The following is a 57,671-nucleotide window of genomic DNA, read 5'->3' as shown; positions in this document are numbered from 1 at the left end:
TCCTTAACGGATGCTTTTTTTATGAAAAAATACTGATTATTTTAGCAAAAAAAAATAACATGACGGTACGAGGTAATATAGTTGATATTATAAACAGAAACATCTTTAAAGGGGAGATAGAAATCAAAAATGGAAAAATAACATCTGTAAGAGCTATAGATCATACTTGCGAAAGTTATATTCTACCGGGCTTTATTGATGCACATATCCACATTGAAAGCTCTATGCTGGTACCTTCAGAATTTGCGAAAATTGCCGTAAAGCACGGTACTGTAGCAACAGTTTCGGACCCTCATGAGATCGCCAATGTTTTAGGTGTTAAAGGGGTTGACTTTATGATTGAAAACGGAAAAAAAGTACCTTTTAAATTCAATTTTGGCGCACCATCTTGCGTACCAGCTACTTCTTTTGAAAATGCAGGTGCCATCATTGACTCAGATGATATTCAACAAATGATGGCCAACCCCGATATTAAGTACTTAGCCGAAATGATGAACTATCCAGGTGTTATTTATGATGATGAAGAGGTGTTAAAAAAAATTGCTTGGGCGAAACATTACCATAAACCAGTAGACGGCCATGCGCCAGGCCTGAGAGGTGATGATCTTACCAAATATATCGCGGCAGGAATTTATACCGATCACGAGTGTTTTACCTATGACGAAGCGTTAGAAAAGCTCCAAAAAGGAATGAAAGTAATCATCCGAGAAGGAAGTGCTGCAAAAAATTTTGAAGCGCTAATTGACCTTCTTCCTGAACACTATGAAAACATAATGTTCTGCTCGGATGACAAACACCCCGATGATTTGTTAGTTGGTCATATAAACCAACTTTGTGAACGTGCCGTAGCCAAAGGAATTGACATTTTCAAAATATTACAAGCAGCCTGTGTAAATCCAGTGAACCACTATAATTTAGACGTGGGCTTGTTAAAAGAAGGTGATCCTGCTGATTTTATCATTACCAAAAGTTTAGAAACCTTTAAAATAGCACAAACCTACATCGATGGTCAATTAGTTGCTGAAAATGGAGTTTCTTTTATAAAACCAGTTGGTTTTGACGTATTAAATAACTTTAATACGGATACAAAAAACGTTGAAGATTTCGAATTTTATTCAGCATCAGAAAAAATACGAGTAATTGAGGCCCTCGATGGTGAATTGGTTACAAATAATATAGAGTTGCCTTCCTTAATTGAAAATGGAAACTTAATATCAGATACATCCAATGATATTTTAAAAATGACGGTAGTTAACCGCTATCAAAACACAACTCCTTCCATTGCTTTTATTAAAAATTTCGGACTAACAGAGGGAGCTATTGCAAGTTCTGTTGGGCATGATTCCCATAATATCATAGCGGTAGGAGCTACTGATGAAATGATTTGTAAAGCAGTGAACCTTCTCATTGAAAATAAAGGAGGAATTTGCGCAGTTACTAAAGAAACTAGTAAAGTGGTAGCGTTACCAGTAGCTGGAATAATGAGTGATAAACCTGCAGAAGAGATTGGTAAAGCTTATGCCGAATTAGACGCCATGGCTAAAAGCATGGGAAGCACGCTTAGAGCCCCCTATATGACCCTATCTTTTATGGCATTATTAGTAATCCCTTCCTTAAAACTTTCTGATAAAGGATTGTTTGATGGAAATTCATTTCAATTCACCTCAGTAGAAATAAAGTAACACCATATCTTAGATATACGTTACACAACCATTTCCTTGCAGTCATGCTGATACGTTATACCATGGAAATAACAAACTAAAGTCTGTATAAAATATGATCATCTATAGATCGGTATTTACCATAAACAATTACGATCGTTAAATTAACATCAGATGGTATTATTATATAATGCCACTATGTTTTTACCCTATAAAAAAAGCCTCATCAATTTGCATTGATGAGGCCTTTTAATACATTTATAATACCATTTACCTATTAAAATTCCCGTAATAAAACGCTCCTTTCAAATTACACATGGTAGTATTCACCTTTATTCTATAATCATTTTTTTGGTCGCTACCTTATGACTGTTGATATAAAGTGTGTAATAGTACACCCCAGAAGCTAGTGATGCGCTGTTAAAATACAACTCTTGCTCGCCTAGTTCAGTTAAATGTACCGTATCTATTATTTGCCCTGTCGTATTGCTAAATACAATGGCTGCTTTTTCATAGTCCACTGGCACATAGTACTTAATAGACGTTGTTCCGTTAAATGGATTGGGTATGTTTTGGTATAAAATTGGTCGTTCATTTTTAGGAACTTCCCCACTCGTATTTAAGGTACCTTCACAAGCACAGGCTTCTATTGCTCCTACTCTAGAAATCAAATCGTCTATTTGTGACTGTTGAGCTGAAGTTTGAGATTCTACACTTGTTAAAATAGACGATAAATCAACATTCACTGACCCTCCATTTTCAATAGCTATGGTTAAAGTATTCCCAGAAAGTGTTGCTGAAGTTAAACTCTGATTGTCAGAATTTGCATAGGCTGATAAATCTATCGTGTTACCGTTGGTAATGGTTAAATTATCGCCAGATAATGCTAATGTTTGACTGTCAGTTCCTGTACCGTCTTGTAAGCTCGATAAGTCAACACTGTTTCCGTTAGCGATGCTTAAACTCGTTCCTGTTAAGCTTAGGTTTTGTGCATCCGTATTATCTAGGTATTCTGATAAATCAACCGTAGTACCATCATTGGTTAAGCTTAAGGTATTTCCACTTAAATCTAAATCCTGATTATCCGTTCCCGTACCATCTTGCAAACTTGATAAATCAACACTGTTTCCGTTAGCAATGCTTAAACTAGTTCCAGTTAAGCTTAGGTTTTGTGCATCCGTATTATCTAGGTATCCTGATAAATCAACCGTAGTACCATCATTGGTTAAGCTTAAGGTATTTCCACTTAAATCTAAATCCTGATTATCCGTTCCTGTACCATCTTGTAAGCTTGATAAGTCAACACTATTTCCGTTAGCAATGCTTAAGCTCGTTCCCGTAAAACTTAAACTTTGTGCATCCGTATTATCCAAATACCCAGATAAATCAACCGTAGTACCGTCGTTGGTTAAGCTTAGCGTATTTCCACTTAAATCTAAATCCTGATTATCCGTTCCTGTACCATCTTGTAAGCTTGATAAGTCAACACTATTTCCGTTAGCAATGCTTAAGCTCGTTCCCGTAAAACTTAAACTTTGTGCATCCGTATTATCCAAATACCCAGATAAATCAACCGTAGTACCGTCGTTGGTTAAGCTTAGCGTATTTCCGGTTAAATCTAAGTCTTGCGCATCCGTATTGTCCAAATATCCTGATAAATCAACCGTAGTACCATCATTGGTTAAGCTTAAGGTATTTCCACTTAAATCTAAATCCTGATTATCCGTTCCCGTACCATCTTGCAAACTTGATAAATCAACACTGTTTCCGTTAGCAATGCTTAAGCTAGTTCCTGTGAAGTTTAAACTTTGAGCATCCGTATTGTCTAGGTATCCTGATAAATCAACCGTAGTACCATCATTGGTTAAACTTAAGGTGTTTACAGTTAAATCTAAATCCTGATTATCCGTTCCCGTACCATCTTGTAAGCTTGATAAATCAACACTGTTCCCATTAGCGATACTTAAGCTCGTTCCCGTAAAACTTAAACTTTGTGCATCCGTATTGTCTAAATACCCCGATAAATCAACCGTAGTACCATCATTCGTTAAACTTAAGGTATTTACAGTTAAATCTAAATCTTGCGCATCCGTATTATCTAAATACCCCGATAAATCAACCGTAGTACCATCATTCGTTAAACTCAAGGTATTTACAGTTAAATCTAAGTCCTGATTATCCGTTCCCGTACCATCTTGTAAGCTTGATAAATCAACACTGTTCCCGTTAGCGATACTTAAGCTCGTTCTCGTAAAACTTAAACTTTGTGCATCCGTATTGTCTAAATACCCCGATAAATCAACCGTAGTACCATCATTGGTTAAACTCAAGATATTTACAGTTAAATCTAAGTCCTGATTATCCGTTCCCGTACCATCTTGTAAGCTCGATAAATCAACACTGTTTCCGTTAGCGATACTTAAACTCGTTCCGGTAAAACTTAAACTTTGTGCATCCGTATTGTCTAGGTATCCTGATAAATCAACCGTACTACCATCATTCGTTAAACTCAAGGTATTTCCACTTAAATCTAAATCTTGCGCATCCGTATTGTCCAAATACCCCGATAAATCAACCGTAGTACCATCATTGGTTAAACTTAAGGTGTTTACAGTTAAATCTAAATCCTGATTATCCGTTCCCGTACCATCTTGTAAGCTCGATAAATCAACACTGTTTCCATTAGCGATGCTTAAACTCGTTCCGGTAAACGTTAAGTTTTGAGCATCCGTATTGTCTAAATACCCCGATAAATCAACCGTAGTACCATCATTCGTTAAACTTAAGGTGTTTACAGTTAAATCTAAATCCTGATTATCCGTTCCCGTACCGTCTTGTAAGCTTGATAAATCAACGCTGTTTCCATTAGCGATGCTTAAACTCGTTCCGGTAAACGTTAAGTTTTGAGCATCCGTATTGTCTAAATACCCCGATAAATCAACCGTAGTACCATCATTCGTTAAACTTAAGGTGTTTACAGTTAAATCTAAATCCTGATTATCCGTTCCCGTACCATCTTGTAAACTCGATAAATCAACACTGTTTCCGTTAGCGATGCTTAAACTAGTTCCGGTAAACGTTAAGTTTTGAGCATCCGTATTGTCTAAATACCCCGATAAATCAACCGTAGTACCATCATTCGTTAAACTTAAGGTGTTTACAGTTAAATCTAAATCCTGATTATCCGTTCCCGTACCGTCTTGTAAGCTTGATAAATCAACGCTGTTTCCATTAGCGATGCTTAAACTCGTTCCGGTAAACGTTAAGTTTTGAGCATCCGTATTGTCTAAATACCCCGATAAATCAACCGTAGTACCATCATTCGTTAAACTTAAGGTGTTTACAGTTAAATCTAAATCCTGATTATCCGTTCCCGTACCATCTTGTAAACTCGATAAATCAACACTGTTTCCGTTAGCGATGCTTAAACTAGTTCCGGTAAACGTTAAGTTTTGAGCATCCGTATTGTCTAAATACCCCGATAAATCAACCGTAGTACCATCATTCGTTAAACTTAAGGTGTTTACAGTTAAATCTAAATCTTGCGCATCCGTATCTGCCTCAGAGGCAATCCATTGAGTACCATCCCATGAAAAAGGAGAATTTAAATCTACATCATATACAAACAACCCTTTTTCTGAAGCTGCTAAACTTGTTTGCAAAGTTGTTCTTTCCGCTGTAGTTAATCTATTTAGCAGTAAGCCTTTGTTGGCACCTGTTAAATCTAAAGACGCATTGGAATTAGGAGTATTCGTTCCAATACCCACACTTAACGGATTAGTTTCACCTCCTAAAACCATGGTGTTTTCATTCGCTGCTGTAGCCGCATTCCCTATTGCTATAGCATTATTACCAGTTACCACAGCATTGTAGCCTATGGCGATATTATTGGTTGCCGTACCTCCTGTATCATTCGAAGCCGCTCCATAGCCTATTACGATGGCACCGTCATTTTGCACAACAGATCCAGAACCAACTGCTACAGCTTGCGTATTATCTATATCAACACTATTTCCTATACCCACTGCATACGATTGTGAAATGTTTATTTGATCTCCAAGACCCACAGAATAGTCGGCATTTGCGTTCATATTAAAATCATTTCCTATACCAACAGCTCTTGTTCCTCGCATATCATGTAACTGACCAACGGAAATACTATACTGGCCTGTATTATAACCAAGATACCCCATCATAATCACATCATTATTACCAACTGTCATGTCTGCCCCTATAAAAACAGTTCTACTTCGGTTGGTATTGGTATAATTAGATAAAGCTCCCATACCTACATTATCTTGCCCTTCTCTATTGGTAAACCCTGTATAATAACCAACATAGGTATTTCTATTTGCGTTGGCAGTCGAGTTAGTTCTGTTATTGTCCCAACCAGACATCGCACCCACAAAAGTATTATAATCTGCATATTCAGTAGCTGGCCCTGCTGCTGCTCCTATAAACGTATTATAAATACCATCTCCTACATCTATCCCTGAAGAATCTCCCAAAGCCGTGTTATGATGACCCTCATCTACATCACTCATTGATTCACTACCTACTGCTGTATTTCTATACCCTACACCAGCACTAATTCCTGCCTCATTACCTATAAATGTATTTCTATACCCAGTGGTATTACTAAAACCAGCATCCTCTCCTATAAATGTATTTTCATACCCTGTGGTATTCAGAGTTCCAGATTCTTCTCCAACAAAGGTATTGTCGTAACCCGTTGTATTGCGCTCCCCAGATTCTGTACCAATAAACGTATTGTCACCACCATTAATATTAGAATATCCAGCTTGCCAGCCAATAAAAGTATTATCGAATCCTGTGGTATTGCTATATCCAGCTTGGTAGCCAATGGCTACCCCTTCACTAGTTGTCCAGGAACGACCTGCTTGATAGCCTAAAAATGTATTATAATGTCCTGATGTAATATTAGAACCAGTGCTGTCTCCATACATGGTGTTGTAGTCTCCTGTGGTTATACTTACCCCAGAACCTGTTCCGGAAGTTTCATTAAGTGTTTGGGCATGCACTCCTATAAAGCTAAGCAGCAAAATACCCAGTAGTACTCTTTTTATTGTATTCATAAGTAGTAGGTTTTATATTAATTAGTTGTTGTTTTGTGTTACGCAGTAGTTTATCTACGTAGCTATTGTTTTTGTGTTTAAAAAATTATTTTTATTGTTTTTTTTATATCCTTAGTACTATATTTGTACTAGATTTTTGCACCTATATTTCTTTAAAAAATATTGTTTTGCTTAATAAATTCGAAGTTTTCCTTGATGATTGCATTCCTATTAGGATCTGAAAAAACAGCACACGCGATAGTGCGCGAGCTATTCAATTTTCTTATTATAAAAATCAAAGGATCCAATGGAGTATTTAACGGGATTGCTTAATACCCATGCTTAGGTAAAAGTTACACAAGCATTTACTTCCAGTCATGCTTATATATTATTCTATATATCAGCATTTACCATAAACAATCATGTTCGGTAAATTAACATCAGAAATGGCATAACACTTGGGAAAGCGAAAGTTAAAACTACCCATTGGTAGATTCTACATCATAAATATCAATGCGTTTTGGGGAAAACTTCTTAACAGACGATAGTTATCATATTTTTTTACTAAACAAAAGAACGTAAACTTACTAAACTATTAGATTTAAATTGTGGGTTTTAAGGTTTTGCTTTGCAAACCTATTATTTTTTTTCTTAAAATAACGAAAAAATTAAATAAATACTAAAAAATCGAAGTTATTTTTAGGATTTTCGCAAAACACACCATAAAGCCTAACTAAAAAAAATACTTGCTGGAGCTTTTTAGTTTACTCTATCGCATCATATCTCACAGACTTATTAACAACTCATGAGGCAAAATACATTCATCGTTTTTGTTTTAAATTTTCTTCTATTACGTTTTATATCCCATTATGATTTTATCCCTATAAAAAAGCTTCATCAATACAAATTGATGAAGCTTTTCAATACATTTATTAATACCATTTATATATTAAAATTACCGTAATAAAACGCTCCTTTCAAATTACACATGGTAGTATTCACCTTTATTCTATAATCATTTTTTTGGTCGCTACCTTATGACTGTTGATATAAAGTGTGTAATAGTACACCCCAGAAGCTAGTGATGCGCTGTTAAAATACAACTCTTGCTCGCCTAGTTCAGTTAAATGTACCGTATCTATTATTTGCCCTGTCGTATTGCTAAATACAATGGCTGCTTTTTCATAGGTCACTGGTACATAGTACTTAATAGACGTTGTTCCGTTAAATGGATTCGGTATGTTTTGGTATAAAATTGGTCGTTCATTTTTAGGAACTTCCCCACTCGTATTTAAGGTACCTTCACAAGCACAGCTCTCCACGATATCTAAGCGATCTAACACAGTTGTCATTTGTGATTCAAGCGTTGCTACTTTTGTTTCAGCTGCACTTAAATCTGACTGCAATGTTCCGATTAATGGAGATAAATCAACACTAACTGAAGCTCCATTTTCTATCTCAATAATTAAATTTTGACCCGATAAAGTAGCTGAAGTCAGATCTTGATTTCCTGAATTTATAAAACTAGAAAGATCTATCGTATTCCCATTACTTATACTTAACGTACTTCCTGTTAAGTTTAAACTTTGAGCATCCGTATTGTCTAAATAGCCTGATAAATCAACCGTAGTACCATCATTGGTTAAGCTTAAGGTATTTCCACTTAAATCTAAATCCTGATTATCCGTTCCCGTACCATCTTGTAAGCTTGATAAATCAACACTGTTTCCGTTAGCAATGCTTAAGTTAGTTCCTGTAAAAGTTAAATTCTGCGCATCCGTATTATCCAAATACCCCGATAAATCAACCGTAGTACCATCGTTGGTTAAACTCAAGGTATTTCCAGTTAAATCTAAATCCTGATTATCCGTTCCTGTACCATCTTGTAAGCTTGATAAATCAACGCTGTTTCCGTTAGCGATGCTTAAACTAGTTCCGGTAAACGTTAAATTCTGCGCATCCGTATTGTCTAAATACCCCGATAAATCAACCGTAGTACCATCGTTCGTTAAGCTTAAGGTGTTTCCTGATAAGTCTAAATCCTGATTATCCGTTCCTGTACCATCTTGTAAGCTTGATAAGTCAACACTATTTCCGTTAGCAATGCTTAAGCTCGTTCCCGTAAAACTTAAACTTTGTGCATCCGTATTATCCAAATACCCAGATAAATCAACCGTAGTACCGTCGTTGGTTAAGCTTAGCGTATTTCCGGTTAAATCTAAGTCTTGCGCATCCGTATTGTCCAAATATCCTGATAAATCAACCGTAGTACCATCATTGGTTAAGCTTAAGGTATTTCCACTTAAATCTAAATCCTGATTATCCGTTCCCGTACCATCTTGCAAACTTGATAAATCAACACTGTTTCCGTTAGCAATGCTTAAGCTAGTTCCTGTGAAGTTTAAACTTTGAGCATCCGTATTGTCTAGGTATCCTGATAAATCAACCGTAGTACCATCATTGGTTAAACTTAAGGTGTTTACAGTTAAATCTAAATCCTGATTATCCGTTCCCGTACCATCTTGTAAGCTTGATAAATCAACACTGTTCCCATTAGCGATACTTAAGCTCGTTCCCGTAAAACTTAAACTTTGTGCATCCGTATTGTCTAAATACCCCGATAAATCAACCGTAGTACCATCATTCGTTAAACTTAAGGTATTTACAGTTAAATCTAAATCTTGCGCATCCGTATTATCTAAATACCCCGATAAATCAACCGTAGTACCATCATTCGTTAAACTCAAGGTATTTACAGTTAAATCTAAGTCCTGATTATCCGTTCCCGTACCATCTTGTAAGCTTGATAAATCAACACTGTTCCCGTTAGCGATACTTAAGCTCGTTCCGGTAAAACTTAAACTTTGTGCATCCGTATTGTCTAAATACCCCGATAAATCAACCGTAGTACCATCATTGGTTAAACTCAAGATATTTACAGTTAAATCTAAGTCCTGATTATCCGTTCCCGTACCATCTTGTAAGCTCGATAAATCAACACTGTTTCCGTTAGCGATACTTAAACTCGTTCCGGTAAAACTTAAACTTTGTGCATCCGTATTGTCTAGGTATCCTGATAAATCAACCGTACTACCATCATTCGTTAAACTCAAGGTATTTCCACTTAAATCTAAATCTTGCGCATCCGTATTGTCCAAATACCCCGATAAATCAACCGTAGTACCATCATTGGTTAAACTTAAGGTGTTTACAGTTAAATCTAAATCCTGATTATCCGTTCCCGTACCATCTTGTAAGCTCGATAAATCAACACTGTTTCCATTAGCGATGCTTAAACTCGTTCCGGTAAACGTTAAGTTTTGAGCATCCGTATTGTCTAAATACCCCGATAAATCAACCGTAGTACCATCATTGGTTAAACTTAAGGTGTTTACAGTTAAATCTAAATCCTGATTATCCGTTCCCGTACCGTCTTGTAAGCTTGATAAATCAACACTGTTTCCATTAGCGATGCTTAAACTCGTTCCGGTAAACGTTAAGTTTTGAGCATCCGTATTGTCTAAATACCCCGATAAATCAACCGTAGTACCATCATTCGTTAAACTTAAGGTGTTTACAGTTAAATCTAAATCCTGATTATCCGTTCCTGTACCATCTTGTAAACTCGATAAATCAACACTGTTTCCGTTAGCGATGCTTAAACTCGTTCCGGTAAACGTTAAGTTTTGAGCATCCGTATTGTCTAAATACCCCGATAAATCAACCGTAGTACCATCATTGGTTAAGCTTAAGGTATTTCCTGATAAATCTAAATCTTGCGCATCCGTATCTGCCTCAGAGGCAATCCATTGAGTACCATCCCATGAAAAAGGAGAATTTAAATCTACATCATATACAAACAATCCTTTTTCTGAAGCTGCTAAACTTGTTTGCAAAGTTGTTCTTTCCGCTGTGGTTAATCTATTTAGCAGTAAGCCTTTGTTGGCACCTGTTAAATCTAAAGACGCATTGGAATTAGGAGTATTCGTTCCAATACCCACACTTAACGGATTAGTTTCACCTCCTAAAACCATGGTGTTTTCATTCGCTGCTGTAGCCGCATTCCCTATTGCTATAGCATTATTACCAGTTACCACAGCATTGTAGCCTATGGCGATATTATTGGTTGCCGTACCTCCTGTATCATTCGAAGCCGCTCCATAGCCTATTACGATGGCACCGTCATTTTGTACAACAGATCCAGAACCAACTGCTACAGCTTGCGTATTATCTATATCAACACTATTTCCTATACCCACTGCATACGATTGTGAAATATTTATTTGATCTCCAAGACCCACAGAATAGTCGGCATCTGCGTTCATATTAAAATCATTTCCTATACCAACAGCTCTTGTTCCTCGCATATCATGTAACTGACCAACGGAAATACTATACTGACCTGTATTATAACCAAGATACCCCATCATAATAACATCATTATTACCAACTGTCATGTCTGCCCCTATAAAAACAGTTCTACTTCGGTTGGTATTGGTATAATTAGATAAAGCTCCCATACCTACATTATCTTGCCCTTCTCTATTGGTAAACCCTGTATAATAACCAACATAGGTATTTCTATTTGCGTTGGCAGTCGAGTTAGTTCTGTTATTGTCCCAGCCAGACATCGCACCCACAAAGGTATTATAATCTGCCCATTCAGTAGCTACCCCTGCTGCTGCTCCTATAAACGTATTATAAATACCATCTCCTACATCTATCCCTGAAGAATCTCCCAAAGCCGTGTTATGATGACCGTCATCTACATCACTCATTGATTCACTACCTACTGCTGTATTTCTATACCCTACATTAGCACTAATTCCTGCCTCATTACCTATAAAAACATTTTTATACCCTGTAGTATTATACATACCAGCATCCTCCCCTATAAATGTGTTTTCATACCCTGTGGTATTGCTATATCCAGATTCTTCTCCAACAAAGGTATTGTCGTAACCCGTTGTATTGAACTCCCCAGATTCTGTACCAATAAACGTATTGTCACCACCATTAATATTAGAATACCCAGCTTGCGCGCCAATAAAAATATTATCGAATCCTGTGGTATTGCTATATCCAGCTTGGTAGCCAATGGCTATCCCTTCACTAGTTGTCCAGGAACGACCTGCTTGATAGCCTAAAAATGTATTTTGACTTCCTGATGTAATATTAGAACCAGTGCTGTCTCCATACATGGTGTTGTAGTCTCCTGTGGTTATACTTACCCCAGAACCTGTTCCAGAAGTTTCATTAAGTGTTTGTGCATGCACTCCTATAAAGCTAAGCAGTAAAATACCCAGTAGTACTCTTTTTATTGTATTCATAAGTAGTAGGTTTTATATTAATTAGTTGTTGTTTTGTGTTACGCAGTAGTTTATCTACGCAGTCATTATTTTCGTGTTAAAAAAAATCTTTTGCTATTTTTTTCACATTGCTAGTATTAAGCTTATCCTAACTTTTCCTACCTATATCTCCTTTAGATTTTAAAAAAATGCTTGTTTTATCTAATAGACTGGACGTTTTTCTAAGTGATTACATTAATTTTAGTAGCTAAAAAACAGCATACTAAATTTGTAAGATATTCAGTTTTCTTATTACAAAAAACCAAAGAATTCTATAAAGCACTTAACCGAAGCCTTTAACACTTGGGAAAACGTAATTTAAAAACAACCTCCATCAGTAGGTTCTAAAGCACAAACATCACTGTAATTGGGTAAATTGTCTACAACTAATGTAATTCGTTCTATAAATAGTTTCATAGTAGTAGATTTGTTCTTGGATTAATTCGAAAGAAAAATAAACCATATTTGCTTTTTTGAGATCAAATATACTTTAAGCGTTGAAAATTAACCCATAAGCGTTTATAACTGTACCTTAAGTGCTAAAAATATTATTCTACCTATACTATGAAACAGTACCATCTATTTTTAAAGCTTGATTAAACCAGAATTATGCATTAGGAAATGATTTATATCATTTACCATTTGAATTTACCGTAATAAAAAAGCTATTTTCTTCGTTTCCTCTTCATTATAAAAGAATCATCTTATTCTTTTATCTTAATTTCAACACACATGTATTTATACTAAAGCATCTACCTCAAAAAAAGAGATTTCAAGTGCATTTACTTTCACCGGGTCTAAAGAGACTTGTACCGCAGAAAAGCGATCTGAATACGCAAAATTGTAGGCTTGAGATAAGCCCTGTAAGGTTTCTGCATATTGATTATAGAAAGAGTCATTACTTTGAAGATTGCTAAACAAAGAAGTGTTGGGTATTTTGCTAAACCAATCACTACTTTTCATCGCCCCTACTACTACTCCTTTTATTACAGTAGTCGACCCAATAGCACCTATATTAAAACCTGCCAATAAATCTCCTGTCACCCAACCGTAAACATCATTTTCTGGGCTCTGCTTTGCACCGCCATTTAAAGAAAACATGGCATTCGCTCCATAAATTCCATCAGGATTAATTAAATCTTCCTTTTTATACACCATCTTTGTTGGCGTCCCTCCTACTTTTCCTGTTAAGGTTACATCAAGTTTGTCGTTAATTGTTGCTGTTACATCATAATCTTGAGCACTCTGAGGTCCCGACGAAGGAACATTGGGTCCTACCCCATTAAAATGACCTGAAACGTGAGCTATTATACCTTTTCCTAATCCCTTAATAGCCACTTTATTCTTCTTTGAATCATCACCAAAATTCTCGAATAAATAATGTAAATATGATTTAAAAAGATGATATGGCATTACTGGCAACGCTTTTATAGGAGGGTATGAAGACGGCCCTATTATTCTGGCAAAACCAGATCCTGGCTGGTTGGAATGTTGCGCAAAATCACCAGGCACTAAAGCCGGTATAGCATTTGACAATCCTGATTTTGGAGATTGTGTAAGCTTTTTTAATGCTTTATATACTTGATTTGAGGTTACTCCTTGTTTTAATCCATAATCAGTTTGAACAGGAACCCCATCAAAAGAAGTTGCTAGCTTCATTGGAATACTCCAATAATCAATACTCGTTAAATCAGCAACATCCGCAGAATCCCCGTTAAATGTAAGCTCCATTTTATCATATCTTAAAAAGAAATTTTGATCTATAACATTTTGAGCTGGCTCATAATATGCGTCTAAAACCTCCCAAGGTTGTCCGTAGCAGATGTAAATTCTTCCGCTAAAATGGGTTATCTGCACTCCATTTTCCAACTCTTCATACCTATACCAATTTCCTTTACCTTTCGTGGCATTTAACGGCAACACATCAACCTGTAGGGGTTCAAACTCTCCAGCTTGATAACTAATATCAACTTGTTCGAGAGTACTTCCAGGCACAAAGCCAATAAATATATCTTTATGAGCAACATCATTTCCTTTTACAAATTTTACAGTTAATGGGTTCATTATCTTTTAGTAGTTTTGATTAGTTAATAGTAAAAAATAAGCGCTATGCTCATGTTAATCGCATAGCGCTTACCTTAGAATTAAGCTGTAACTTAGTTATCTTTAGTATTAAACTTAGCCAACTGACAGCTTTGAAAGTATTTGACTTATAGCTTTTATAATTGAAACATATCAGCAGATACTGGTACTTTCTCTTCGTGCTCTCCTTGAAAAGTAAAGCCTCCAGTACCATTCCAATCAGCTTTTAAAGCCATATTTGCTTCAAAAGGAAATTGAAGTGGAGTAAATTTGTTATCAGAAGGAATGCTTCCTCTTAAGCTAATTACTCTAACAATGTCTCGGTAACCAGTTGCGTAAACAGTGCCTGTAACTTTTCCTTTATAAACTTTTTTATCAGTACCTACATTAATTTCTACGGTTCCACTTACCGTATGTTCAGTTGAGTCTACTAGTAGTGAAAAATTAACAATAGTTGCTAAAAGATTAGGAGCATCTCCCATCGTTCCTTTAAAATATACTGTTTCTACTGCTGTATTTGTTGCTGTTGTCATGATAAATTATTTTTAGGTTGTTATACGTTTTAATTATACAGTTGCTTCTTCCTTTACATTAAACTCAATAGTATCTAAATTTCCTAAAGCCCAAACAACCCCTGATAAAGCTTTCTTAGGATTGTTTAATAATTTATATGGTTGACCACCGTTTACATCAAATTCGAAGTTATAAGGTCCACCCCAGTTTATCCCGGCGTATACTAAAGAATAGTTTCCTTCAGGAACTTTTATAGTGTATGTTCCTGATAAATCTTTTTGAAGTCCATTTAATGTGATTGTATCTGAAGGTGTAGTAGCTTCTTCAATATTGATTTTAACGTTTACTGTATTGAAGTTCCCGCTAACAATGTTACAAATTTCTACAGTGTCATTTGTATTACTGCGATTCACTGCAATTAAAATTAATTGATTGTCGCACTTGGTTATGTTAATAGTGTTTGTCATGATTTCTATGTTTATAGTTAGTTAAATTATTTTATAAACAAATAGGTATGCTAGCATTATTTGTGATATAAAACTACTGAACAAATCAGTCTAACATTGTAAAAATGGAATGAGCGATGTTTTCTTTTCTATAAATACAGGAAAATATGGAACGAAACAATAACTCAATTAACCACTCATTATCAATACTTTGATCTTTTGAAGCTGGTGCATTTTTCATGAGAAGAACATTGACTAAAAGAACCTCAACGTTTTCTGCCCAAATATTAAATACAAACCGACCCTTTCCATTGCAATATGGGTACTCCTATTCCGTTTTGTTCAAACTAAATCTTTCTCCTGTGTATCTATCCCACAACCACGTTCTATCAATTGATAAAAAACAATCGCTTTATTCGTTGTCCTTTATTTTAGCTAATACCACTTACCATTTGAATTTACCTATCATGATTGTTTATGGTAAATACCGATTCTTAAGTAAAACTCAAACATAACTGCAAGGAAATGATTGAATAATTTTACCTAAGAACCGGTATAACTATAATAATTCTAAAATTCTATATGTTTACTATTTTTTCAATTTCAATGAATCTCTATAAATTAAATTACCTTGTACACTCCAAGCAAAATCTAGCACTACTGTGTTTTTAAAATAAGGAGCCTCTAAATCGTAATATTGATCGGTAATATAGTATTGGAAAGCATCTTTTATAGTAGGAACATCATACAATCTAGCTTGTCCATGACAACTCATACAATTCGTTTCGATACCCACTTTATTTAATTTACCTCCTACATAAATCTTTTCACTTATTCTTTTCGCGCCAACTTTCTGATACCCTTCGTTGTAATATTTTCTAATAGTATCATTCCCTCCAGAATTATTTGGATTCTGTTTCGTAGCGGCAACATCAAAAGTGGCGGCATTGAATCCTGCTTCTAAATATGGATTGAAAGCATAAATCGATTCTTTTTTATCTTCTTTTTTTGTTAATGCATTAGAACCACCTGTGTTATGCTGTGCAGGACTAATCATATTATAGGCTAAGGCCATGCTATAATGTTTAGCCGAATTGTCTAGCGTTTTAGGTTTGTGAGTAGCTATCAATGTTGAACTTGGGCTTTGCGGAGCTTCAGGATTTTCAGCCCACCAGAAAGTTTGCCATGTCCACCTTCTATTTTCTCTTGTATTTACATGCATTCCTGCTAATACTGCATAATCACCTGCTTTAGCTTTTCCTGTCCCAAAAATATTGATGATGTTTTCGGCTTGTTCTTTATCTAACTTAAAATGAATAAAATCATTAATAGAGAAAACTTTATTTTCTGTATCTGTTGCTCCTTTCGTAGTAATGGTAATATCATTATTCCATGAACCTGGTCCAAACCCATCTTTAATCACCGAATCCATAGGTATTTGATTGTGATATCCCGGCCATGCAGGGAAACTGTATGTATCTGATCCAGGAGAATCCTCCTTTATTAAAGGATAGAAAACAGGTTTTATCAATACACTAGAAGCTGGAAACGCAGGGATATTTGCTATTTCCCCTGGCTTAATCATACTTTTTAATACTTCAAAATAATACAATTCATTATTATAAATATGATTTGCAGCCGATGGATCACATTTTACAAAACCTACAACATTAGCATCTTCTACCTCAATACCATGCTGACTTTGATGAGGAACTTCTAAGGATCCAGTATGAGATCTATCTAAATTTTCTAGTGTGTAAGCACTGTTAGACACTTTTGACTTTAACGCTGTTTTGATATCTCCTGGTGTATACCAAGTTTCAAATACTCTTAATTTCTGACCATTGTTTTTTTGAGCTGTATAAGTAGTTAGCGCGTCCCAAATATCCCAACCATGTGTAATAATGTCCTTATTAGTTTCAAGGTTATTTTTTACATGGCTTTTCTTCACCCAATTATTTATAGTCTCAGAAGGTGTAGGGAATTTTTGACCCGAATTTAATACTGATGGCATAGGAACAGCAGTAATAGATTGGAAAGAAACGACTTTCTCTTTGTCACTTTTTTCATGACTACATGCCAGTAGCGCTAACGCTATACAAGCACAAATAAGATAATTTTTCATGTATTTATAGTTTTTGTTTGATACTCGGAATAAATGGTTTATACTAGTATTGCACGCACTAAGGGAATCTATTTTCATATTCAAGCTCTATTCATTGCTCCTTTGTGCTTTGCGTTTGTTGCCAGTTTCATAATATAGGCTGGCAAAATACTTTTTGGATATTTCCTCCTCCACTAAAATTCAACCTTTATGCAACTTGCCATATCATTTCTGATGTTAATTTACCGAACATAATTGTTATGGTAAATGCCGATCTATACGTAAAACACAAACATGACTGCAAGGAAATGATGGAGTAATTTTACCTGAGAATCGGTATAATCTTTCTGTATCGACACCAAATTATTATCACTTGACATGATACTGTATTTGATTTATTTACATAAAATAGACGGTGACAAGAAACTTATTAGATTGTCAAACAGAAGTACCCCTACTACTGTTTTATAAAATTTATGATATCAGATTTTAAATAGAAAAGCTCCATATTGTGAATATAAAGCTTTTTTCTATTAAACAACTTCCCCGTTTCCATGCATCCTAGGGTTTAATACCCCTGCTGTAATCGTATAAATTAATCCATTAGGTCCTTCTTGAGCAAATCCAAAAATCCCATCCGCTCCTTCTTGGTATATTTGATTTTCTCTTTCATTAAAAGGAACTACCGCCCATGCTTCAACGTCTGATGCTTTTACAGTAATCTTTCTTGTTGAATACTTGGCATCCGTTGGACAAAAAACTTCTAATTCAAAAGCCATTGCACTCAAATTTTCAGTTGATACTAAAAACCATGTAGGCGTTGGTTCAGAGCCATGCTGACCGGGTGGCACTGGTAAATGTACATTTTCGTTAATTGGAAAAGACCCTTCTCTTAAGGTTCCTCCAGTAACTTTAGTTAGGTTACAATATAATTTGGCTCCATCTGTCGCCATTGGATCATTTTGACTTAAAGCAGATAATTGAAATACTTTATTTGACATCATAAATAGTTTTAACATTCCTACTCTCCAGCTTTTCGGATTCCGCCTTGTTTTTTTTCGCGGGTATTACTCCACTTTTATTTTTAAGAAAGTGACAAGATTGATTGGGTAACTTTCTCTAAAATGAAGAATCTTGGATTTCTTTTATGAATTAAAAGTACCTCTGGTTTAGATGCAATTCGTTTAAAATGGAATAAGATGGGGTTTGTTTTCCACGAAACTGGAAAAACGTAGAACGAAGTAATAGCATTAACCATTTGGATTTACCGTATATTCAAACAATAACTGGTGTAATACGATTTACAAATATTGAGTTTTCCTTATTATTGAAATAACTAAAGATTAAACCAAATCTATCTGTTATTTGGAGTAAGGGATACGACTGAAGAATTGCAACACTATTTGTGATGTGAACACACATAAAACGCAATAGCAAGGAAAAACCACGAAGCAATACAAAATTTAAAAATTCTCATATATACTTCGGAAGTAATAATATCTATTGTTAACATAACAAGATTACTTCACATAGTGTCATTCGTAATATCGTTATTAAAAAATGTAATGAATTTTACCCTCAGATCGAAATGTTTGACGGTTTTATAACAACAATTTGTTAGAGCTTATTTTTTATGAGTACTACTTTAAAGTTCTTACTTTCTTTATGATATCTTTATAACCATCACTTAAGGTTACTTTATGGTTTCCTGACACTAAAATTAGATTGTCGGACGGCACTATTTCTGTGATTTTGTCTAAGTTTACAATAAAATTTCGATGAGTGCGGAAAAAAATCGAATTATCAAGAAGTGCCAACAACTTTGTTAGGGATATCAGTATCACAAATTTTTCTTTTTCTGTAATTATATTGCAATATTTCTCTTCGACCTCAATATAAATAATTTCATGAATGTGAACTTTTTTAAGAGCTTTCCCTTTTTTAATAAACAGATATTCATCACTTACTACAGTATCTTCCCCTTCTCCCAAAAAGACATGCGTTTGTTCATAAAATTTTTCAACCGCTACCTCGAGTGCATACAATACCTCCAGTTCATTAAATGGCTTCATTAAATAACTAAAAGACTTGGTCAATTTCGCTCGCTCAAATAGTTGACGATCAATTGAACTCGTAAGAAAAACAAAAGGTTTCATCGCTTCAGGAACTATACTAATGGTTTCTGCAAAGGAAATACCATCAGGTGCTCCGTTTAAAAAAATATCAATGATAACTATGTCAATTTTTAATTGATAAAACTTGGTAAGTGCTTCTTTAAAGTTTCTGGCAACTCCAGTGACGGTATAGTTGTTCTCCTCTAGTACTTTTATCAGTTTATCGCTTTCTGAAGGAATATCTTCTATAATAAAAACATTAATAGTATCCATGGAGTTCGTTTTTAATATTTGGTTGAATATAAATCTCACTAAAGAGACATCAATAAAAATAGTTCACCTCTTATTCTACAGGTAAAGATACAATCATTTTTGTTCCTTTTCCTAATTCACTTTCTATAGAGAACTTCCCTTTATTCTTTTTAACCATGGATTTACATAATTGCACTCCTAATCCTGTACCTATAATTTTCTCATGTTCTTTTTTATGAAGTAATACTGTGTCATTTAACAATTCTAATCGAGTCTCTTCACTCATTCCTATTCCAGTATCTGAGATGACCAAATCACAATAGCCATCGTGAATATTATCTATATAAATAGAAATAGCTCCTCCTTCCTCAGTAAACTTAATAGCATTATCCAATACATTCCGAAGAATAATTTTCAACGATTCTTGATCAGCTAACACCACCTCCTTTTTACTGACTTGTGCATCAAATTTTATATTTTTACCCATCAACAAGGCTTTATAATTAAAAGCGACTTGCTCAATAATAAAAAACAAGCGTAATGAGGTAATTTTAAAATACCCTTGTTTTGTTTGTAATAGTGCCCAATGCAATAAATTATCCAATAAACCATAAGCTCCATTTACTATGGCACTATTGTTTTGTAATAAACTCTTTAAATTCTCAAGTTTTTTGTTTTCTAAGTTTTCTTGTAAGGTAACATTACTTGTTTTTAACGCATTTACTGAAGAACGTAAGTCATGACTCACAATAGAAAAAAGTTTGTCTTTTGTGGCATTTAACTCATCTAAAGTTTCTTTTTGCTTTGCTATTATTTTAGTTGTTTTTATTTTTTCCCGATAAGAAAAAAAACCTATTCCTAAAAGCACAAGTAAGCCAATAGCAAAATATAAAAAGATATTCCGCTGCGCCTCTTTTAGCTCATTTTGTACTTGTAAAACATCTACTTCTTTTTGTTTTTGTTTAACTGCAAATTCCTTTTCAAGTTTAGCAACTTCATAAATTTTATTCTGATCATTCAAAGAATCTTTCCAACGTTGTGATTCCTTTCTGTACTTTAATGCCTTTTCAAAATTTTTTCGGTTTTCTTCTACCACCGACATGTTTTTAGACGTAGACCTTCTAAGATCAAAATCATTAGTTTTCTTTGCCAACTCATAGGCTTTTATAAAATATGGAATGGCTAATTCATCTTTATATTGTTCATAATACAACGTTGCCATATCTCCATAACACCCTACAAGTTTTAAAGTATCATGAGTTTTTTCTCCAAACATTACACTTTGAATGAGGTGGCTTTCTGCATCATCAAATTTTCTAAGATGTAAATAAGACAACCCTAAGTTGTGAGTTAGAGAATTTTTATTAAAAAAATAATTTTTGTTTTTTGGGAGATTAAGAACTCCTTCAAAATAAGTTATCGCTTTATTATATCTATTTTGCACAAGATGTAACTCCCCTAAATATGTTTGAATCAAATTATAAAGCTTAAAATCTTCAGATATTTGAAGATATTCTTTTTCAGCTTCTTTAAAAATATTCATTTGGTTGAAGCTAAACCCACGTAGAAAGTGAGAATAGTTTTTTAGTGGCTGTCTTTGCGATGAAGCCAAATGCTTTTGAGTATAAATCAGCGTAGAATCCCATTTTTTTTGACAAAAAAAAGTAGAAGCTTTTTTAAAAAACAATTCAGTTTCAAATAAATCAGAAACTTGGTTAATCTCGTTATCTAACTTTTCCTTATAATCTTGTTGAGATTGAATTTGTAAGAAAGAAAAAAAAAACAGTAAGCTTAGTTTGATAGAAAAATCCATTTTTTTATAATCGACATCACAAATCTATCAAAAAAAACCTACTCTTTTATAATTTTGTTTGAAACATCCAATTACCCTCCAGTTGTCTGAACCGTAGTCTCTGTTCCTCTCGATCCTTCTGGATCATCATCCCAAGTATAAACCTTAACTTTAGTAATCCCTAATTTTTGATAATTGATTCCGGAGGTTGAAAACGAAATCCCATAAGGGTATAAGGTTGCTGATCCTTTTGGCTTAGCATCATGTGATATATAAAATGCTAATTTATTAGAATTTGTTTCTAAAATATTAATCGTAAAATCTAATGGTTCGCCATTATTTGCATTTGGTATATAAATAAAAGCAGAAACATTGATATTCCCATCAGCATCAAAACATGCCATTGCTAATGGCGCTAAAGGCCTTGAAGTAGCAGTGAAACTCGATAAACCTGCTCCGAATTCTATCCTAGCCCCTATATTAGTAAGCTGAGATTTTGTAGTTAATTTTTCTCCAGGAATTGGAATTTTCGTAATAGTGCTCATAACTAAAAATTTAAAATGGTTAGTAATTCTTTTATTGTTATCTTTTCAAAGAAAACAATAAAATAATTAGTAAAACAATATTTTAGTTATGAAATCAAAAATAATTGGAACAAAATTGTGTTTTTTAAGAACTAATAATTGGAAACTTCGTCTAAACAGGTCCTTTCAAATAACCTCAAAAAATCTCGACATTTAACCCAATAAGTATAATTACAAATAGCTAGATGATCGATAGCATTATTCCAGTGTCGAATACTAGATACTATCTTCTGTAATATTATAATCCCATTTATAAATTAAAATTACCGCTATCAAACGTCTTTTTCTCATTTCATCTTCATTAAAAAAAGAAACCATAAACAAAGACTAGGTTTTATTTTTATAATTTATATACAGAAAAATCATCATGTTATTTTATAGCAATTTCAACTCATAAATGAGATAACAACCTTATGTTGAGAGATAGAAAATAAATGGTTTAATTGAATTCCTGATGTTCGTAATAAATTTCAATCCAAAAAAGACTGTATAAACAATTCACAATCATTCATGTTTTTACAAACTATTTGGTTTAGTCTTAGCGTAAATGATCATCAGGAGCCTTGAAGTTCTTGGTCATAACAAGGTAATTAAGGATATATTTGATTAGTTTTGTCTCAGTTCAAAGTACACAAATTTGAAGACGGAAAGAATCATATTAGGTATTGATCCAGGAACCACCATCATGGGATTTGGAATTATTAAAGTTGTTGGTAAAAAAATGGAGTTTGTTCAGATGAATGAACTACTACTAAAAAAATATGAAGACCCATATTTAAAATTGAAACTTATATTTGAGCGTACCATTGAACTTATAGATACGTATAACCCGGATGAAATAGCTTTAGAAGCTCCTTTCTTTGGTAAAAATGTGCAATCCATGTTGAAACTAGGACGTGCGCAAGGTGTTGCCATGGCTGCTGGACTGTCTCGTCAAATTCCTGTTACTGAGTATTTGCCTAAAAAAATTAAAATGGCCATTACTGGTAATGGAAATGCTAGTAAAGAGCAAGTTGCGCTAATGCTCAAATCGTTGTTAAGTTTAAAAGTATTGCCTAAAAACCTTGACGCTACTGATGGTTTAGCTGCCGCCGTTTGTCATTATTACAATTCAGGTGCTAAAATAGGTGGTAAAAATTACACGGGTTGGGCCGCATTTGTAAAACAGAACCCGAAGAAAATTAAATAACAGTGATCAATTATCAGTGGACAATGATCAATTATCAGTGATCAGTAGACAGTGATCAATTAGCAATAGTCTATGAACAGTGATCAGTAGACAGTGATCATTGGACGGTTGACAGTGATGAATTGTCGGCGATAAATTACTTGGAACTGGTTATTTTAATTAAAAAATATATATTTACTTTTAAATCAATAAATGCTATGAAATTAAAAGATAATCCTTTGCAAAACAAATCCTATGATTTTGCTTTGGAAATAGTTCAACTAAGCAAAACTCTAATGAAAGATCAAAAAGAATACATTCTTTCTAAACAAATATTGAAAAGTGGAACCTCCATTGGAGCTAATATTGTGGAAGCAAATGGTGCTATTTCAAAAGCCGATTTTTCTTCTAAATTATCCATTTCTTATAAAGAGTGTTTGGAAACAAAATATTGGTTGTCATTATTAAAAGATAGTGGAGATTTAGATATCAATAAATTTCAATTATTGTTTGATAAAGCCGATGAAATAGGGAAAATTTTGTTTTCAATTCTAAAAACAACTAGGATTAATAAACAGTGAACAATTAGCAATGAACAGTGATCAGTGAACAATGATCAGTAGTCAATGAACAGTGAACAATTAGCAATGAACAGTGATCAGTGAACAATGATCAGTAGTCAATGATCAGTGAACAATTAGCAATGAACATCTGTCGATGGCTAAGGATATGGGAAAAGATAACTAATAACTGAACACTGATAACTGATAATTGAACACCGATAACTGAAAAAAGATAACTGATAACTGAACACCGATAACTGAAAAAAGATAACTGACAACTGAACACTAATAACTGAACACTGATAACTGAAAAAAGATAATTGATAATTGACAACTGAAAAAAGATAACTGATAACTGACAACTGAACACTAATAACCGAACACTGATAATTGAAAAAAGATAATTGATAATTGACAACTGAAAAAAGATAACTAATAACTGAACACCGATAACTGAAAAAAGATAACTGATAACTGACAACTGAACACTAATAACCGAACACCGATAACTGAAAAAAGATAATTGACAACTGAAAAAAGATAACTGATAACTGACAACTGAAAAAAGATAACTAATAACTGAAAAAAGACAACTGATAATTGAACACCGATAACTGAAAAAAGATAACTGATAACTGACAACTGAACACTAATAACCGAACACTGATCACTGAAAAAAGATAACTGATAATTGACAACTGAAAAAAGATAACCGATAACTGAACACTGATCACTGAAAAAAGATAAATGGCAGGAATTTACATACATATCCCATTTTGCAAGCAAGCTTGCTACTATTGTGATTTTCATTTTTCTACTTCCTTAAAAAAGAAAGATGACTTAATCACTTGCTTAGTACATGAATTGAAGCTGCGCAAAGAAGAGCTTCAAAACGACACTATAGAAACCATTTATTTTGGTGGTGGTACTCCTAGCCTTTTAACTAAAGAAGAACTACAATTAATTCTGGATGTTATTTCTAACAACTATACCGTAGCTCCTACACCAGAAATCACACTTGAAGCCAACCCGGATGATTTATCTGAAGAAAAAATAAACGAATTAGCAGCATCGCCGATTAATCGATTAAGCATTGGTATTCAGTCTTTTTTTGAAGAAGATTTACAAATGATGAATCGTGCACATAATTCTCAAGAAGCAAAAGATTGTTTGTCAGTAGCTACTAGGCATTTTGATAATATTACCATTGATCTTATCTATGGGATTCCAAACATGAGCAATAACCGTTGGAAAGAAAACCTAAACATTGCATTTAATTTTGGTATCAATCACATCTCATCGTATGCCTTAACAGTTGAATCCAAAACTGTTTTAGATAGTTTTATACGCAGTGGGAAATATCCTTCTTTAGATGAAACACAAGCGAAAGAACATTTTGATGTTTTAGTTACTGAAACGGCTAAGAATGGATTTGTTCATTATGAAATTTCTAATTTTGGTAAGCCTAGTTATTTTTCAAAGCACAACACAAGTTATTGGCTAGGTAAAAAATACATAGGAATAGGACCGTCGGCGCATTCTTTTAATGGAACACATCGAAGTTGGAATATTGCCAATAACTCTACATACATAAAAAAACTTCAAAACAACGAATTGCCTAACGAAATTGAACAACTCACTAAAAAAGATCAATTCAATGAATATTTAATGACAGGACTCAGAACTATTTGGGGAGTTTCACTATCCAAAATAAAACAAGATTTTGGAGAATCATTTTATTGTAAACTACTAACAAACGTCCAAAGATTCATCGACGAAAAGCTAGTATTAATAACTACCGCTACAAACGGAGAACAGCATTTAAAAACCACTAATAAAGGAAAATTTTTAGCAGATGGATTGGCTAGCGACTTATTTATAATTTAAGTATTTTTAGCTCATGATTGCAACCATTACACATTTAGGCAGAAAATATACTATTGACTTATCTAAACCTATTGACATATCAATTCCAATTGATCTATCCAAGCAAAATATTAATGCTTGGTATTTGGATGACCCTCAGATATCTCCAGTTACTTTAGGTGATTGGACTGGCAGTGTTGCTCAGGGTGCTGATGTTAACTTTAACAATATTGCTTTTAATCCGCACGCACATATTACTCATACCGAATGTGTGGGTCATATTACGAAAGAGGTATATTCTGTTAATAAAAACTTAGCTCAATTCTTTTTTTTAGCAGTAGTTGTAAGCATTCATCCCTTAAAAACAGAGACTAATGATTCGATTATTACCAAAGAACAATTAGAAGCAGTAATAGACAATAATTCATGTGAAGCTATTGTAATACGAACGCTTCCAAACACAGAAAGTAAAAAACATGCACAATATTCCAATACCAACCCCCCTTTTTTATTAGAAGAAGCGGCCACTTATTTAAAGGAAAAAGGTATTAAACATCTATTAATAGACCTTCCTTCTGTTGATAAGGAAAAAGACAATGGTCAGTTACTCGCACACAATGCCTTTTGGAATACCCAAGGCGATATTCGATTTGATGCCACTATTACAGAATTCATTTATGTTCCTGATCGTATAAAAGATGGTTTCTATTTTTTAAATCTGATGATTGCGCCTTTTGAAAATGATGCAACACCAAGCAAGCCTATACTGTACAAAATAGTTGAATAATGACTGAGTACATTGCAAATAGCATTATTTAAATCCAATATAAAAAACAATAATATTGCTGTTTTTTGTAAAACCTATTTATTTTTTTTATAAGTTTGAGCCTTACTTAAACAAAAAAATGACAAATTTTAATACATATAATAAACAGTGTACTTGGTCTTATTCATTGAGACGCAGTCACGTTCGGATTATTTATGTATTATGATTATTTAAAAATAAACTATAACTATTATAAAAAGTCCGACTTCACAGTCGGACTTTTTACTTTTATATCACAGCCAAATCAATCACTTAATAAAAAAACGATGAAAAAACTCTATTTAAACTACTTAAAAACTTTTAAAGGGCTCTCAAAAGAGGTCTGGTGGCTAGCCCTAATTACGCTAATTAACAGAGCCGGTACCATGGTAATTCCTTTTCTTTCTTTATACTTAACAAAGAGTCTTGATTTTACCTTAAAAGATGTTGCCTGGATCATGACTTGCTTTGGCATCGGATCTGTTATAGGCTCTTGGTTAGGAGGTAAACTAACCGATAGAATCGGATTTTACAAAGTAATGAAAATAAGCCTATTTCTAACAGGAGTGCTATTTATTGCCTTACAATTTGTAAGCACCTTTGCCGGATTCTGCTTAGGTATTTTCTTGGTAATGCTTGTAGCTGATACTTTTAGACCCGCCATGTTTGTTGCCTTAAGTTCATATAGTAAACCTGAAAACAAAACACGTTCTATTACCTTAATTCGTTTGGCTATCAACCTTGGGTTTTCCGCAGGGCCTGCGGTAGGTGGAATCATCATTACCACAATAGGATATAGTGGTTTATTCTGGATTGATGGAGTTACATGTATACTAGCAACCTTTTTACTTATAAAGGTTTTACATCCTAAAAAATCGAAGATCGTAGATGATCTTAAAGTTGAGAACCCAATTTCCGTGTTCTCTGATAGAGCTTTCTGGGTCTTTTTTGTAGGTATGTTTATATTTGGGTTTATTTTTCTTCAATACTTTTCAACCATCCCTTTGTACTATAAAGACGGTCATCATTTATCAGAATTTGAAATAGGTCTTTTAATGGGACTGAATGGTTTTATCATATTTGCACTTGAAATGCCTTTGATTAAATGGTTAGAAGAAAGTAAGTATTCTAAAGAGTTCTTAATCTTCTTCGGATTGCTCCTTACAGGATTAAGCTTTTTAGTCCTAAATTTATCAGGATGGACCGCTATTTTAGTTATAGGAATGCTATTTATGACGGTAGGAGAGATGATTGCGTTTCCTTTTTCAAATGCCTTTGTTATAGAACGAGCCAAAAAAGGAAATCAAGGTGAATACATGGCGTATTATAGTATTGCTTTTTCAGCATCTCATATTTTCGCACATAATTCAGGAATGCAATTAATCGATGCTTTTGGTTTCGATACTACTTGGAATATTATGCTCATTCTTTCTGTGGTCGGTATGCTTTCACTTTTGATTTTAATGCGTGTACTAAAAAAAGAAAAAATATGAATTTAAATCAAGTAACAATACCATCAACTAATATTGAAAACTCGGTGTTATTTTACAAAAAACTAGGCTTGCATCTCATTGTTGATGCAAGCCCTAGTTATGTCCGATTTACAGTACCAGACGGTGACAGTACCTTTTCAATTCATCATGTTGACACACTTCCAATTGAAAGTACTATAACCCTGTATTTCGAAGATGAAAACCTTGATGAATTGGTGAAATCATTACAAAATAAAGGTATCCAGTTTTCCTTATTACCAACAGATCAATCGTGGTTATGGAGGGAAGCTCGTTTAAAAGATCCTGATGGAAACAAACTAATTTTATACAAAGCGGGAAAAAACAGAAAAAATCCACCTTGGAGAATTAATTAGCTAGAATAAATTTTATATTTGACTACATAAAACATATGATCAAAAAAACGTTTAATGAATATACAAGACGCACAAAAACAAGTTGATGATTGGATAAAAAATCACGGAGTTCGCTATTTTAATGAATTAACCAATATGGCACAATTAACTGAAGAAGTAGGTGAAGTAGCAAGAATTATAGCGCGTCGTTATGGAGAACAAAGTGAAAAAGAAAGTGACAAAGAAAAGGATTTAGGTGAAGAATTGGCCGATGTTATGTTTGTTGTTCTTTGCTTAGCCAATCAAACTGGAGTAAACCTTCAAGAAGCTTTTGATAAAAAACTGGACATCAAAACAAAACGCGATCATGATCGCCATCACAATAATGAAAAATTAAAATAAATGAGTTTCTTTAAAAAACTACAAAAACCCCTATTCTGGAAAAACGTTGCCAAAGTTGCCATCCCATTTTTTATTGTGGTCACTATCATTATATTATTTATGAATAGTTGGCGTGATCTGTTTGCAGGAAATTTTGATCTTGTCAATGACACCCATTTTTCTAATGGAAAATGGATTCGTTTTTGGAGTACTAAAATCGTGGTAAGCCTTTTCTACGGACTATGGGTTACTAATAAAAAAATGGCGTAAAACCATGAACTTACAACTAAGTACTAACACCTCAGCATGCAACGCTGAAATTACTATTTCTGGTTCAAAAAGTGAATCAAATAGATTACTCATATTACAGCAACTGTATCCAAATATACGTATTGAAAACCTATCAGACTCTGACGATTCACACCATCTTCAAGAAGCTCTTTCTTCAAGCAGTGATACTGCAGACATAGGTCATGCAGGTACTGCCATGCGGTTTTTAACCGCTTTTTTTGCTTCTCAAAAAGGGGAGACAAAAATTTTACAGGGTTCTGAAAGAATGCACAACAGGCCTATTCAAATTCTCGTTGAAGCTCTACAAACCCTAGGTGCCAATATAGTGTACTTAGCAAAGGAAGGCTATCCACCCTTAAAAATAGTAGGGCAAGAATTAACACAAGATAAAGTAGCCATTAATGGGAATGTAAGCAGTCAGTATATTTCTGCCTTGATGCTTATTGCCCCAAGCCTAAAAAACGGATTGAAAATTGAGTTGATAGGAGAAATTACTTCCATTCCTTATATTAACATGACGCTTTCGTTATTGCATCAACTTGGAATCGAAGCTGCTTTTAATGAGCAAACCATACGAATAAAAGCAAAACCAAGTGTTAAAGACCAAACAATTGTAGTTGAATCTGACTGGAGTTCTGCTTCATACTTCTACTCATTAATTGCCCTAAGTGAAATCAATTCAAAGGTAAAACTAAGGGCCTACAAAAAAGACAGCTTACAAGGTGACAGCTCTTTAGTTTCTATCTACCAACATTTTGGAGTTACCACTAGTTTCGAAGAAAATCAAATTGTATTAACCAAAACCTCACAGCATCATACAGCTACCTTAGTACAAGATTTAAAAAACGCTCCGGATATTGCACAAACTATTGCTGTTACGTGTTTTGGTTTAGGGATACCTTGTGATTTAACAGGTTTACACACCTTAAAGATAAAAGAAACTGATAGGTTAGAAGCATTGAGAGAAGAGCTCACTAAACTTGGAGCTACGATTACTGTTACCGAAAAAAGCTTACATCTAGAACCAGCTACTTTGATCAACAAAAACATAACTATAACCACCTATAACGATCATAGAATGGCCATGGCTTTTGCTCCATTAGCCCTTAAAACACGTATTGAAATAGAAGATGCAAATGTGGTGACAAAATCATACCGAGACTTCTGGAAAGACATGACCAAAATAGGTCTTGAAATACAAGAACCACAAAATAAAACACCAATAGCTTGACAATGGCTATTTTGATATTGTATATTTGCCCTCGTTTAGAAAATTTTACAGATGAAATTATCAAATTTTGATTTTGAACTGCCAAAAGAATTATTGGCTGAATATCCTTCAGAGCACAGAGATGAAGCTCGTTTAATGGTATTACACCGAGACACTCAAAAAATTGAACATAAACTATTTAAAGATTTAATAGACTATTTTGATGAAGGAGATGTAATGATGTTAAACAATACGAAAGTTTTTCCTGCCCGTATGTTCGGAAATAAGGAAAAAACAGGTGCTCGTATTGAAGTGTTTTTATTACGTGAATTAAACGCTGAAAATCGTTTGTGGGATGTATTAGTTGACCCAGCTCGTAAAATCAGAATTGGAAATAAATTATTTTTTGGTGAAGATGACAGCTTGGTTGCAGAAGTAATTGATAATACAACGTCTAGAGGTAGAACATTGCGCTTTTTATTTGATGGTTCATATGAAGAGTTTCGTACAAAGTTAATCCAACTAGGAGAAACTCCTCTTCCAAAATATATCAAACGTGAAGTAGAACCAGAAGATGAACAACGCTACCAAACAATTTTCGCAAAACACGAAGGTGCAGTTGCCGCTCCCACGGCTGGTTTACACTTTTCTAAGCATTTAATGAAGCGTTTAGAAATCAAGGGAATAGATTTTGCTGAAATGACACTTCATGTTGGTTTAGGAACTTTCAATCCAGTAGAAGTAGAAGATTTGTCTAAACACAAAATGGACTCAGAACGAATAGTGATTCCTGAAGAAAGCACGGAAACCATAAATAACGCTTTACAAACCAAGAAAAAGATTTGTGCTATTGGAACCACCGTGATGCGTACGGTAGAATCATCGGTGTCTGCAAATAGCAAGTTAAATCCTTATGACGGATGGACCAATAAATTTATTTTCCCTCCATACGACTTTAGCATTGCAAATTGTATGGTAACGAATTTCCATACGCCTAAATCTACTTTATTAATGATGGTTTCAGCTTTTGCTGGGCATGATTTTATGATGGAAGCATATAACGAAGCTATTAAAGAAAAATACAAATTTTACTCATACGGAGATGCTATGTTAATTCTATAACATACGCTAAAACACATATAACAAACTGGTAGTCATTTCAATGACTACCAGTTTGTCATTTTATCTTTGTAATTTTGCGTTAATTATAAATTTCAATCTAACATCTTGAATAAAAAAAAAGACATACGAGCATTAACTAAAGATCAGCTACGTAACTTTTTCGTAGGAAACAACGACAAAGCTTTCCGAGGAAACCAAGTATACGAATGGCTATGGCAGAAAGCAGCTCACTCTTTTGACGACATGACAAACTTATCAAAAGGAACTCGTCAGATGCTTGATGAACATTTTGTAATCAATCATGTTGAAGTTGATGCTATGCAACGTAGTAATGATGGCACCATTAAAAACGCCATAAAGTTACATGATGGTTTAGTTGTTGAGTCTGTTTTAATTCCAACAGAAACCAGAACTACGGCATGTGTTTCTAGCCAGGTTGGATGTAGTCTTGACTGCAAGTTTTGCGCTACAGCTCGCTTAAAACGAATGCGTAATTTACATCCTGATGAGATTTATGATCAAGTTGTTGCTATTGATAAGCAAAGTAGATTATACCATAATCATAAATTATCAAATATTGTATTTATGGGAATGGGAGAACCTCTAATGAATTACAACAATGTTTTAAAAGCTATAGATAAAATCACCTCTCCTGAAGGCTTAGGAATGTCCGCAAAAAGAATCACCGTATCTACTTCTGGTGTTCCTAAAATGATCAAAAAACTAGCAGACGATGAAGTCCGTTTTAATCTGGCTGTATCATTGCACTCGGCTATTGACGAAGTAAGAACTTCAATTATGCCTTTCAATACCCGCTTTCCTTTAAACGATTTAAGAGAAGCCTTAGAATACTGGTATGACAAAACCAAACGAAAAATAACGTACGAATATATCGTTTGGAATGGCATTAACGATCGAAAAGAAGATATCGATGCTCTTGTACAGTTTTGTAAATACGTTCCTTGCAAAGTCAATTTAATAGAGTACAACCCAATTGATGATGGTGAATTTCAACAAGCCTCAGACAGAGCTCTTAACAACTATATTTCTAATCTAGAAATGCATGATATCGTAATTAATGTACGTCGCTCAAGAGGAAAGGATATTGATGCTGCTTGCGGACAATTAGCCAATAAATCGTAATCAAAGTAGATCATTTGTCGGGCTACTGCAAAGCAGTATATAGGTACTAAAAACCTGCAAGAAACGCAAATCCCCTTATTTCTCATAAGTTCATTTGTCATGACAAATGTTAAAGAGACCACTACCTTAAAGTTTTTCTATTCATAGGTTATAAAAGTATTATTTATATCTTACTTTTGTTTTTCATATATGAAGCCTGTAGAGCAAATAAAAATCCCTATAACTAAAGAAATAGAGCACTTTGAAACAAAATTCAAAGACGCTATGTTGTCCAAAGTTCCACTATTAAACCGTATAACATATTATATTGTTAGACGGAAAGGGAAACAAATGCGTCCTATGTTTGTGTTTTTGGTAGCCAAAATGGTTTCCGATGGTGGTTTTGATGAACGCACCTATAGGGGTGCCTCCGTAGTAGAATTAATTCACACGGCAACCTTAGTACACGACGACGTAGTTGATGATAGTAATCGCCGTAGAGGCTTCTTTTCTATCAATGCTTTATGGAAAAATAAAATAGCTGTATTGGTTGGTGATTTTTTACTCTCTAAAGGCTTATTACTTTCTATTGATAATGAAGATTTTGATATTTTAAAGCTCATCTCTATTGCAGTAAGAGAAATGAGTGAAGGTGAACTATTACAAATTGAAAAAGCACGAAAACTTGATATCACTGAAGAAATCTATTTTGAAATTATTCGTCAAAAAACAGCTACTTTAATCGCCGCTTGTTGTGGTATTGGCGCTGCTTCTGTAGGAGCTAGTAACAATACTGTGCAACAAATGCGTAAATTCGGAGAATATATTGGTGTTGCTTTCCAAATTAAAGACGATTTGTTTGATTATACAGATGATAAAATAGGGAAACCGACAGGAATTGATATTAAAGAACAAAAAATGACCTTACCATTAATTTACACCCTTAATAATTGTTCTAAAGAGGATAAAAAATGGTTGATTAATTCGGTTAAAAAGCATAATAAAAACAAAAAAAGAGTTAGAGAAGTCATTGCTTTTGTAAAACAAAATGGTGGGTTGGAATATACCCATGTTAAAATGTATGATTACAAAAACAAGGCACTAGCTATTCTAAATAACTTCCCAGAATCTCCTTATAAAAGTTCTCTAGTACAAATGATCAACTACGTAGTTGAGCGTAAAATTTAAGGCTCTATTAATCTGGTTTCTATAAAAAACAGGTTATTACGAAACCTTTTTCAGACTGAAGTAATCGTTTGGCTTGATGTGAATGCCACAAAAAATCCGTTTCACTACATTTTTTCACAGTGATTGCTTGAATTTTAGAAAGACATAGTATACAATTACATCAAACTCACATTATATTAAATACCTGGATTACCATTAATAGCTATGTTTTTGATTGATTCAGTTACAAAATTGGCACACTCATACCTGTACTACTTCTATACTGCCCCCTTCTTACTACCTTTTATCTGCATTCTTTCTATCAATTTACCAACGGTTAAACCCTGAAAAATAATAGAGAATACTACAATAACATAGGTCATTACTAAAAATAAATCTCGATGCATAGCCCCTGTTAAGCTTAGCGCTAATGCAATTGAAATTCCTCCTCGTAAACCTCCCCAGGTCATAATAATATTGGTATGCGGAACAAACTGTAATTTTTTAGCATAAAATGCAATAGGTAGCATTAATGATAAATAGCGCGACATTAGCAATAACGGAATTGTCAATACCCCTGCTAAAATATAAGAACCTTCATAAGTTAGCACCAATAACTCCATACCGATCATCACAAACAGTATTGTATTTAATAGTACATCTATCAATTCCCAAAACTTGTCAACGTATTGCTCTGTTATTTCACTCATAGAATTTTGTCTGACGGTATCATTACCAACAATAAGCCCAGCAGTTACCATAGCTAAAGGTGCAGATACATGCAATTCCTGAGCTAATAGGGTACCTCCCATTACAGTTGCAATGGTTATAATTACTTCGGTATCATAATCATCAATAGATTTTAACAACTTATAGGTAAGATATCCTAGACCAAAACCAAGCCCTAAGCCTCCCAATACTTCCACGATAAACAACTCTCCTACATGTAATAGAGAAAAACTTTCGCCTCCAGAGGCTATTTCAAAAATAGTCATAAAGATAACAACCCCTACCCCATCATTAAACAACGATTCTCCAACTATATTTGTTTCTAATTGTTTGGGAGCACCTACTTTTTTAAGAATACCTAATACTGCTATTGGATCCGTGGGTGATATTAATGCCCCAAACAGCAAACAATAAATAAAGGAAACCTCCAACCCAATTATACCCAACATGAAATAACTGAGCGTAGCAATAATAAAAGTAGATAGTAAAGTTCCTATAGTAGCAAAAACCAACACTGGTTTACGTTGTAGTTTTAATTGCTGAAAATTAGTATGTAACGCCCCCGCAAAAAGCAAAAAACTAAGCATTACATCTAACAAAACCGTTTGAAAATCAATGGAAGAAATCAATAATCGTTCTTTTTCCAACAAGGTATCATCAAAACTACTTATACCCAGCACTACCAGTGTGAATAAAATACTTACAAACATCAAACCAATGGTGTTGGGTAGTTTAATAAACTTTACATTAACATATCCAAAAGCTGCTGCTAAAACTACAAGTACTGTAATAATGAAAAAAATATTCATAGGAATTGATTTTTTAAAGTAAAAACTTGTTTGATTATCTCAAAAACAAATATATAATACCTTTTTCAATTTGCTTTTAGTTTATACGCTATTATGTAAAAAATATCCAGCCAGTAGAAAGTTTCATCATTGGCACTGCGAAATTCCCTAATGTCACATTCGTAATTCCTCTCTTAAAACATCATTACGAGGAAGCACAACAAACTTGTCTTAAATAAAAAAGGAAAGGCTAAAAACACCTTTCCTCTATTCTATATGTATTTACAATATATATAACTATAAGCTAAAACTCTCCTTTACCTTAGCTACATAATCTAATTTTTCCCAAGTAAACAACTCTACATCCATTGTTTTGCGCTCACCATTGGGTTGGCTAAAACTTTTTGAAACCACCTCGTTTACACGACCCATATGACCATATGCTGCGGTTTCACTATACATCGGAGTCCGTAATTTTAAACGTTTTTCAATAGCATTTGGACGCATATCAAAAATTGCAGTAACTTTTTGAGCAATCTCCCCGTCAGTTAAGGCTACTTTTGATGTTCCATAAGTATCTACAAAAATTCCCATTGGCTCTACAACACCAATCGCATACGATACCTGTACAAGTACTTCATCTGCTACCCCTGCTGCGACTAAATTTTTTGCAATATGACGTGTAGCATAAGCTGCTGACCTATCCACCTTACTTGGATCTTTTCCTGAAAAAGCACCACCTCCGTGAGCCCCTTTCCCTCCGTAAGTATCAACGATAATTTTCCTTCCTGTTAATCCGGTATCTCCATGCGGGCCACCAATAACAAACTTCCCTGTAGGGTTGATATGGTATTTTATATCATCATTAAACAACGTCTGAATATTAGCTGGCAATGTTGCTTTTACTCTTGGTATTAAAATCTGCACGATATCCTTTCTAATTTTAGCCAACATTTCATCATCAGAACCAAAATCGTCATGCTGTGTAGAAACAACAATTGCTTCAATACGCTGAGGTACATTATCATCAGAATATTCAATGGTAACTTGACTTTTAGCATCAGGTCGTAAATAGGTTATTTCCTTATTTTCTCTACGAAGTACAGCCAGTTCTTTTAAAATTAAATGGGATAAATCTAATGCTAACGGCATGTAATTCTCCGTTTCTTTGGTAGCATATCCAAACATCATCCCTTGATCACCCGCCCCTTGCTCTTCTTTGTTCTCTCTATCTACACCACGGTTAATATCGTCAGACTGCTCATGAATCGCTGATAAAACACCGCATGAGTTTCCATCAAACATATATTCACTTTTTGTATATCCGATTTTATTAATTACATCACGTGCAATTTTCTGAACATCGAGGTAGGTATTGGATTTTACTTCACCTGCAAGCACTACTTGACCAGTAGTTACTAGGGTTTCACATGCAACTTTAGAATCTGCATCAAAAGCTAAAAAGTTGTCTATTAAAGCGTCAGATATTTGATCTGCTACTTTATCTGGGTGTCCTTCTGAAACACTTTCAGAAGTGAAAAAATATGGCATAGTTTACTTTTTTAAAATTTAAAACGAGGTAGACTCAGGTCGACTGCTGCAAAAAGAAGTACAAAAATACTGCTTTAGCATTTTTTTATGAGGTTGCAATCAGACAAATTTCTCCTCTTAATATCAGTGAACAAAAATATAGATTATTTTATATACTAAAAAACAAAGCAGTAATAAAAACAATTGATGCTATGATAATAAAAACTAATTTTCATAAAATTGTAATGGGAAAATATTTGTTTACATTTGTATTTACAAAAATAAGAATTTAAACAAAATTTAAAATATAAGTAAGATGGCATTAGAAATTACAGATGCTTCTTTTGAAGAAGTAGTATTAAAATCAGATAAACCAGTATTAGTTGACTTTTGGGCAGCTTGGTGCGGACCTTGTAGAATGGTAGCTCCGATTGTGGATGAAATTAGTTCTGAATATGAAGGTAAAGCAGTTATTGGTAAAGTTGATGTTGATGCCAACCAAGAATTTGCTGCTAAATATGGAGTGCGAAATATTCCTACTGTTTTAATATTTAAAAACGGAGAAGTAGTTGACAAGCAAGTAGGGGCTGCTCCGAAAAAAACGTATACGGATAAAATCGATGCTGCACTATAGTCATTGATTTTGAACATTATAATCTTTAAAGGTTTAGCAATTGCTAAACCTTTTTTTATACTTTTAACTTTCATAAATTTACACAAACAACTAAAGTCATGAATAAGTATATCTTCTTTTTTTGCTTCCTAATCGGTATTTCTTGTAAAAAAGAACACCTTTCGCAACCTATTACTGCCAAAGGAATTTCTTTTGACTTAGCTACTCTTCGAAAACAACAACTACAGCATGTAACATATAATCTAACGTTTAACATCCCTAAAACTAAAGAAGAACCCATTCCTTCGAAACTTTCCTTACAAGTTGATATCAACACAATAGAAAATGATCTGATATTAGATTTTAACGAGCAGACGAATCATCTTAAGAAAATGGTCGTAAATAATAAATCTACTCAGATACATCATGAAAAAGAACATATTATTATCGATAAGCAATTTCTAAAACTAGGCACCAACAATATCGATATCGAATTCAATGCTGGAGAGCTTTCTTTAAACAGAAATGACGAGTATCTATACACGCTGCTTGTACCCGACAGGGCCAGTACATTGTTTCCTTGTTTTGACCAACCCGATATCAAGGCCCATTACAGCCTCATCATAACAGCCCCTAAAAACTGGAAAGTATTGTGCGGTGCTTTTAAAAAAGAACAAATTGATAAAGGTGATTTCATTCAACATAATTTTCAGAAAACAGATAAAATGAGCACCTATCTATTCTCTTTTGTTGCTGGTATATTTAATGAAAAAGTGAACAATCCAGGAGCTTTTGATATGCGTTTTCTGTATCGAGAAACTGATTCTATAAAAATCAAGGAAAGCTTAGAAGCCATATATAGTATTCATCAAAGCTCTCTTGAGTTTCTCGAAAAATATACCCAATATGATTTCCCTTTTCAAAAGATGGACTTCGCAACACTCCCTCCCTTTCAGTACGGTGGTATGGAGCATACAGGAGCCATTCAATATCGAGAGAATTTATTATTTTTAGATCAAAACGCAACCCAAACCCGAAAATTGCGACGTGCCAAATTAATAGCACACGAAACCTCTCATATGTGGTTTGGTAATTTAGTTACTATGCGCTGGTTTAACGATGTATGGATGAAAGAGGTATTTGCCAATTTTATGGCTGATAAAATTATGAATCCGGTATTTCCTGAGGTAAATCACGATTTGAATTTCATGATGTCTCATTATCCTAGTGCCTATTCAGAAGATAGAACCAAAGGCACGAACCCTATAAGGCAGCCTTTAGATAACTTAAAAAATGCTGGCTCTTTATACGGCAGAATTATTTATAACAAAGCCCCAATAATGATGCGCCAATTAGAACTCTTATTAGGGAAAGAAAACTTTCAAAAGGGACTTCAAAAATACATTGCTACCTATGCCGATGACAATGCCGATTGGAATGAGCTGGTTTCTATTTTTGATATGACTACAACAACAAACATCAAACAATGGAGTCAAATTTGGGTACATTCTCCAAGTCGCCCTATTATAACAGATGGCATTAATTATAAAGATGGAAAAATTCACTCATTTACTCTACAACAAAAGGCCGAAGATGGGTCCACTAATCTATGGGAGCAGTTATTCTCTATTGGTTTAGTATATGGACATGAAACCAAAACAATTTCTGTTAACTTAAACAGTTCTTCCATACAAATTGACAAAGCAATAGGACTGCCGAAACCTGATGAAATTATATACAATTACAATGGGTATGGCTACGGGGTATTTCCTATTCATATTGAAGCTATTCACAAAATTAAAAATGACGTTGCTAGAGGTCATAGCTATATCAATTTGTATGAAAACATGCTTTTAGGTAAAATCCCTGTGATTGAAACCATGCACAAGTTCGTTGCTGGCTTAAGAACAGAAAAGAATGAACTCATTCTGCAATATATTACCAACAGTATTGATCATATCTTCTGGAAATTCTTAAACGATACAGAGCGACGTAAAATAGCGTTAAATTTGGATAAAATAATTACTGCAACCTTATCAAAAGCTAACGCTAAAAACATTCAAAAAACACTGTATAACTTATTAACAAAAGTTGCTTATCACGAACGGGGTATTCAGGTATTATTTAATCTATGGGATGGAAAAACCAAGACACCTAATTTAACGTTAAACGAAACTGATTTAACGAATCTTGCCATGAAACTGGCCATCTACAAACATCCAAGAACAGAAGAAATTATAGCTAATCAGCTTGAAAACATAAGCAATAAAGACAAAAAAGAACGTTTCCAATGGCTGCTCCCTACCCTCTCACAAAATGAAAAAATTCGCGATAATTTTATGCAGTCACTAAAGGCCCCTAAAAACAGAGAAAAAGAATCATGGGTAGTAATTGCCTTAAGTAATATTCACCACCCACTTCGTCATGATTCTTCGACAAAACATGTAAGCTTGTGTTTAGATCTATTGGAAGAGATTCAACTTACGGGCGACATCTTTTTCCCTAAGCGATGGTTAACGAACTCCGTTGGTAATTATACATCGAAAGACGCCTATACCCTCGTACAAGACTTTTTGAGTAAAAATCCTAATTTTAATCCGATTCTACTCAAAAAACTATTGATTGTAACGGATAACTTGGAACGAGCTCAAACAATTAAACAACACTAAAAAGACTGACTCTTAACTTTATCATATTAAAAGGTTTGGCAATTGCTAAACCTTTTGTACTTTCGGTACCTATGATTGATTTAAACAACTCTTTATCTTCTGATATAAAAAACCTTGAGCTCTATGCGAAGCAGGTCGTAGAGGGCTTTATTACGGGGATGCATAAAAGTCCGTTTCATGGATTTTCGGTAGAATTCTCGGAACATAAATTATACAATAAAGGCGAAAGCACTCGACATATTGATTGGAAATTATTTGCAAAAACGGAAAAACTATACACCAAAAAATATGAAGAAGAAACAAATTTAAGATGTCATATTATAATTGACAATTCGGCATCTATGCACTACCCTACGGTTAAAAATCAAACATTGAATACATTAAACAAAGTTGGTTTTTCAGCAGTGGCCTCGGCATGCTTGATGGAAATATTAAAAAAACAACGAGATGCTGTTGGTTTAAGTGTTTATTCCGATTCTTATGAATACTATGCCCCTGAAAAAGGAAGTGAACGCCATAGGAAAATGATTTTAAACCAACTAGAGCAAGTAATTCTATCCAAATCAAAAGCAGCCACACAAACCTATGAGTATTTGCATGAAATAGCCGAAAAAATTCATCAACGTTCGTTAATCTTTTTGTTTACTGATATGTTTCAAACAACCAAAAGAGAAGATGAGCTTTTTGACGCTTTAAGGCATTTAAAATACAACAAGCACGAAGTAATTCTATTTCATACTTACGATAAAGAACTTGAATTTCTATTCAACTTCGACAATTCTCCAAAAAAATTTATAGATGTAGAAACTGGTGAAGAAATAAATTTATATGCAGAAAATATACAACAACAATATACGGAGCTCACCAACAACTTCTTTAAAAAACTAAAAAACAAATGCTTACAGTATAAAATTGAATATGTCCCTGTAAATATCCATGAAGGGTACAATGACATATTAACATCATACTTAATTAGCCGAAGAAGATTTTTATAAAAACTTCCTTTTATAATTAAAAAAAAGTTATATATTTGCATCCGCTTAACGCAACGGTCTGGTAGTTCAGCTGGTTAGAATACATGCCTGTCACGCATGGGGTCGCGGGTTCGAGTCCCGTCCAGACCGCGAAAAGCCTCTCAAAAATAGAGAAGTTTTTTTTATCAAATTATAGTGCAAATACAAAAAACAATTTTATATTTGCGAACGCTTTAAAAGCAACGGTCTGGTAGTTCAGCTGGTTAGAATACATGCCTGTCACGCATGGGGTCGCGGGTTCGAGTCCCGTCCAGACCGCAAAAAGCCTCTCAATTTTTGAGAGGCTTTTTCTTTTCCTGTCTTAGTTCTTTAAAAGGATCAAGAACAATTGTTATGAGTGAATTAAAACAGATGACTAATTTTTACGGAGAAATTAGAATACTAAAAGAACAAGGCTCCTCCCCTCTTTATATAATACCAATCTATTGGAGGAATTGGCAAACAATACCCCCCTCTTCCTTTCATCTCTCCCAAAGCTCTCAAAATCATCATTCAGTTTAATTTTCTAATATATTGGGCTTTACTTCATGTCAGAATCAACATTTCTTTCATTTGATGCATGAAATGTAGCATTCAGTACCATATATAAATCCTAGTTTTATGAGTTTAAAACAAGAACCGTTATGAAGTTTCATTCGTGTACGAAACAGAAATTTTGCATTGCCCAAAATGTATATTTTAAAACAACGAACGATTCTTATATCATAACTAACGAAGAATATTAAATAAAACAACTTATGAATAAAACAGGATTTCTAATTTTAATAACATCTATTACAGCATTAGGAGGTTTGCTGTTTGGATATGATACAGGCGTTATAAATGGAGCACAATTTTATCTAACAAAATATTTCATGCTGAATGCCAGCTCACAAGGTTGGGTAGTTGGAAGCGCTTTGTTAGGGTGTTTGTTTGGAGCCATATTTGCGGGCCCTCTAAGTATCAAAATCGGAAGAAAAAACTCTTTGGTCATCTCTGCTATTTTATTTAGTATTTCCGCATGGGGCTCTGGTTTACCAGCGTTTTTACCCGAATCTATTTCATTATTAGTTTTTTTCAGAATTATCGGTGGTTTAGGAATCGGAATTGCATCCATGAATGCACCTATGTATATAGCTGAAATAGCTCCAGCCGAAAAAAGAGGTAATCTAGTAACATACTATCAGTTGGCAATTGTTATCGGTTTTTTTGTGGTGTTTTTAGTTACCTATTTTATAGGAAATAGTTTAACGGAATCACAAAACTTAGAATATGGATGGCGACAAATGTTTTGGTCTGAATTGATACCAAGTTGCGTGTTTTTAATCGCACTGTTTTTCGTGCCAAAAAGCCCTAGATGGCTGGTTTTAAAAGAAAAAGAAAAAGAAGCATTAGCCATTTTAGAAAAGATTCATGGTGAAGAGAAAGCCCATATACAAATAACAGAAATAAAAGAGTCAATCAAAAACGAAACGACCAAAACTAGTGTAAATTATTTCTCTAAAGGAATCCTTAGCATCATTATAATTGGATCTGTGTTTTCAATTCTACAACAATTCACAGGAATCAATGCAGTATTGTACTATGGAGCAGATATTTTTGAAAAAGCTTTAGGCTTTGGAAAAGATGATGTTTTAAAACAACAAGTATTACTGGCCTTCGTAAACTTAGTTTTCACTTTCGTTGCCATGGTTACTATTGATAGGTTCGGAAGAAAGCCACTGGTATATATCGGTTCTATAGGCATGCTTATAGGTTTTTTAATCCTCGGATGCACGATTCAACAACAAACCATAGGAATACTATCGCTAATAGGAGTTCTTATATTTATAGGATCATTTGCCTTATCAATGGGACCTGTTGTTTGGGTTGTCTTATCTGAAATGTTCCCTAATAAGATTAGAAGTGTTGCTATGTCTGTTGCCGTTGCAGTTCAATGGGGAGGGAATTATATTGTTTCACAATCTTTCCCTATGGTTACAGCTAGTGAACTAAATAACAATACTTTTTGGAATGGCTCATTACCCTATTTTATTTTTTCAGCCTTTATTGCCCTAATTATTATTTTTACTTATATATTTATACCTGAAACCAAAGGAAAATCATTAGAGGAAATAGAGCAAGTTTGGGACAAAGTCAAGTAATAATTGTTCGTTTTTTTTAATTTAGACCCAATGAGTTTTTACTAATGAAGAAACTTTTATTTGTTTTTTATCTACTAATGACCTCAAGTAATTGGGCTCAGGAAATAGCATCTGATTATCAATTTGTTAATATTAGAGAGGGCATTTCTAAAGTAGGGATTTCAAGTATTATTCAAGATCATGAAGGATTTATTTGGATAGCAACAGAAGGTGCTGGCTTGTACAAATTTGACGGAATAGAATATACTTCCTACCAACATAAATTAAAAGACCCTACAGCATTGAGCAGCAGTCGGGTCAAATACTCCTATTTAGATCACAAGAACAGACTGTGGATAGGTACAGAAAATGGACTCAACTTATACGATAGAGATTTAGATCAGTTCAAAAGAATCCCCTTAAACAAAGAAAGTCCCTACAAAGACCACATATTGTCCATCCAAGAAGATCCAGATAATAATTTGTTGGTAGGCACCAATGGTTTTGGTTTATTTAAAATAGAATTAGCTAGTTTAGGAGTTGAAAAAATATCGAACTCTACTACCAATAAAGACAAGCAGCCCATTATAATTAATATTATAAAACGCACCAAGCAAGGTAAAGTTTTTGTAGGGACAAATTTTGGATTAAAAGAGGTTGATCTAAAAAACAATAAATTAATAAACTCTAGGCTATTTTTAGACAAAAAGGATTCCTTTAACATTGGAATCGAAACGTTGTTTATCGATAAAAATAACCATCTTTGGATAGGTTCATTAAACAACAAAGGGGTCTATAAATGTGTTTTAAGCGATGATGGAAACAACAACATCATCGAAATGAAGCATTTACCTTTTTCAAATAAAAAAATCATGACCATTGTCCAATTATCAGATAACACAATGATGATTGGAACAGAAAATGATGGCTTATTTCATTTAGATGAAAACGATCAAATAATCAAAAATTATATAGCTAATAATCAAGAAGAGAATAGCATCTTACACAATTCTATCTGGGAATTATTTGTAGACAAAGACAATAGATTATGGCTAGGTTATTATAATAGTGGCGTTGCTGTCAGTGACGAACTTTACGATAAGTTTTTGAATATAGAAAGTATCCCAAATAATGATAACTCGTTAAAAATATCTTCAGTGAAAGGTCTTGTTAAAGATGATTTTGATGATTTATGGATAGCAACCGATGGTGGAGGAATTGATGTTTACAATCCAAAAACGGCAAAAATAACACATATAAACACCAATAATAACTCAAAATACAAAGGACTTACTTCTGATTATTTTGTTACACTAAACACCGATTCGAAAGGAAATATATGGGCTGGCAGTTGGGATGGAGGTATTTATCTTTTAGAAAAAGGACGAAAAAAATTCATTAATTACAATATCGAAAATACAAAAGGTACTTTAAAATCTAATACGATTCAAAGTTTTTCTGAAGATTCTAAAGGGCTCATTTGGATAGCTGCTTTCATGCAAGGAATTCAATCTTTTAACCCTAAAACAAAACAGTTTCAAGAATATGATTTAACCCGTTTTTTAGGGCATAATTTCGTGAACATTCAGGTACGAAAAATCTTAGTAGATTCTGATGACAACATCTGGGTAGGAACAACAGATGGAGCCTTTTTAATAAAGAGAAAAAACGGAGTTATTAACGACGTTATTTCACTAAGTAGTCGAATGATTGAAGGATTCAATAATTCATCAGATGCCAATCACATACTAACTATTTACCAAGATAGTAATAACAACATATGGTTAGGAACCCGAGGAGCTGGTCTTTGCTTGTTTGATATAAAAAATGATACGCTAGTTTGGTTCAATGAAACAAAAGGGTTACACGAAAAAAACGTATCAGCTATTATAGAAGATGATGACCGTAACTTATGGATTAGTGGAAACTCAGGTTTAACCAAAATGAATTTGAATGATCTATCGTTTACCAATTATACCTCTAACGATGGATTATTGTCAAATGATTTTAATTTCGGCGTAGCCTTAAAAGACAAAGAAGGCATCTTGTATTTTGGCAATTTTAAAGGAGTTGATTATTTCAATCCTAAACGAATTAAAACAAACTCAAAGGTCCCTAAACTTCACTTAACAGGTTTTAAATTATTCAACGAAAGTATCCTCCCTCTTCAAGATGGTTCTCCACTAAAAAAAGTGATTTCCGAAACCGATAGTATAACGTTATCTTCCAAACAATCTGTCTTTACAATAGAATATACAGGAATTAATTTTACTAGACCTGAGAAGAATAGTTACGCATATTACCTAGAGGGGTATGAATCCACTTGGAATTATGTAGGACAAAAAAGAAGTGCTACTTACACAAATTTAGATCAGGGAAACTATGTATTCAAATTAAAAGCTGCAAATAACGATGGCATCTGGAACGAGACTCCATTAGCGCTTAAAATTAGTGTTTTACCCCCTTGGTGGAAAAGTCACTGGGCCATTTCGGCCTATATTTTGGTATTTCTAATAGGCGTGTTTCTATTGAATTTTTTAACTCAACGAAGAATTAGAGAAAAAGAACTTATTAAAACCGAACGTTTCCAACAGGTACAAAAAGATGAATTAAATCAAAAGAAAATTCAATTCTTCACGAATATTTCTCATGAATTCAGAACACCGTTAACACTCATAATAAATCCATTAAAGGACATTATTAACAATAAAGAAATACAGCTTCCGTTAGAGGTAAAAAACAAACACACCGTTATTTATAAAAACACCGAAAGACTTTATAGGTTAATTAATGAGCTCATGGATTTAAGGAAGCTTGAACTTCATAAAATGAAAGTCAGAGCAGAAAAAATCAACCTCATAAGTTTTTCCAAAAACATCCTTAATTATTTTCAAGAAGAAGCATCTAGTAAAAACATTCTCCTAAGCTTAGATGCCGATATTTCAAATATAGAGGTTTGGGCAGATACTAAAATGTTAGAAAAAATTATTTTTAATCTATTATCTAACGCAATTAAAGTGACTCCTTATGGAGGCGCTATCAATATAGAGCTTTTATCATCAGATAAAACACATCATTTACCGTTACTAAACAATAACGAATTAGTCAATGCAATTGAGATTGTTATTTCAGATACTGGCCCAGGATTAGACGATAACGAAGTTGAAAAAATCTTTGAAAGGTTTTACCAAGTAGAAGGTCAAAACAAAACATATTTCGGAGGCACAGGTATTGGCTTAGAAGTAGTGCAAAGTTTTGTAAAGCTCCACAAAGGCAAAATAGAAGTAAAAAGTAAAGTAAAAGAAGGAACTACTTTTAAAGTCATTTTACCAATTGGCAACAAGCACTTCAGCGCAGGTACTATAATTTTAGAAGAAAAAGACTTGCTTCAGAAAAAAGAAGACTTTCTAACAATTCCAGTCTTGGAAACCACCAACAATGAGCCTTACCCAGAAAACAATAAAGAACAAAATTTTCGCACGATACTAATCGTAGAAGACAATATTGAATTACGAGATTATTTAGAATTAGAACTTAAGAGTCAATACAAAATATTGTTAGCAGGAAATGGTAAAGAAGGGATAAAAATTGCACAAGAAACATTTCCTGATTTAATCATCTCAGATGTAATTATGCCAGAAATGAATGGTTTTGATTTTTGTAAAATTATAAAAACAGATGCCTCTACCAGTCACATTCCATTATTAATGCTAACGGCCAAAGCGACCATCGAAAATAGAATTGAAGGAATAGAAACTGGTGCAGATGCATATATGGTCAAACCATTTGATTTAAAACTCCTAAAGCTTCGTGTATCACAATTAATAAAAAGTAGACAATTGATTTTTGACAAGTACTTTGCAGCCATAAGTGGTAAAAATGACAACAGTAATAGCAGCTCTATAGATAAAGTATTTATACAAAAAATGTTAAATCACATCAATGATAACATAAATAATTCCAATCTTAGCGTAGAAGAATTAGCTTCAAAATTGAACCTCAGCAGGAGTCAATTATATCGTAAAATAAAAGCACTTACAGGGCAAACCGTTAATGAATTCATTAGAAGAATTCGATTAGAAAGAGCAAAACAAATTTTAGAAAAAGGAAATGCAAATATTAGTGAAACTTGCTATAGTGTAGGCTTTGCTTCCCCCTCTTATTTCTCAAAATGCTTTAAAGCCCATTTCGGGGTACTTCCAACAGAAATAGAGGTCAAAAAAAATGAATAGTATAACATTGATACTGTTACTCATTTTTATAATATCAAACCTCAATTAATACTATTTCTAATGGTAATTTACCAACCATGATTTTTTATGGTAAATACTGATCTATAGTTCAAATACAAGTATGAGCGTAAAGAAGTATTTGAACAATTTCATCAATAAATCGGTATCACAAAAATTATGCTAGATATATTGTTTTTGTTATGCACAATTCATTCAAAGATTTTGGAGAAAATAAGATAATTTCGTAACTTTTTTTCATGAAACTACTACCCTATCGAAATTCAGCAGATCGCACTGCATATATGTATTATCACGAAATTAAACCACCTACTTTTAGCTCCAAAAACACCTTTCCAAATTGGTTATTAATCATGAATAATTTAAAAAAACTTAGCACAAATAAAATACGATTGGCAAATTTAACGACAGTAAATTGCTATTTATTTCAAATTTGAAGGTAGTACCTAATCCGAGTTTAGGTAGTAATACTTCGAAATTAAGCTTGAAATAACAATAGAACCAAGTATTTCTTTCTTTAGGAAAGGAGTCTATTCAACTTATTCTCTTTGTTGATAGTAAATGCTGATCTATAGTTAATACAGAAGCCTAAGGAAGTGGTTCCGTAATTTCATCTAAGAATCTGGTATTACAGTGGAAATAAAATATAAATCTACATACGTACACCTAATGACATAAAAAGAAGAATATCACAAAAAATCAATTAAATAATATAAATAACACTTTACTAGATTCTCAAGTCTTCTATCTCAGAACTAATGTTGCAAAACGTAGAACGAATGTTGAATAAACGCTGCCAAAATTTTAAAACGCTACAAATGTATTACGTTTTGCTTTTTATGTTTCATATCGGAAGTGAATTCCAAATTAGATTTATAACCAAATTAAATAATACTTACAAACTTTTGCAAAAACAAGATAAACCACATAAAAACTCTAAGAAGGGGCTAATATTGGAAGTAATAGTAGTAGGTATAATGATATTATCAGTAGTATTAATACTTTTCAATATTTAGATTTTAAAAACATTTATTAACTAACTAAAACTCTATTCATGATAGAAAAATTTAAAGTGATAATTCTTGTATGCATCTTAACATGTGTACAAAGTATTTTTTCACAGAGTAAAACTGTTACTGGAAAAATAACAGACTCTTCCGGTATTCCGTTGCTAGGAGTTTCCGTTGTTGTTAAAGGAACAACAACTGGAATAAATTCAGACGAAAATGGTAACTATACCATAACAAATATTGTTTCTACTAATGAATTGTTATTTTCTTTTGTAGGAATGAAAAATCAAACAATCTTGGTTGGAGACCAAACAACGATAGATGTAATACTCCAAGATGACGCTGAAAGCTTGGATGAGATTGTTATTGTTGGGTATGGTAAGAGCTCAAGACGAACAGTTACAGGAGCTATCTCTTCAATCAATGCGGCCGATATTACTAAAACACCAGTAGTTTCAGCTGATCAAGCTTTACAAGGAAACGTATCGGGTGTTACAGTAACAAGTGCAGGGTCTCCAGGTACCAGTCCGCAAGTACAAATTCGTGGATTAGGAACTTTCGGTAACAGCCAACCCTTATATGTAATTGACGGAGTAGTTTCTGGAGGTCTAAATGAAGTAAACCCTAACGATATTGCTTCAATAGATGTTTTAAAAGATGCTTCTACAGCAGCTATTTATGGTTCAAGGGCTTCTAATGGTGTTGTTATAATTACCACTAAAAAAGGTAAGTCAGGAAAAACGAAAATCACCGTAGATTCGTATACCTCAGTACAGTCAGTACCAAAAACATTAGATTTATTAAATTCTAATCAATTTAGAGATTTTGCAAGTGAAACCTATGGTTTACCCAATAGATACACTGTAGATCCTGCATCCACAGAATTGAATACCGATTGGCAAGATGCAGTATTTCAAACAGGAGTTATGAATAATGTAAATGTAGGTGTATCTGGTGGTGGTGAGAATTCGATTTTTAACTTATCCGCAGGCTATTTAGATCAGAAAGGAACCATTATAGAAACTGGATTCAAAAGAGCCTCTTTAAGAGTAAATAGCGAATTTGAACTAGGCGAGAAATTTAAAATAGGAGAAACATTGTCTATTGCAGATTCTTTTAGAGAAAATGAAGAATCAAGCGGAGGCAGAACTTTAATAGAACATATGATTAAGTCTCTTCCTTACACACCAGTATATGACTCAAACAACCCAGGTGGTTTTGGAGGTACAGATACAACCCTCGATAATGGTTCGGATGCAGAAAACCCTGTTAGATTACAAGAATTACAAACAAACGAAACAGATGTTATAAAAATTCTAGGATCATTTTATACGTCATACGAAATACTCAATGGTTTAACCTATAAGTTTCAATATGGTTTCGATAGATCGACAAGTGAACAGAAAATATTTAGACCAACATTTGATGAAGGAATTAATCAAAGAGATGCCGCATTCATACAACAAGGAACATCTGTGTTTAGTTCAAATACATTTACCAATACATTAAACTACTCAAAAACTTTCAATGACGTTCATAATTTAGATGTAGTGTTAATTGGAGAAAAATTTGAATCTACAGTAAAAAACAATAATTCTCAGATAACCAATCCACTTACAGACGCTATAGAATTAGTGCAAGGAAATGGGCAGATCACCAACCAACTATATGAATATGCTTTAATCTCTTATGCAGGAAGAGTAAATTATAATTATAACGATAAGTATTTGTTTTCTGCCTCTATTAGACGTGATGGATCATCAAGATTTGGATCAAATAATAGGTGGGGTACTTTTTCAGCAGTATCGTTAGGATGGGTTTTAAGTGAAGAAGATTTCTTAAAAGAGTCTGAATTTATTGACAACTTAAAAGTAAGAGCATCTTTAGGTACAACAGGTAATGATGGTTCTAATGACTACGTTTTCCAAGCAGGTCTTATTCAAGGCTTTAATTATTCTGGATTTAACAACTCTACTGGAATCTCAAATTTCGGAAGTGCAAACCCAGATTTAAAATGGGAAGAAGCAACGCAATTGAATATAGGATTTGATCTTGCCATGCTTGACAATAGCCTAAATGTTTCTTTGGAATATTTTGATATTGACAACAAAGACCTTATTGTACCGATCCCAAATGTAGCATCAGATGGTTTAGCCGCTGGATTCACGCAGCGTAATGCCGCTAGCAGCAGCACCAATGGTATAGAGATGAGTATTGGATATAATCATGACAAAGGAGGAGCATTTCGTTGGGCTGCCAACTTAAATTTTGGAACAGCTAATAACAAAGTTACCGACTTAGGAAACTTAGATTTTATCGAAAGCTCAACGTTTGAAGGTGAAAATTTATCAAGAATTACAGAAGGAGAGTCATTATTTTATTTTTACGGATTACAAACTAATGGATTATTTCAAGAAGGAGATGATACCAGTGCTCAACCAAATGCAGCACCAGGGGATATTCGTTTTGTAGATCAAAATAACGACGGTATTATTGATAGCAATGACAATGTGAAAATTGGAGATCCATTCCCTGATTTTACCTTTGGATTAAATTTATCGGCTAATTATAAACAATTTGACTTTTCAGTATTCTTTAGCGGTGTTGTAGGTAACGATATATACAATACAAACATATATGACTTGGAAGGAATGACTAGACTGTTTAATGCCGGAACATCAGTATTAAATAGATGGACACCAACAAATACAAACGCCACGGTTCCAAGATTTACATCAGATCATTCAGAAAATGTAAATCGTTCTGATCGTTTTGTTGAAAATGGATCTTATGCGAAGTTACGAAGCTTATCTCTTGGTTATACTTTTAGTGATGCTAGCCTTAATAAAATAGCTAAAGGAGCATTATCAAACCTACGATTTTATATCTCAGGTCAAAATTTGTTTACCATAACAGACTACTCTGGTTATGATCCTGAAATAGGTGGAAGTACAGTTCAAGTAAATCAACTATCTGGTGCAGGTGGTATAGGAATAGACAGAGGTAATTATCCACAACCTAGAACTATTTTGGCTGGTTTACAATTTGCATTTTAATTAAATTACAATACAGACATGAAAAAAATACCAATTATTTTAATAGGGCTTGTATTAACGACACGATTGTTTTTATCTTGCAGTAAATCTGACCTAGAGTTAAACAACCCCAACCAATTATCACCGAGTACTTTCTTTAAATCAAGTACGCAATTAGAATCTGCTGTCAATTCAGCATATGCTTTTCTTCAGGATGTAGGGAATTATGGAAGGTATCAATTCTATATAAACGACAACATTGCTGGTGAAAATTATGCTGCAGGAAACTTAGAGGCAGATAAGGTTCAAATGATTAACCTTGATGTTGATGAAGCAAATAATGGAAATAACCAATATTGGCAACATAATTATCAAGGCATCGGAAAAGCGAATTTTGTTATAGATAATGAAGTCAATTTTGAAAATATTGACGCTAGCGAAGCTGCGCAAAGACTTGGAGAGGTACGATTTTTAAGAGCACTTTATTATTTTAACATTGTCACTAAATATGGTGAAGCTCCTTTAAATTTATCTACAGAAACGGTTGAAGGTGGAAGACCAAAATCTAGCATTGCTGCTATATACTCAGCTATCATTGCTGACTTAGAATTTGCTACCACCAACTTACCTTCGAAAGTTGATCAAGAAGTTGGTAGAGCCACTTCTGGTGCAGCATGGGCTTTATTAGGAAAAGTACTCCTACAAAATAATGATGCCGCTGGAGCAAAAGCAGCCCTAGCAAATGTTACAGGCTATTCCTTAGCTGCAGATTATAGAGAAAACTTTACCATCGCCGGAGAGCATAATGATGAGTCTATTTTTGAAGTTAATTACGATGAATCAACTGGGGCCGGAGATTCTTGGAATCAAAACGGACAAGGAAACTCAGAAACTACCTTTAGAGCTCAAGAATACTCAGGATGGTATAATGTAAAACCTAGTCAAGATCTTTTAGATGAGTATGAAGATGGAGACACAAGGTATGCTGCTAATTTTTACTCTATAGACGCAAGCGATAATGGTACAATGACCAATACGTACAACAATGGTACATCGACATTCGTATCGGGAGGAATAGGCCCTGATGACAATCCTGCATGGAGAAAATATCAAAACTTAGACAATAGAGCTAGTGAAACCCCGGATAGTGGAATTAATGCGAGAGTATTACGCTACGCAGACGTTCTTTTAATGAAAGCTGAAGCAGAAATTAGATCGGGTGGCTCAGAAGTTATTGCTCTTGGATTTATTAACGAGGTTAGAAATAGACCTTCGGTAACACTTCCACCAGTTACAGCTTCAGGTACACAAGCTATTCTAGATGCAATAGAACACGAAAGAATGGTAGAACTTGCTGGAGAGCAATCTAGATATCTAGATAAACAACGTTTCCATGGGTTTTCATACTTAATGCCAATTCCAAATATAGAATTGCAAGCTAATAGCAATTTATAAGTTATAATTATTTGAATACATTGTTAGTTGTAATGTGATTTGAAACCTAAAACATTGTGAAGTTCTATGCTTCACAATGTTTTTATAATTAAATTTAACCAGTTATTAATTACATAGATATGCGTATTTATATTTTTTTGCTATTTCTGACCATTTTTTCTTCGTGTTCAAACATACACAAAGAGCAAAAACAGTTTTCGATACTAAACGCTAAAAAATCTAATATTAACTTTGTAAACGCGCTTACCGAATCTGATACTCTTAACTATTTTAACTATCCTTATATTTATATGGGAGGTGGTGTTGCTATAGGTGATTTTAATAATGATAGCTTACAAGATCTATACTTTACTGGGAATATGGTTGCTAACAAACTCTATTTAAATGAAGGTAATTTATCTTTTAAAGACGTCAGCGAAGAAGCCAATGTTGCTATGGGCGAAGAGTGGTTTTTAGGAGTCACTACGGTTGATATTAACAATGATGGTTGGTTAGATATGTATTTAAGTGTTTCAGGAAAAAACCAAGAAACACCGAATAAATTATTAATAAATAAAGGAATTGATGAAAAGGGACATTTAAAATTCGAAGAACAAGCAGCACAGTACGGAATTGCCGATAGCGGACATTCTACCCAAAGCACTTTTTTCGACTATGATAATGATGGTGATCTTGACTTATACGTTGCCAATTACCCTATAACACCATTTAAAACAGCACCCTACACCTTTCAGAAGCTGATTGAACATGCTACTCCAATTCATTCAAATCATCTTTATAAAAACAACGGAGATGGTACATTTACAGATATCACAAAAGAAGCTGGGTTGCTTTCTTATAGTTTGTCTTTAAGTGCTACTGTAAGTGATTTAAACAACGATGGCTTAAAAGATCTTTATGTAAGTAATGATTTTGCAAGTGCTGATTTTTGTTATATCAATAATGGCGATGGTACCTTTAGAAATACTATAGAACAATCTACAAAACACAATGCTCTTTATGGAATGGGAGCCGATATCGCCGATTTTAATAATGATGGTCTTTTAGATATTTTTCAGGTAGATATGGATGCATCTACCAACAAACGTTCTAAAGCCAACATGGCTAGCATGAACACTAACGTGTTTTGGGATACTTATAATGCTGGACTTTATTATCAGTATATGCACAATTGTTTGCAACTAAATACAGGAATTCTTACCCCCGAGTCTAATCCATTATTTAATAATATTTCTAGAATTGCAAATGTTTCCTCTACCGATTGGAGTTGGGGACCGATTTTTGCAGATTTAGACAATGATGGATGGAAAGACATATATGTATCGAATGGTACCCGAAGAGAAATTAATAATACCGATTTTTTTAACGAGATAAAAAAAGAAAAGACCTATTTTACCAAAAAGACAAAAAACAACGGTCTAAAGAATACGCTTAAAATGCCCTCAGAAAAAACCGACAATTTTGCTTTTAGAAACTCAAAAGATTTGACCTTTGAGAAAATAAATACTGACTGGGGCCTTGAGTTTAAAGGATTCTCTAATGGAGTTGCCTATGCTGATCTAGACAATGATGGTGATTTAGAAATCATTTTAAATAACATTGATGATAAAGCCGTAATTTTTATAAATAACAACCCCTTAAAAAACAATTACCTATCTCTCGATTTTAAGGGACCAAAAAACAACCCAAGAGGAATAGGTGTTAAGTGCACAGTAACTTCAGGAGAAATCTCTCAATTCCAAGAGCTAACAATAGAACGTGGATATCTTTCTGCGATGGCCCCCATCTTACATTTTGGATTGGGAACGAATTCTAACATCGATTCTTTAAAAATTGAATGGCCAAACGGGAATATTCAACTGCTAAAAAATATTACTGCAAATCAAAAAATCTCAATCAATCATACGGAAGCATCCCTAGCTAAATCAACAAAAAAAGACACAAAGAAAAGATTATTTGATTCCACTAAAAATAAATTAAGCAACCTATTTAAACATATTGAAAACGACTATAACGATTATCAGAAAGAAATCCTATTACCTCATAAAACATCTATGTTTGGTCCTTATATTTCAGTGGGAGACGTAAATAATGATGGTTTAGATGATTTTTATTGTAGTGGAGCTGCAAATCAAAATGGAGGTCTCTTTTATCAAACCCAAAACGGAAGTTTTGAAAAGAAAAACTTTACCAAAGACAACGAAGCCCAGCAAGAAGATATGGGTTCACTTATATTTGATGCAGATAACGATGGAGATTTAGACTTATATGTTGTAAGTGGGGGCAATGAATTTGAGCCAAACTCAGAACTTTTACAAGATAGATTGTACAAAAATGACGGGAAAGGAAACCTAAACCTTATAAAAACAGCATTACCCAAAATAACAACCAGTGGTTCTAGGGTTTATCCTTTTGATTTTGACAAGGATGGAGATCAAGACCTTTTGATTTGTGGTCGTTTGGTTCCAGGAAATTATCCATCACCAGCAAAAACCTACATCTTAGAAAATAAAAGTTCAAAAAACGAATTAAAATTTGAAGATAGTACTCAAAAAATTATTCCAGATTTCGAAAAATTAGGTCTAGCGACTGCTGCGAGTATTGAAGATATAGACAATGATGGCTATGATGATATTGTAATTTTAGGAGAATGGATGCCTATCAAAGTGTTTAAAAACAATCAAGGGAAAAACTTTTCAGAAATCTCTAAAAACTTGGGACTTGAAAACACTACAGGGTGGTGGTTTAGTATAGCAAGTGGTGATTTCGATAAGGATGGAGATATTGATTTTGTAGCAGGAAACCTTGGGTTAAATTATAAATACAAATCTTCAAAAAACGAAACCTTTGACATTTACTTCAACGATTTTGACAACAATAGTAAAAAAGATATTGTTCTAAGCTACTATAATGAAGGCAAAAAATTTCCTGTTCGAGGACGCTCTTGCTCTTCTTCACAAATAGGCGAAATAAAAGAAAAATTTAAAACATATAACGAATATGCAGAAGCCACATTAGTTGATGTTTACGGAGAAGACAAACTTGAAAACTCCCTTCATTACCAAGTAAATACATTTGCTACAACATACATTGAAAATAACAATGGAAAATTTATACTACACACATTACCTAATGAAGCACAATTGTCAAGTAGCAATCAAATTTTAGTAGAAGATTTTAATCATGATGGGAATTTAGACATCTTACTAGCCGGGAACTTATATGCCTCTGAAATAGAAACACCTAGAAACGACGCCGGAACTGGAATCTTTTTATCAGGAAATGGCAATGGAAAATTTAACGCTACAACCGTTAATGAAAGTGGATTCTACGTACCTCATGATGTAAAAGATATGGCAAAAATAAAAGTAGGAAATACTCCCCGAATTTTAGTGGCTAATAATAATGATTATTTACAATTTATAGCCATTCAAAAAACCAAAAAGTAACCATGTACAACACCCGGATCTTACATTACCTTGTGATTATAACCTTAGGCTTTCTGGTTTCTTGTAAAAAGAACGCTCGTAATAAGGTTATAAAAAACACCCCCAAAGAAACTCTTTTCACCAAGATAACTGCTTCCGAAAGCGGTGTTACTTTTAACAATAAAATTTCCGAAAGCCTAAACAACTTCTTTATGGTTTTTAATTACGCCTACAACGGAGGCGGTGTTGCTATTGGAGACATCAATAATGATGGTCTACCAGATATTTATTTCACAGGAAACCAAGTACCCAATAAACTGTATTTGAACACAGGGAATTTTCAATTTAAAGATATTACCAAAAGTGCTGGCGTGGCAGGAAGATTTGGGTGGAATAACGGAGTTGTAATGGTGGACATAAATGGAGATTCATTACTCGATATTTACGTGTGCAGAGGAGGTTGGAAAGGATCAAATAAAGAACGTGCCAATTTATTATTTATCAATAACGGTAATGCTACATTTACAGAAAAAGCAAAAGCTTATGGAATTGCAGATATCGGTTTTTCTATGATGGCTTCTTTTTTTGATTTTGACAACGATAACGATCTCGACTTATACCTTGTTAACAGACCTCAAAAATTTAACCTATCACATCATGGAGTTGCCAAAGGAAGAAAAGATCAACACCCACTTTTCAGACACAAACTCTTTGAAAATAAAAATGGACTCTACAAAGAAGTTGGTCTAGAATCTGGAATAGACCAAACATTTTCTTATGGTTTAGGCTTGATTACCTCAGATCTTAACAATGATGGTTTCCAAGATATTTATGTAGCCAATGACTATTTTGAAAGCGACTATTTTTTTAAAAATAACGGAAATAAAACATTCACACAGAACATCAAAAACATAACCAACCATGTAGCCTTTTACGGGATGGGGGTTGACGTTGTCGATTTCAATAACGATGGATATGAAGACCTCGTGGAACTTGAAATGACTCCATCAGACCATGAAAGAGCAAAGGTAAATATGGCTAGCATGAATGTAGATGGATACCAAAGAATTTTGGCACAAGGAAATCATTATCAATACATGCACAACATGCTACAAATAAATAATGGAAATGGTTTCTTTAGTGAAATAAGTCAACAAGCAGGAGTGGCAAAAACAGATTGGAGCTGGTCTTGCTTAGGAAGTGATTTTGACAATGACGGAAACAGAGACTTATTCATTTCTAATGGTTTTAGACGTGATGTTTTTGATAAAGATGCCTCTAAAGAATTTACAAAATACATAGCTTCTGAGGAAAAGAAAAACAGATCGAAGCTTGAAAACTTAAAGCATATTGTTAACATCTTCAAAGAAAATAAAATTGCTAATTATATCTATAAAAATGAAGGCGATTTGAAATTCTCTTCAAAAGGAAAAGATTGGGGTTTAGAAGAACTAAGCTTCTCTAATGGAGCAGCCGTTGGTGATTTAGATAATGATGGCGATTTAGATTTGGTGGT

General features: G+C 33.8%; 34 protein-coding genes and 2 tRNA genes (1 of these 36 cut by a window edge). 24 read left to right on the top strand and 12 right to left on the bottom strand.

The window, feature by feature from the left end; all coding sequences use genetic code 11:
* The first annotated feature begins 59 nt into the window (after positions 1–59).
* Positions 60–1,682 (top strand): adenine deaminase, encoded by a 1,623-nt coding sequence (gene ade / locus AC2TDS_RS15570; protein ID WP_484736500.1) that lies wholly within the window; start codon positions 60–62, stop codon positions 1,680–1,682.
* Between the two features lie 311 nt (positions 1,683–1,993).
* Here the strand turns inward: ade and AC2TDS_RS15565 are convergent, their stop codons facing one another.
* The 10 genes from AC2TDS_RS15565 to AC2TDS_RS15520 all read right to left on the bottom strand — a co-directional run bounded on the left by AC2TDS_RS15565 (position 1,994) and on the right by AC2TDS_RS15520 (position 21,932).
* Complete coding sequence (locus AC2TDS_RS15565; RefSeq protein ID WP_484736499.1) at positions 1,994–6,757, bottom strand: phage tail-like protein; 4,764 nt, start codon at positions 6,755–6,757, stop codon at positions 1,994–1,996.
* A gap of 983 nt (positions 6,758–7,740) precedes the next feature.
* Positions 7,741–12,066 carry a phage tail-like protein gene (locus tag AC2TDS_RS15560; protein WP_484736498.1) on the bottom strand — a complete coding sequence of 1,442 codons (4,326 nt, stop codon included), beginning with the start codon at positions 12,064–12,066 and terminating at the stop codon, positions 7,741–7,743.
* A gap of 756 nt (positions 12,067–12,822) precedes the next feature.
* Positions 12,823–14,148, bottom strand: a complete 1,326-nt coding sequence (locus AC2TDS_RS15555) for a beta-1,3-glucanase family protein (RefSeq protein WP_484736497.1) — start codon at positions 14,146–14,148, stop codon at positions 12,823–12,825.
* A 155-nt stretch (positions 14,149–14,303) separates the two neighbouring features.
* A complete protein-coding gene (locus AC2TDS_RS15550) occupies positions 14,304–14,699 on the bottom strand; it encodes a DUF1842 domain-containing protein (RefSeq protein WP_484736496.1) in 396 nt (131 codons plus the stop codon).
* Between the two features lie 33 nt (positions 14,700–14,732).
* Positions 14,733–15,146: a hypothetical protein gene (locus AC2TDS_RS15545; protein ID WP_484736495.1), complete on the bottom strand. Its 414-nt coding sequence runs from the start codon at positions 15,144–15,146 to the stop codon at positions 14,733–14,735.
* Positions 15,147–15,714: 568 nt separating this feature from the next.
* Positions 15,715–17,250 (bottom strand): hypothetical protein, encoded by a 1,536-nt coding sequence (locus AC2TDS_RS15540; RefSeq protein ID WP_484736494.1) that lies wholly within the window; start codon positions 17,248–17,250, stop codon positions 15,715–15,717.
* Between the two features lie 512 nt (positions 17,251–17,762).
* On the bottom strand, positions 17,763–18,248 hold the full coding sequence (locus AC2TDS_RS15535) for a hypothetical protein (protein ID WP_484736493.1): 486 nt from the start codon (positions 18,246–18,248) through the stop codon (positions 17,763–17,765).
* A 621-nt stretch (positions 18,249–18,869) separates the two neighbouring features.
* Positions 18,870–19,616 (bottom strand): LytR/AlgR family response regulator transcription factor, encoded by a 747-nt coding sequence (locus AC2TDS_RS15530; protein WP_484736492.1) that lies wholly within the window; start codon positions 19,614–19,616, stop codon positions 18,870–18,872.
* Between the two features lie 70 nt (positions 19,617–19,686).
* The gene (locus AC2TDS_RS15525; protein ID WP_484736491.1) at positions 19,687–21,408 is read right to left on the bottom strand and encodes an ATP-binding protein; all 1,722 of its coding nucleotides are present in this window, start codon (positions 21,406–21,408) and stop codon (positions 19,687–19,689) included.
* Positions 21,409–21,479: 71 nt separating this feature from the next.
* A complete protein-coding gene (locus tag AC2TDS_RS15520) occupies positions 21,480–21,932 on the bottom strand; it encodes a hypothetical protein (protein WP_484736490.1) in 453 nt (150 codons plus the stop codon).
* Positions 21,933–22,608: 676 nt separating this feature from the next.
* Between AC2TDS_RS15520 and ruvC the strand changes: the two genes are divergently transcribed.
* The 12 genes from ruvC to AC2TDS_RS15460 all read left to right on the top strand — a co-directional run bounded on the left by ruvC (position 22,609) and on the right by AC2TDS_RS15460 (position 33,533).
* Positions 22,609–23,160, top strand: a complete 552-nt coding sequence (gene ruvC, locus AC2TDS_RS15515; protein WP_484736489.1) for a crossover junction endodeoxyribonuclease RuvC — start codon at positions 22,609–22,611, stop codon at positions 23,158–23,160.
* 197 nt (positions 23,161–23,357) lie between these two features.
* A complete protein-coding gene (locus tag AC2TDS_RS15510; RefSeq protein ID WP_484736488.1) occupies positions 23,358–23,720 on the top strand; it encodes a four helix bundle protein in 363 nt (120 codons plus the stop codon).
* A 729-nt stretch (positions 23,721–24,449) separates the two neighbouring features.
* Entirely contained in the window at positions 24,450–25,589 is a 1,140-nt protein-coding gene (gene hemW, locus AC2TDS_RS15505; RefSeq protein WP_484736487.1) for a radical SAM family heme chaperone HemW, read from the top strand.
* Between the two features lie 13 nt (positions 25,590–25,602).
* The gene (locus AC2TDS_RS15500; protein WP_484736486.1) at positions 25,603–26,355 is read left to right on the top strand and encodes a cyclase family protein; all 753 of its coding nucleotides are present in this window, start codon (positions 25,603–25,605) and stop codon (positions 26,353–26,355) included.
* Positions 26,356–26,660: 305 nt separating this feature from the next.
* Complete coding sequence (locus tag AC2TDS_RS15495; RefSeq protein ID WP_484736485.1) at positions 26,661–27,866, top strand: MDR family MFS transporter; 1,206 nt, start codon at positions 26,661–26,663, stop codon at positions 27,864–27,866.
* Complete coding sequence (locus tag AC2TDS_RS15490) at positions 27,863–28,240, top strand: VOC family protein (protein WP_484736484.1); 378 nt, start codon at positions 27,863–27,865, stop codon at positions 28,238–28,240. Before AC2TDS_RS15495 ends, AC2TDS_RS15490 begins: the two co-directional genes overlap by 4 nt.
* A 54-nt stretch (positions 28,241–28,294) precedes the next feature.
* Positions 28,295–28,621 (top strand): nucleotide pyrophosphohydrolase, encoded by a 327-nt coding sequence (locus tag AC2TDS_RS15485; protein WP_484736483.1) that lies wholly within the window; start codon positions 28,295–28,297, stop codon positions 28,619–28,621.
* Positions 28,622–28,870: a hypothetical protein gene (locus AC2TDS_RS15480; RefSeq protein ID WP_484736482.1), complete on the top strand. Its 249-nt coding sequence runs from the start codon at positions 28,622–28,624 to the stop codon at positions 28,868–28,870.
* A gap of 4 nt (positions 28,871–28,874) precedes the next feature.
* Positions 28,875–30,122, top strand: a complete 1,248-nt coding sequence (locus AC2TDS_RS15475; RefSeq protein ID WP_484736481.1) for a 3-phosphoshikimate 1-carboxyvinyltransferase — start codon at positions 28,875–28,877, stop codon at positions 30,120–30,122.
* A gap of 51 nt (positions 30,123–30,173) precedes the next feature.
* A complete protein-coding gene (gene queA / locus AC2TDS_RS15470) occupies positions 30,174–31,223 on the top strand; it encodes a tRNA preQ1(34) S-adenosylmethionine ribosyltransferase-isomerase QueA (RefSeq protein ID WP_484736480.1) in 1,050 nt (349 codons plus the stop codon).
* Between the two features lie 102 nt (positions 31,224–31,325).
* Entirely contained in the window at positions 31,326–32,366 is a 1,041-nt protein-coding gene (gene rlmN / locus AC2TDS_RS15465) for a dual-specificity RNA methyltransferase RlmN (RefSeq protein WP_484738966.1), read from the top strand.
* 189 nt (positions 32,367–32,555) lie between these two features.
* On the top strand, positions 32,556–33,533 hold the full coding sequence (locus tag AC2TDS_RS15460; RefSeq protein WP_484736479.1) for a polyprenyl synthetase family protein: 978 nt from the start codon (positions 32,556–32,558) through the stop codon (positions 33,531–33,533).
* Between the two features lie 257 nt (positions 33,534–33,790).
* On the opposite strand, the gene AC2TDS_RS15455 is transcribed toward AC2TDS_RS15460, so the two are convergent.
* Complete coding sequence (locus AC2TDS_RS15455) at positions 33,791–35,050, bottom strand: cation:proton antiporter (protein ID WP_484736478.1); 1,260 nt, start codon at positions 35,048–35,050, stop codon at positions 33,791–33,793.
* Positions 35,051–35,326: 276 nt separating this feature from the next.
* The gene (gene metK, locus AC2TDS_RS15450) at positions 35,327–36,580 is read right to left on the bottom strand and encodes a methionine adenosyltransferase (RefSeq protein ID WP_484736477.1); all 1,254 of its coding nucleotides are present in this window, start codon (positions 36,578–36,580) and stop codon (positions 35,327–35,329) included.
* Positions 36,581–36,875: 295 nt separating this feature from the next.
* Here metK and trxA point away from each other — a divergent pair, with 295 nt between their 5' ends.
* The 11 genes from trxA to AC2TDS_RS15395 all read left to right on the top strand — a co-directional run.
* Complete coding sequence (gene trxA / locus AC2TDS_RS15445) at positions 36,876–37,193, top strand: thioredoxin (RefSeq protein WP_484736476.1); 318 nt, start codon at positions 36,876–36,878, stop codon at positions 37,191–37,193.
* Positions 37,194–37,291: 98 nt separating this feature from the next.
* Entirely contained in the window at positions 37,292–39,841 is a 2,550-nt protein-coding gene (locus AC2TDS_RS15440; protein WP_484736475.1) for a M1 family metallopeptidase, read from the top strand.
* A 71-nt stretch (positions 39,842–39,912) separates the two neighbouring features.
* Positions 39,913–40,836, top strand: a complete 924-nt coding sequence (locus AC2TDS_RS15435; protein ID WP_484738965.1) for a DUF58 domain-containing protein — start codon at positions 39,913–39,915, stop codon at positions 40,834–40,836.
* A 55-nt stretch (positions 40,837–40,891) separates the two neighbouring features.
* Positions 40,892–40,965 (top strand) — tRNA-Asp (locus AC2TDS_RS15430).
* Positions 40,966–41,059: 94 nt separating this feature from the next.
* Positions 41,060–41,133: transfer RNA gene (locus tag AC2TDS_RS15425), tRNA-Asp, on the top strand.
* 479 nt (positions 41,134–41,612) lie between these two features.
* Positions 41,613–42,998: a sugar porter family MFS transporter gene (locus tag AC2TDS_RS15420; protein WP_484736474.1), complete on the top strand. Its 1,386-nt coding sequence runs from the start codon at positions 41,613–41,615 to the stop codon at positions 42,996–42,998.
* A gap of 44 nt (positions 42,999–43,042) precedes the next feature.
* A complete protein-coding gene (locus AC2TDS_RS15415) occupies positions 43,043–47,209 on the top strand; it encodes a hybrid sensor histidine kinase/response regulator transcription factor (RefSeq protein ID WP_484736473.1) in 4,167 nt (1,388 codons plus the stop codon).
* A gap of 1,072 nt (positions 47,210–48,281) precedes the next feature.
* Entirely contained in the window at positions 48,282–51,293 is a 3,012-nt protein-coding gene (locus AC2TDS_RS15410; RefSeq protein ID WP_484736472.1) for a SusC/RagA family TonB-linked outer membrane protein, read from the top strand.
* Between the two features lie 18 nt (positions 51,294–51,311).
* Positions 51,312–52,727: a RagB/SusD family nutrient uptake outer membrane protein gene (locus AC2TDS_RS15405; protein ID WP_484736471.1), complete on the top strand. Its 1,416-nt coding sequence runs from the start codon at positions 51,312–51,314 to the stop codon at positions 52,725–52,727.
* 119 nt (positions 52,728–52,846) lie between these two features.
* Entirely contained in the window at positions 52,847–56,176 is a 3,330-nt protein-coding gene (locus AC2TDS_RS15400) for a VCBS repeat-containing protein (protein ID WP_484736470.1), read from the top strand.
* A gap of 32 nt (positions 56,177–56,208) precedes the next feature.
* A protein-coding gene (locus AC2TDS_RS15395; protein ID WP_484736469.1) for a VCBS repeat-containing protein crosses the window boundary here: on the top strand, positions 56,209–57,671 show its start. Its footprint extends 1,858 nt past the window's final position; the window shows 1,463 of its 3,321 coding nt (coding positions 1–1,463); it begins with the start codon at positions 56,209–56,211; its stop codon lies beyond the right edge, outside the window.

This window comes from Tenacibaculum profundicola (genome assembly GCF_057220795.1).
The sequence above is the reverse complement of the archived record's forward strand: the minus strand, read 5'-3'. Positions and strand labels throughout refer to the sequence as shown.

Coding starts and splice junctions, on each gene's coding strand:
- ade (WP_484736500.1), top strand. CDS start 60: ATGACGGTACGAGGTAATATAGTTGATATTATAAACAGAAACATCTTT.
- AC2TDS_RS15565 (WP_484736499.1), bottom strand. CDS start 6,757: ATGAATACAATAAAAAGAGTACTACTGGGTATTTTGCTGCTTAGCTTT.
- AC2TDS_RS15560 (WP_484736498.1), bottom strand. CDS start 12,066: ATGAATACAATAAAAAGAGTACTACTGGGTATTTTACTGCTTAGCTTT.
- AC2TDS_RS15555 (WP_484736497.1), bottom strand. CDS start 14,148: ATGAACCCATTAACTGTAAAATTTGTAAAAGGAAATGATGTTGCTCAT.
- AC2TDS_RS15550 (WP_484736496.1), bottom strand. CDS start 14,699: ATGACAACAGCAACAAATACAGCAGTAGAAACAGTATATTTTAAAGGA.
- AC2TDS_RS15545 (WP_484736495.1), bottom strand. CDS start 15,146: ATGACAAACACTATTAACATAACCAAGTGCGACAATCAATTAATTTTA.
- AC2TDS_RS15540 (WP_484736494.1), bottom strand. CDS start 17,250: ATGAAAAATTATCTTATTTGTGCTTGTATAGCGTTAGCGCTACTGGCA.
- AC2TDS_RS15535 (WP_484736493.1), bottom strand. CDS start 18,248: ATGTTAAAACTATTTATGATGTCAAATAAAGTATTTCAATTATCTGCT.
- AC2TDS_RS15530 (WP_484736492.1), bottom strand. CDS start 19,616: ATGGATACTATTAATGTTTTTATTATAGAAGATATTCCTTCAGAAAGC.
- AC2TDS_RS15525 (WP_484736491.1), bottom strand. CDS start 21,408: ATGGATTTTTCTATCAAACTAAGCTTACTGTTTTTTTTTTCTTTCTTA.
- AC2TDS_RS15520 (WP_484736490.1), bottom strand. CDS start 21,932: ATGAGCACTATTACGAAAATTCCAATTCCTGGAGAAAAATTAACTACA.
- AC2TDS_RS15510 (WP_484736488.1), top strand. CDS start 23,358: ATGAAATTAAAAGATAATCCTTTGCAAAACAAATCCTATGATTTTGCT.
- hemW (WP_484736487.1), top strand. CDS start 24,450: ATGGCAGGAATTTACATACATATCCCATTTTGCAAGCAAGCTTGCTAC.
- AC2TDS_RS15500 (WP_484736486.1), top strand. CDS start 25,603: ATGATTGCAACCATTACACATTTAGGCAGAAAATATACTATTGACTTA.
- AC2TDS_RS15495 (WP_484736485.1), top strand. CDS start 26,661: ATGAAAAAACTCTATTTAAACTACTTAAAAACTTTTAAAGGGCTCTCA.
- AC2TDS_RS15490 (WP_484736484.1), top strand. CDS start 27,863: ATGAATTTAAATCAAGTAACAATACCATCAACTAATATTGAAAACTCG.
- AC2TDS_RS15485 (WP_484736483.1), top strand. CDS start 28,295: ATGAATATACAAGACGCACAAAAACAAGTTGATGATTGGATAAAAAAT.
- AC2TDS_RS15480 (WP_484736482.1), top strand. CDS start 28,622: ATGAGTTTCTTTAAAAAACTACAAAAACCCCTATTCTGGAAAAACGTT.
- AC2TDS_RS15475 (WP_484736481.1), top strand. CDS start 28,875: ATGAACTTACAACTAAGTACTAACACCTCAGCATGCAACGCTGAAATT.
- queA (WP_484736480.1), top strand. CDS start 30,174: ATGAAATTATCAAATTTTGATTTTGAACTGCCAAAAGAATTATTGGCT.
- AC2TDS_RS15460 (WP_484736479.1), top strand. CDS start 32,556: ATGAAGCCTGTAGAGCAAATAAAAATCCCTATAACTAAAGAAATAGAG.
- AC2TDS_RS15455 (WP_484736478.1), bottom strand. CDS start 35,050: ATGAATATTTTTTTCATTATTACAGTACTTGTAGTTTTAGCAGCAGCT.
- metK (WP_484736477.1), bottom strand. CDS start 36,580: ATGCCATATTTTTTCACTTCTGAAAGTGTTTCAGAAGGACACCCAGAT.
- trxA (WP_484736476.1), top strand. CDS start 36,876: ATGGCATTAGAAATTACAGATGCTTCTTTTGAAGAAGTAGTATTAAAA.
- AC2TDS_RS15440 (WP_484736475.1), top strand. CDS start 37,292: ATGAATAAGTATATCTTCTTTTTTTGCTTCCTAATCGGTATTTCTTGT.
- AC2TDS_RS15435 (WP_484738965.1), top strand. CDS start 39,913: ATGATTGATTTAAACAACTCTTTATCTTCTGATATAAAAAACCTTGAG.
- AC2TDS_RS15420 (WP_484736474.1), top strand. CDS start 41,613: ATGAATAAAACAGGATTTCTAATTTTAATAACATCTATTACAGCATTA.
- AC2TDS_RS15415 (WP_484736473.1), top strand. CDS start 43,043: ATGAAGAAACTTTTATTTGTTTTTTATCTACTAATGACCTCAAGTAAT.
- AC2TDS_RS15410 (WP_484736472.1), top strand. CDS start 48,282: ATGATAGAAAAATTTAAAGTGATAATTCTTGTATGCATCTTAACATGT.
- AC2TDS_RS15405 (WP_484736471.1), top strand. CDS start 51,312: ATGAAAAAAATACCAATTATTTTAATAGGGCTTGTATTAACGACACGA.
- AC2TDS_RS15400 (WP_484736470.1), top strand. CDS start 52,847: ATGCGTATTTATATTTTTTTGCTATTTCTGACCATTTTTTCTTCGTGT.